This is a genomic window from Flavobacterium myungsuense (assembly GCF_042677265.1).
GTDB lineage: Bacteria > Bacteroidota > Bacteroidia > Flavobacteriales > Flavobacteriaceae > Flavobacterium > Flavobacterium myungsuense.
This window is the reverse complement of sequence record NZ_JBHTIZ010000015.1, coordinates 1-57,671: the sequence shown is the minus strand read 5'-3', so window position 1 is coordinate 57,671 and position 57,671 is coordinate 1. Positions and strand designations below refer to the sequence as shown.

The 57,671-nt window shown below is 30.6% G+C and carries 40 protein-coding genes (1 of these 40 running past the window's edge); 17 read left to right on the top strand and 23 right to left on the bottom strand.

Annotation, left to right across the window (positions count from 1 at the left end):
* From ACFQ0S_RS06370 to ACFQ0S_RS06350, 5 genes are all read left to right on the top strand, one after another.
* Positions 1–831, top strand: partial view of a glycoside hydrolase family 31 protein gene (locus tag ACFQ0S_RS06370; protein ID WP_379754921.1) — the end only. Its footprint begins 1,566 nt before the window's first position; the window shows 831 of its 2,397 coding nt (coding positions 1,567–2,397); the start codon falls outside the window, past its left edge; it ends in the stop codon at positions 829–831.
* An 89-nt stretch (positions 832–920) separates the two neighbouring features.
* Positions 921–1,733: a M48 family metallopeptidase gene (locus ACFQ0S_RS06365; RefSeq protein WP_379754918.1), complete on the top strand. Its 813-nt coding sequence runs from the start codon at positions 921–923 to the stop codon at positions 1,731–1,733.
* Positions 1,734–1,847: 114 nt separating this feature from the next.
* A complete protein-coding gene (locus ACFQ0S_RS06360) occupies positions 1,848–3,152 on the top strand; it encodes an MFS transporter (protein WP_379754915.1) in 1,305 nt (434 codons plus the stop codon).
* Between the two features lie 35 nt (positions 3,153–3,187).
* Positions 3,188–3,718 (top strand): DUF6252 family protein, encoded by a 531-nt coding sequence (locus ACFQ0S_RS06355; protein WP_379754912.1) that lies wholly within the window; start codon positions 3,188–3,190, stop codon positions 3,716–3,718.
* 251 nt (positions 3,719–3,969) lie between these two features.
* Complete coding sequence (locus tag ACFQ0S_RS06350; RefSeq protein WP_379754909.1) at positions 3,970–5,946, top strand: alpha-ketoacid dehydrogenase subunit alpha/beta; 1,977 nt, start codon at positions 3,970–3,972, stop codon at positions 5,944–5,946.
* A 478-nt stretch (positions 5,947–6,424) separates the two neighbouring features.
* Here ACFQ0S_RS06350 and ACFQ0S_RS06345 read toward each other — a convergent pair whose 3' ends face one another.
* Positions 6,425–7,609 carry a cytochrome-c peroxidase gene (locus ACFQ0S_RS06345; RefSeq protein ID WP_379754906.1) on the bottom strand — a complete coding sequence of 395 codons (1,185 nt, stop codon included), beginning with the start codon at positions 7,607–7,609 and terminating at the stop codon, positions 6,425–6,427.
* Between the two features lie 151 nt (positions 7,610–7,760).
* Here ACFQ0S_RS06345 and fabG point away from each other — a divergent pair, with 151 nt between their 5' ends.
* Both fabG and ACFQ0S_RS06335 read left to right on the top strand, forming a co-directional pair.
* Entirely contained in the window at positions 7,761–8,507 is a 747-nt protein-coding gene (gene fabG, locus ACFQ0S_RS06340) for a 3-oxoacyl-[acyl-carrier-protein] reductase (RefSeq protein WP_379754903.1), read from the top strand.
* Positions 8,508–8,561: 54 nt separating this feature from the next.
* The gene (locus ACFQ0S_RS06335) at positions 8,562–10,589 is read left to right on the top strand and encodes a hypothetical protein (protein WP_379754900.1); all 2,028 of its coding nucleotides are present in this window, start codon (positions 8,562–8,564) and stop codon (positions 10,587–10,589) included.
* A 7-nt stretch (positions 10,590–10,596) separates the two neighbouring features.
* On the opposite strand, the gene ACFQ0S_RS06330 is transcribed toward ACFQ0S_RS06335, so the two are convergent.
* The 7 genes from ACFQ0S_RS06330 to ACFQ0S_RS06300 all read right to left on the bottom strand — a co-directional run bounded on the left by ACFQ0S_RS06330 (position 10,597) and on the right by ACFQ0S_RS06300 (position 18,999).
* The gene (locus ACFQ0S_RS06330) at positions 10,597–12,690 is read right to left on the bottom strand and encodes an LTA synthase family protein (RefSeq protein ID WP_379754897.1); all 2,094 of its coding nucleotides are present in this window, start codon (positions 12,688–12,690) and stop codon (positions 10,597–10,599) included.
* A 925-nt stretch (positions 12,691–13,615) separates the two neighbouring features.
* Positions 13,616–14,806 carry a hypothetical protein gene (locus tag ACFQ0S_RS06325; RefSeq protein WP_379754894.1) on the bottom strand — a complete coding sequence of 397 codons (1,191 nt, stop codon included), beginning with the start codon at positions 14,804–14,806 and terminating at the stop codon, positions 13,616–13,618.
* A gap of 15 nt (positions 14,807–14,821) precedes the next feature.
* A complete protein-coding gene (locus ACFQ0S_RS06320; protein WP_379754891.1) occupies positions 14,822–15,652 on the bottom strand; it encodes a type 1 glutamine amidotransferase in 831 nt (276 codons plus the stop codon).
* A gap of 46 nt (positions 15,653–15,698) precedes the next feature.
* Positions 15,699–16,805: a carboxylate-amine ligase gene (locus tag ACFQ0S_RS06315; protein WP_379754888.1), complete on the bottom strand. Its 1,107-nt coding sequence runs from the start codon at positions 16,803–16,805 to the stop codon at positions 15,699–15,701.
* A gap of 18 nt (positions 16,806–16,823) precedes the next feature.
* On the bottom strand, positions 16,824–17,771 hold the full coding sequence (locus ACFQ0S_RS06310) for an ATP-grasp domain-containing protein (RefSeq protein WP_379754885.1): 948 nt from the start codon (positions 17,769–17,771) through the stop codon (positions 16,824–16,826).
* 12 nt (positions 17,772–17,783) lie between these two features.
* The gene (locus tag ACFQ0S_RS06305) at positions 17,784–18,494 is read right to left on the bottom strand and encodes an esterase family protein (RefSeq protein ID WP_379754882.1); all 711 of its coding nucleotides are present in this window, start codon (positions 18,492–18,494) and stop codon (positions 17,784–17,786) included.
* A gap of 109 nt (positions 18,495–18,603) precedes the next feature.
* On the bottom strand, positions 18,604–18,999 hold the full coding sequence (locus ACFQ0S_RS06300) for a glyoxalase (protein WP_379754879.1): 396 nt from the start codon (positions 18,997–18,999) through the stop codon (positions 18,604–18,606).
* A 74-nt stretch (positions 19,000–19,073) separates the two neighbouring features.
* On the opposite strand from ACFQ0S_RS06300, the gene ACFQ0S_RS06295 reads away from it, so the two are divergent.
* A complete protein-coding gene (locus ACFQ0S_RS06295) occupies positions 19,074–19,463 on the top strand; it encodes an acyl-CoA thioesterase (RefSeq protein WP_379754876.1) in 390 nt (129 codons plus the stop codon).
* 11 nt (positions 19,464–19,474) lie between these two features.
* On the opposite strand, the gene ACFQ0S_RS06290 is transcribed toward ACFQ0S_RS06295, so the two are convergent.
* Positions 19,475–20,731: a mechanosensitive ion channel family protein gene (locus ACFQ0S_RS06290; RefSeq protein WP_379754873.1), complete on the bottom strand. Its 1,257-nt coding sequence runs from the start codon at positions 20,729–20,731 to the stop codon at positions 19,475–19,477.
* A complete protein-coding gene (locus ACFQ0S_RS06285; protein WP_379754870.1) occupies positions 20,724–21,008 on the bottom strand; it encodes a DUF3817 domain-containing protein in 285 nt (94 codons plus the stop codon). The genes ACFQ0S_RS06290 and ACFQ0S_RS06285 overlap by 8 nt, the downstream gene beginning before the upstream one ends.
* Positions 21,009–21,103: 95 nt before the next feature.
* On the opposite strand from ACFQ0S_RS06285, the gene ACFQ0S_RS06280 reads away from it, so the two are divergent.
* From ACFQ0S_RS06280 to ACFQ0S_RS06250, 7 genes are all read left to right on the top strand, one after another.
* On the top strand, positions 21,104–21,619 hold the full coding sequence (locus tag ACFQ0S_RS06280; RefSeq protein WP_379754867.1) for a DUF6155 family protein: 516 nt from the start codon (positions 21,104–21,106) through the stop codon (positions 21,617–21,619).
* Between the two features lie 86 nt (positions 21,620–21,705).
* The gene (locus ACFQ0S_RS06275) at positions 21,706–23,232 is read left to right on the top strand and encodes a DEAD/DEAH box helicase (RefSeq protein ID WP_379754864.1); all 1,527 of its coding nucleotides are present in this window, start codon (positions 21,706–21,708) and stop codon (positions 23,230–23,232) included.
* Positions 23,233–23,509: 277 nt separating this feature from the next.
* The gene (gene pelF, locus ACFQ0S_RS06270; protein WP_379754861.1) at positions 23,510–25,054 is read left to right on the top strand and encodes a GT4 family glycosyltransferase PelF; all 1,545 of its coding nucleotides are present in this window, start codon (positions 23,510–23,512) and stop codon (positions 25,052–25,054) included.
* Positions 25,055–25,098: 44 nt separating this feature from the next.
* A complete protein-coding gene (locus ACFQ0S_RS06265) occupies positions 25,099–26,712 on the top strand; it encodes a hypothetical protein (protein WP_379754858.1) in 1,614 nt (537 codons plus the stop codon).
* Entirely contained in the window at positions 26,699–27,505 is an 807-nt protein-coding gene (locus ACFQ0S_RS06260) for an endo alpha-1,4 polygalactosaminidase (RefSeq protein WP_379754855.1), read from the top strand. Before ACFQ0S_RS06265 ends, ACFQ0S_RS06260 begins: the two co-directional genes overlap by 14 nt.
* A gap of 328 nt (positions 27,506–27,833) precedes the next feature.
* Positions 27,834–29,489 carry a hypothetical protein gene (locus tag ACFQ0S_RS06255; protein WP_379754852.1) on the top strand — a complete coding sequence of 552 codons (1,656 nt, stop codon included), beginning with the start codon at positions 27,834–27,836 and terminating at the stop codon, positions 29,487–29,489.
* A gap of 1 nt (position 29,490) precedes the next feature.
* A complete protein-coding gene (locus ACFQ0S_RS06250; RefSeq protein WP_379754849.1) occupies positions 29,491–33,471 on the top strand; it encodes a DUF2194 domain-containing protein in 3,981 nt (1,326 codons plus the stop codon).
* Between the two features lie 68 nt (positions 33,472–33,539).
* Here the strand turns inward: ACFQ0S_RS06250 and ACFQ0S_RS06245 are convergent, their stop codons facing one another.
* Positions 33,540–35,180: a T9SS type A sorting domain-containing protein gene (locus ACFQ0S_RS06245; protein ID WP_379754846.1), complete on the bottom strand. Its 1,641-nt coding sequence runs from the start codon at positions 35,178–35,180 to the stop codon at positions 33,540–33,542.
* Positions 35,181–35,754: 574 nt separating this feature from the next.
* Here ACFQ0S_RS06245 and ACFQ0S_RS06240 point away from each other — a divergent pair.
* A complete protein-coding gene (locus ACFQ0S_RS06240) occupies positions 35,755–37,668 on the top strand; it encodes a DUF294 nucleotidyltransferase-like domain-containing protein (RefSeq protein ID WP_379754843.1) in 1,914 nt (637 codons plus the stop codon).
* A gap of 2 nt (positions 37,669–37,670) precedes the next feature.
* Complete coding sequence (locus ACFQ0S_RS06235) at positions 37,671–38,267, top strand: 3'-5' exonuclease (protein ID WP_379754840.1); 597 nt, start codon at positions 37,671–37,673, stop codon at positions 38,265–38,267.
* Here ACFQ0S_RS06235 and ACFQ0S_RS06230 read toward each other — a convergent pair.
* From ACFQ0S_RS06230 to ACFQ0S_RS06175, 12 genes are all read right to left on the bottom strand, one after another.
* Positions 38,216–38,749, bottom strand: coding sequence for a 4'-phosphopantetheinyl transferase family protein (locus tag ACFQ0S_RS06230; protein WP_379754837.1), 534 nt, complete (start codon positions 38,747–38,749; stop codon positions 38,216–38,218). The two genes, ACFQ0S_RS06235 and ACFQ0S_RS06230, sit on opposite strands and share 52 nt — an antisense overlap.
* Complete coding sequence (locus ACFQ0S_RS06225; protein WP_379754834.1) at positions 38,746–39,000, bottom strand: acyl carrier protein; 255 nt, start codon at positions 38,998–39,000, stop codon at positions 38,746–38,748. Before ACFQ0S_RS06225 ends, ACFQ0S_RS06230 begins: the two co-directional genes overlap by 4 nt.
* Entirely contained in the window at positions 38,997–40,271 is a 1,275-nt protein-coding gene (locus tag ACFQ0S_RS06220; protein ID WP_379754831.1) for a beta-ketoacyl-[acyl-carrier-protein] synthase family protein, read from the bottom strand. The genes ACFQ0S_RS06225 and ACFQ0S_RS06220 overlap by 4 nt, the downstream gene beginning before the upstream one ends.
* A 42-nt stretch (positions 40,272–40,313) precedes the next feature.
* Positions 40,314–40,742, bottom strand: coding sequence for a 3-hydroxyacyl-ACP dehydratase FabZ family protein (locus ACFQ0S_RS06215; protein ID WP_379754829.1), 429 nt, complete (start codon positions 40,740–40,742; stop codon positions 40,314–40,316).
* A 1-nt stretch (position 40,743) separates the two neighbouring features.
* Positions 40,744–41,796 carry a type III polyketide synthase gene (locus ACFQ0S_RS06210; RefSeq protein WP_379754826.1) on the bottom strand — a complete coding sequence of 351 codons (1,053 nt, stop codon included), beginning with the start codon at positions 41,794–41,796 and terminating at the stop codon, positions 40,744–40,746.
* A 58-nt stretch (positions 41,797–41,854) separates the two neighbouring features.
* Positions 41,855–42,583: a methyltransferase domain-containing protein gene (locus tag ACFQ0S_RS06205; RefSeq protein ID WP_379754823.1), complete on the bottom strand. Its 729-nt coding sequence runs from the start codon at positions 42,581–42,583 to the stop codon at positions 41,855–41,857.
* 3 nt (positions 42,584–42,586) lie between these two features.
* Entirely contained in the window at positions 42,587–43,714 is a 1,128-nt protein-coding gene (locus ACFQ0S_RS06200) for an NAD(P)/FAD-dependent oxidoreductase (RefSeq protein ID WP_379754820.1), read from the bottom strand.
* Positions 43,715–43,845: 131 nt separating this feature from the next.
* Positions 43,846–45,753 carry an acetate--CoA ligase gene (acs, locus tag ACFQ0S_RS06195; protein WP_379754817.1) on the bottom strand — a complete coding sequence of 636 codons (1,908 nt, stop codon included), beginning with the start codon at positions 45,751–45,753 and terminating at the stop codon, positions 43,846–43,848.
* Between the two features lie 13 nt (positions 45,754–45,766).
* Positions 45,767–45,997 (bottom strand): DUF6814 family protein, encoded by a 231-nt coding sequence (locus ACFQ0S_RS06190; RefSeq protein WP_379754814.1) that lies wholly within the window; start codon positions 45,995–45,997, stop codon positions 45,767–45,769.
* A gap of 6 nt (positions 45,998–46,003) precedes the next feature.
* A complete protein-coding gene (locus ACFQ0S_RS06185; protein WP_379754811.1) occupies positions 46,004–47,518 on the bottom strand; it encodes an MFS transporter in 1,515 nt (504 codons plus the stop codon).
* Between the two features lie 130 nt (positions 47,519–47,648).
* Positions 47,649–54,431 carry a T9SS type B sorting domain-containing protein gene (locus ACFQ0S_RS06180; RefSeq protein ID WP_379754808.1) on the bottom strand — a complete coding sequence of 2,261 codons (6,783 nt, stop codon included), beginning with the start codon at positions 54,429–54,431 and terminating at the stop codon, positions 47,649–47,651.
* A gap of 372 nt (positions 54,432–54,803) precedes the next feature.
* The gene (locus tag ACFQ0S_RS06175) at positions 54,804–57,164 is read right to left on the bottom strand and encodes a T9SS type B sorting domain-containing protein (protein WP_379819069.1); all 2,361 of its coding nucleotides are present in this window, start codon (positions 57,162–57,164) and stop codon (positions 54,804–54,806) included.
* Between the last annotated feature and the right edge of the window lie 507 nt (positions 57,165–57,671).

The following is a 57,671-nucleotide window of genomic DNA, read 5'->3' as shown; positions in this document are numbered from 1 at the left end:
GAATTGTATGCCCGTTGGATACAATTAGGGGTTTTTCATCCTTTTTGCAGAACACACTCTTCAGGCGATCACGGCGATCAAGAACCTTGGTCATTTGATGAAGAAGTAATAAATATTACAAGAAAGTTTGTTGAATTGCGCTATCAATTGCTTCCCTATTTATACACTATGTTTTGGGAATATATTAATGATGGAGTTCCAATGTTAAAACCCTTAGTATATTTTGACCAAGCTGATCATCATACACAGTATAGAAATGACGAGTTTATTTTTGGAAATCAAATTTTAGTATGTCCTATATTAGAACCAAACGCAATGGGTAGACGTATGTATTTGCCATCAGGAAATTGGTATAATTATTGGACAAATGAATTAGTTGCAGGAAAAAGAGAGTTATGGGTACAAACTGATTTTGATCAAATACCAATTTTTGTTAAGGAAGGTGCCATTATTCCAAAATATCCAATTCAGCAATATGTAGGAGAATTAGAGTTTGAAGAAATTACCTTAGATGTTTATTTTAAAAATGGAAAAGAAAAATCGGTACTCTACGAAGACGCTCAAGATGGGTACGATTATAATAAAGGACGATTTAGTTTAGCTACATTTAATTTAACAGGTAAAGATAACGAGTTAATTATTAAGCATCATAAAGAAGGTAAGTTCGAAACTAATTACACTAATTTTAAAATTAATTTTTATGGTTTACCATTTAAGATTAAAAAAATATTAATTGATAAAGAGCAAATAACTATTAGTAAAGAATCATTTGCTACTAATAGTTTAATAGTAAATAAAGATTTTACTGAGATACATATAATTGGAATATAATATCTTGAAAATTTGAAAGAATTTGATATTTTTCTACAACTTTAATTTTTGAAACAGTTGTATTTTTGTTTAAATTTTAATTAATAGATATGAAAAAATATATAATTATAATTGGCATTGTTGGAATGACTTTTTCCTGTTCTAAAAATCCTTTTACTGGAAAAAAGAACCTTAATTTTGTTTCAAATTCTCAATTATTTCCATCAGCATTTCAACAATATTCTACTTTTTTGAATGAAAATAAAGTAATAACAGCTAGTCCAGATGCAAAAAGAGTAGAGAACGTTGGAATGAAAATAAAAGCTGCTGCCGAAAAATACCTCAATGCAAATGGCCATGTGGGCTATTTAAATGATTACAAGTGGGAATATAAATTAGTAGAAAGTAAAGATGTAAATGCTTGGTGTATGCCAGGTGGTAAAATTGTTGTTTATACAGGAATACTTCCTATTACAAAAGATGAAGCTGGTTTAGCCACAGTTATGGGGCATGAAGTATCTCATGCATTAGCCAATCACGGAGCACAGAGAATGAGCGCCGCACAACTACAACAAATAGGAGCAGTAGGGGTTGCTGTCGCCACAGGGGGTCAGACCGCAGAAAGACAACAAATGTGGATGCAGGCTTATGGTTTAGGTTCACAATTTGGAGGAATGCTACCTTTTAGTAGAAGTCATGAAACCGAAGCAGATATGATAGGTTTAACACTAATGGCCATTGCAGGTTATAATCCAGAAACTGCTATCGGGTTTTGGGAAAGAATGTCTGCTAATTCTGGCGGTGGTGCCCCTCCAGAATTTATGAGTACTCATCCATCAGATGCAACTCGAATTGCTAAAATAAAAAGCTTAATTCCTCAAGCAAAGGCCGAAGCCGCAAAATATGGAGTTGTATTCAAATAGCTAAAATTAAAACTTTATAAACCGTTTCTTTAAATTTTAGAGACGGTTTTTTTGTTTGAACAAGATTTTAAATATGTAACTTCGTAAATAGAATAAATAAAAAAATATTATATTATGACTAATTTACCAAAAGGCAGTATAAAATTATTAAACGCATGGGCTTTTTATGATTGGGCAAATTCAGTTTATCCGTTAGTGATTTCGTCTGCTGTATTTCCAATTTTTTATGAATCATTATTTGCAAACAGAAGTCATTATATTTCTGTTTTTGGAATATATTTTAAAAATTCTGCATTAATTAGTTTTAGTACCGCTTTTGCTTTTTTAATTGTTGCTTTTATATCTCCATTATTATCTGGAATTTCTGATTATGTAGGCAACAAGAAATCATTTATGAAATTTTTTTGTTATCTAGGTGCTTTTTCGTGTATGGGATTGTATTGGTTTGATATAATTACCATTTATATTGGATTATTATTTTACATTTTAGGATTAATTGGATTTTGGGGAAGCTTGGTGTTTTACAATTCGTATCTACCAGATATAGCATTTCCTGAGCAGCAAGATAGAGTAAGTGCTAAAGGATATTCTTTAGGCTATTTTGGGAGTGTAATTTTACTAATTGTGAATTTATCCATGATAATGGTAGCCGACGATGCAAATAAAATAGATCAAATGCGCTATTCTTTTATTATGGTTGGAATTTGGTGGATTGTTTTTAGTCAATATTCGTATTATTTTCTACCAAAAGGGAGCGCAAATTCAGAACATAAAGTGACCAAGGCAGTTATCTTTAATGGGTATAGAGAACTAAAAAAAGTATGGGGTTTACTTGAAAATAACAAACCATTAAAACGCTACTTATTGAGTTTTTTTGTTTATAGTATGGCAGTCCAAACTGTAATGCTAATTGCTACATATTTTGGAGCACAAGAAATTGCTTGGCAATCTAAAAGTGAGAGTACAATAGGATTAATTATTTGTATTTTAGTAATTCAATTGGTAGCAATTGTTGGAGCAGTTCTTACTTCAAGTGCTTCAAAAAAATTTGGAAATATAAATACTCTAATTGTAATTAATTGTTTTTGGGTATTACTTTGTATAGTAGCGTATTTCATAACATTACCAATTCATTTTTACATAATGGCTGGTTTAGTGGGTTTAGTTATGGGAGGAATCCAAGCATTATCACGATCTACTTATTCTAAATTATTACCAGAAACCAATGATACTGCATCTTTTTTTAGTTTTTTTGATGTCTCTGAAAAAATAGGAATAGTAATTGGTATGAGTGTATATGGGATAATTGATCAAATTACCGGTAGCCCTAGACTTGCAATTGTTTTTTTAGCCTTTTTTTTTATAATTGGTGTAATTCTTTTGACAAGAGTTCCCAAAAAAGTTATGTTAAATGATTAAAAAAAATTATATTTGAAAAAATAAATTTCAATCTCATGAGTAAAAATAAATTTTTAGCCTTAATTTTCTTGTTGTTTTTATCAGTCCTATTTACTTCATGTGAAGATGAACCTATTGACCCAGCCTTTAATTCAGTGCCTGTAAATAACGGAGGAGGTGGAAACGGAGGAGGTGTTGTTACTACTTTTTCTGTAAAAGCAACAAAAGACGGAGTTTTAAAACAATGGAATATTGGAATAGCAACATATTTCAAATCATTAAAATCTTTTACAATTTTAGCATCGGATGTTGCAACAAACATTACAATTAGTATTGATGACCCAAGTAAAATAGGTATTTATCCTTACAGTTTTAAAACAAATTGTGTTTATTTTGAAAATGAAATTTTTTATTCAACTACTTATTCTGCTGATGAGTATAGCATTGGAAATATTACAGTTACAGATTTTGATGAAACAAATAAAACAATAAAAGGGACATTTAATTTTACTGCAAAAGATGATAATTTAGAAGTTTCTAAAATTTTTAATCAAGGTGAGTTTTCTGTAAAATATATAGAGCAATAGCTAAAATAAATGATTTTAGTTGATAAATGTTTAAGTCTTTAAAGTTTATTTATTTTAGTTTTCCCGCAGCTTATTAATTAATTCTTTTTATATTTTTCATTTTTTTATACTCTTCTAATTATTTTGTAAAACAATCACGAATGTTATTTGTATATTTGAAATGTGTTGGTTTATAAAAATCAACACATTTTAAGTGCTAATTATTATTTTTTTATACTTTTGATGAAGTTACCAAATTTCGATACATTATAATGAATTTTGAAAGAAAGAATCTTACTGATAATAAATTATTAGACTTATATAAAAGATTACTTAAACCAAGACTTATTGAAGAAAAGATGCTTATCTTAATTCGTCAAGGAAAAGTTTCCAAATGGTTCTCAGGTATTGGTCAAGAGGCTATTTCCGTTGGTATTACTGCTGTTTTAGACCAAGACGAATATATTTTGCCAATGCACAGAAACTTAGGTGTGTTTACAGGTAGAAATATTCCTTTATTTCGATTGTTTTCTCAATGGCAAGGAAAAGCTAATGGATTTACTAAAGGTCGTGATAGAAGTTTTCACTTCGGAACTCAAGAATATAAAATCATTGGAATGATTTCGCATTTAGGTCCTCAGTTGGGTATAGCCGATGGTATTGCATTAGCTAATAAACTTAAAAAGAATGGTAAAGTAACTGCAGTATTTACTGGAGAAGGAGCTACAAGTGAAGGTGATTTTCACGAAGCTTTAAATATAGCCTCGGTTTGGGATTTACCTGTTTTATTTGTTATAGAAAATAATGGATATGGTCTTTCAACACCTACAAGTGAACAATATCGATGTGAAAATTTAGCTGATAAAGGTATAGGATATGGTATGGAAAGCCATATTATTGATGGTAACAATATCCTTGAAATCTTCGAAGAATTAACAGAAATTGTAGCTTCAATGCGAATTAATCCACGTCCAGTTTTATTGGAATTCAAAACTTTTAGAATGAGAGGTCATGAAGAAGCTAGTGGAACCAAATATGTCCCAAAAGAATTAATGGATATGTGGGCAGAAAAAGATCCAGTTGAAACTTTTAAAAGATATCTTATCAAACTTAATATTCTAACTACTTTTCAAGACGAAACTTGGCGATCAGAAATTATAAATGAAATTGATGAAAATTTACTAAAAGTAGATGCTGAACCAGATATTATTGCTAATTATGATACTGAATTAAATGATGTTTATAAAGAGTATGATTTTGATGAAGTTATTCCTTCATCTGATTTAGAAAAAATTAGATTTATTGACGCCATTTCTCAAGGATTAAAACAATCAATGTTGAAACATGATAATTTAATTATTATGGGGCAGGATATTGCTGAATATGGTGGAGCTTTTAAAATTACTGATGGTTTTGTAAAAACTTTTGGAAAAGAACGTATAATCAATACACCAATTTGCGAAAGTGCTGTTGTATCAGCCGGTATGGGACTTTCTATAAATGGATTCAAAGCAATTGTTGAAATGCAATTTGCTGATTTTGTTTCAACAGGATTTAATCCAATAGTAAATTTGTTGGCAAAATCACATTACAGATGGGGAGAAAAAGCCGATGTAGTCATTAGAATGCCATGCGGTGGGGGCAGTCAAGCAGGACCATTTCATTCTCAAACTAATGAAGCTTGGTTTACTAAAACTCCGGGCTTAAAGGTGGTGTATCCCGCTTTTCCCTATGATGCAAAAGGACTATTGGCATCGTCTATTAATGACCCCAATCCAATCTTGTTTTTTGAGCACAAACAATTATATCGAAGTATATACCAAGAAGTACCTATACAGTATTATACATTGCCTTTAGGCAAGGCTATTTTGTTAAATGAAGGAAATGATATTACAATTATTGCATTTGGTATTGCAGTACATTGGGCTATTGAAACTTTAGAATTGAATCCTCAAATATCTGCTGATTTAATTGATTTAAGAACCTTACAGCCATTAGATAAAGATACTATTTATAGGTCAGTAAAAAAAACAAATAAAGTAATTCTACTACAAGAAGACACTCTTTTTGGTGGTATTTCAAGCGATATATCTGCAATAATTATGGAGGAATGCTTTGAATATTTAGATGGTCCCGTTAAACGTGTTACTAGTTTAGACAGTCCTATACCATTTACAAAAACGTTAGAAGATCAGTTCCTACCTAAAAGTAGATTTGAAAAAGCTTTGATTGATTTACTAAAATATTGATTTTTTTTACTTTTCATACTTTTTTCTTAATAACGTATAGAAATGTTTTAAACTTATTTTTTAAATATAAAAGCTAGCGAAATTTATGTTGAAAACATAATCATTTCAAAATAAAACTATATAAAGGTACTTAATATAAATAGTAAAAGGAGTTGAGTTTCTTTATTTACCTCTAGGAAAAAAGAGGTTTTCAATTAATCGTTACATTAGAAAATATAGCAAATTAGGTTCTTAAAAACTTAAATAATCTATTCAATGTATTTGATTTATTTATAGATAATTATTACTTATTTGAATAAAACAGAAGCATATATTTACTTTTCAGACTTTTTTGAATTACATATATATAAAATCAAATAAAAAAGTAAGAATAAATAATTCAAGATAGTTTCGTGCTGCATTAAGTAATTCAAATCTTAATTCCTTATGAAATAGCTACAAAATAAAATGAAAATATCTATAAATTACATAAGTCATACTAAAAAGGATCAGACCATTTTTTATCAGTATATACATTGGTTCCTGATAGCGTTTTTAAAAAGGCAATCAATGCATTGACTTCAGTAGCATTTAAATTGAGTTGCTGCCCAAAACCATTAGGCCTCAATTTTGGATCTAAATTGGTGTTTCCTGGTGCAAGATTAATAGTTCCATAATGACCAATTACCGTTTGCAATGTAGTGAATACCCCAGTATGCATCATTGGCCCATTTGTTGTGCCGTCAGTTTTAACCAAATCTCTTAACGAAGGTGATCTAGTATTTGTAATGTCGATTCCAGTTCCGTTTAAAATACCTATAATTCCGTTATTACCAGAATTTGGATTAATGTCAAATTCGGGAGCAGCATGGCATCCTGCACAACCAACACCACCTCCAATTCTAGATCCTGTAGCATTAAATTGAGGCGGAGTTAGAAATAAATTTTTTCCTTGATTTTCCTGCATTGTAAAATTTGCAAAAGGTTGGTTTTCGTTGCCAACTAAAGCCCTTCCAGCATCATATTTAGAGTCAAAAGATTGTATACTTCTAATAAATTGGGCTAAAGCAGTTTGAATTTTAGCTTCGGTAATGGTTGTACTTCCATAAGCAAATTGAAATAATTCCTGATAATACCCTATGTTTTGCAATTTTGAAATTAAAATAGAAAAATTTTCATCTCCATTTGTACCACTAAACCCCATTTCGATATGGTTTTCTATAGGCTGGGTGGTTTGTTTTTCTAGACTAGTTGCTCTTTCGTCCCAAAAGAATTTAGTTTCATTGGCGAATCTCGAATTAATCAATCTCATGGCATGACGGGTTGTAGTTCCATTAATACCTGTACTTGCTATGTTGCCATCGCTAAATGCGTTGGCTTGTTGGTGACAAGATGCACAAGAAATTGTATTGTTTGCCGATAAATTTTTATCGTAAAATAAAACCCGGCCTAATGTGGCAACTTTATCATTTATAGGATTTCCGTTGGTATTGTCTTTAGTAATATAACTCGGAATAGTCTGATTCGCATAATTTGATAAATTTTCTAAATCAATTTTAGTACCAAAAGCTACCTCAACATTAGGATAAGTTGTAGTTACAATATTTTCATAATTGTCATCTTCAGAATTACAAGAAATTAGAAAGAAGTAAATTGCACTGAGTAAAATTATTTTTTTGGTCATAATTAGCTAGATTTTGGTTTTATTTTGAGGTTTTTATCTTATAAGACTTTTATAGGCGTAAAAGGTTTAATTGATTTAGAAGATTTTTTTCAAACCACAATTATTCTTATATTTGACCTCTATTCAAAATAAACTAACAAAGTATATTTATATGAAATTACTAGAAGGAAAAGTAGCCATTATTACTGGCGCAAGTCGCGGAATTGGAAAAGGAATTGCCGAAGTTTTTGCAAAAAATGGTGCTAATGTTGCCTTTACCTATAGTTCCTCAGTAGAATCAGCAATGGCTCTTGAAAATGAGTTGAATGCCATGGGAATTAAGGCGAAAGGATACCAAAGCAATGCTGCCGATTTTAATGAAGCTCAAACATTTGTAGATGCTGTTTTAGCAGAATTTGGAACGGTTGACATCTTAATTAACAACGCCGGAATCACAAAAGACAACCTATTGATGCGTATGTCTGAAGAAGATTTTGATAACGTTATTGATGTGAATTTAAAATCGGTTTTTAATATGACTAAAGCCATTCAGAAAACATTTTTAAAAAAACGAGTGGGTTCTATTATTAATATGAGTTCTGTAGTAGGAGTGAAGGGAAATGCGGGACAGACCAATTATGCGGCTTCTAAAGCTGGAGTTATTGGATTTTCAAAATCGGTTGCTCTTGAATTGGGTTCTAGAAATATTCGTTGTAATGTTATTGCTCCTGGTTTTATAGAAACCGAAATGACGGCTAAATTAAGTGATGAAGTGGTTCAAGGATGGAGAGACGGAATCCCGTTAAAACGCGGTGGAACTACTGAAGATGTGGCTAACGCTTGTCTGTTTTTTGCTTCAGATATGAGCGCGTATGTTTCAGGTCAAGTTTTGAATGTTTGTGGAGGAATGCTTACTTAAAAAGTATTCAGTGTTTAGCAAGCAACTGAATACTGATCACTGATCACTAAATTTATGACAACAAACACTTTTCTATTTTTACTACTTTCTTTAATTTTAGCTGGTGGTTTGTCGTTTTATCAATACTTTTATAAAGCCAAAAATAGGTCTAAAGTGACTTTGTTTTTGGCTTTATTGCGTTTTATGACCATTTTCGGGATTTTGTTGTTGCTAATTAACCCTATAATTTCTAGAAAAACTTTCGAAACCATAAAGACACCTTTACCTATTGTGGTTGATAATTCGGGGTCAGTATTAGATTTAAAGGCTAATGAAGTTTCATTAAATTTGTATAAAAAGCTTTCTGAAAATAAAGCGCTTCAAGAAAAATTTGATGTTCAAACCTATCGTTTTGATAGTGAGTTTCAAAACGCAATAACATTTGATTTTAAAGGAACGCAAACCAATCTAGATGAAGTAGCGCGAAGCTTAAAAGGAATTCATAAAAACTCCAATTATCCGACGGTTTTAATTACCGACGGGAATCAAACTACTGGGAACGATTATGTGTACAGTTTTGATGCTAATAATAAAGTGTATCCTTTAGTTGTAGGCGATACCACGACTTTTTTAGATTTAAAAGTCAATCAACTAAATGTCAATAAATATGCTTTTCACAAGAATAAATTTCCAGTAGAAGTATTTTTGCAGTATTCTGGAAACAAAACGGTGAACGCCAATTTTAGTATTTCGCAAGGCAATTCTATACTACATAAACAAACTATTTCTTTCTCAACATCAAAAAAATCAACTGTTTTAAACGTATTGCTTCCTGCTAACAATATTGGATTACAAATTTTTAAAGCAACCATTTCATCTAAAGAGCAGGAGAAAAACACCTATAACAATACTAAGAATTTTGCAGTAGAAGTGATTGATCAGAAATCGAATATTGCAATAATTTCGGCAATTAACCATCCAGATATTGGCGCACTAAAACGTGCAATTGAATCTAATGCGCAACGAAAAGTAACTATAGTCAAACCTAATGATGTGAAGTCACTACAAGATTATAATGTCTTGATTTTCTATCAACCAACTGCCGAATTCAAAACGGTTTTTGAGAATAACAAATTAGCAGGAATAAATACTTTTATAATTACAGGAATCAATACCAATTTTACTTTTTTGAACCAACAACAAAACGATTTGGTTTTTAGAATGAGCAATCAAAAAGAAGATTATTTGGCGAGTTTCAATTCGCAATTTAATTTATTTGCTTTAGATGATATTGGTTTTGAACAATTTCCACCTTTGCAACATGCTTTTGGAACCATTACTACAAATGGAAATGTTGCTGTTTTACTTTCGTCTAAAATCAGGAATATCGATACGAATGCTCCATTGTTGGCTTTTGCCGAAAATCAAGGGAAACGCTCTGCTTTTTTATTGGGTGAGAATCTTTGGAAATGGCGTTTGCAAAGTCACGTTGATACCCAATCATTTGAGAAATTTGATTTGTTTATAGATAAAACTATTCAATATTTAGCCTCTACTAATTCTAAAAAATCATTGGTAGTGAATCATGAAAGTTTTTATAATTCAGGTGAAGCCATAGAAATTACGGCTCAATATTTTAATAAGAATTATGAGTTTGATGAAAAAGCTCGTTTGCCGATTTCGGTTACTAATAAAAAAACAAGACAGTTTAAAAAATACGATTTGCTAAAAACCAATACTGCTTTTAAGGTAAATCTTGACGGACTTTCAGCCGGGCAATACACTTTTTCAGTGAAGGAATTGAATTCAAATACGGCGTATAACGGCTATTTTGAAATCTTGGATTTTGATATTGAAAAACAATTCGTAAATCCTGATGTGTCTAAATTAACCCAGCTGGCAAAGCAAACACAAGGAAAAGTGCATTATCCAGATCAAGTAGATGCATTGATAAAAGTACTTTTAGAAAATGAAAATTATAAAGCAGTTCAGAAGGCAATCGTGAAGAAAACGCCTTTAATTGATTGGATTTGGTTACTTGTTTTAATTGCCATTACACTTTCTTCAGAATGGTTTATTCGAAAATATAACGGGATGTTATAACATATAATTAATTTTCATACTGTTTCTTTTTCAAAATATCTGAAGCAGTTTGGTAATAAGAAATGGTTTGGTTTACCAAATCTGTTCTTTCAATTGGTAAAAATGGCTGATTGTAAAAGATTTGAAATTCTGGTTTTAGTTTTGGATTATTGATTCTTTCTAATTGGTATTGTTTTATTTTTTGTTTTGGAGAAAGCACCGTCAAAATATTGTCTTTAATCAATCCTAAATCTTGATAAGTGGCAATAAAAGCTCTAGGCTTGTAATCGTCTTTAAATACATCTTGTCCAAAAAATTTACTTTGGTAGTTAAAATGTAATAATCCAAATACTGTAGGCATAACATCTATTTGCGACATTAACTCATTATACTCTTGAGGTTTTATAAAATCGGGACTATAAATTAGAGCTGGAATTCTGTATTTTTCTATAGGAAGCTCGGTTTTTCCTGCACTCGATGCACAATGATCGGCTAATATAACAAAAACGGTGTTTTTAAACCAAGGTTCAATTTTAGCCATTTCGAAGAATTGTTTCAGCGCAAAATCTGTATATTTTACACCACCTTCTCTAGATTTCGAATCGTTAGGAATATCAATTTTATGATTTGGATACGTAAATGGGCGATGGTTACTCACCGTCATAATATGATTGAAGAAAGGTTTATTCGCTTTCGCCTCTATATTCATTGTATTAATCGCTTTTTTATACATATCCTCATCACAAACTCCCCAAATATTTGCAAAAGATATTTCGTTGGGTTGAAATGATTTTTTGTCAACAATTTCATATCCATTTCCTGTAAAGAAATCACTCATATTGTCGAAATAAGCATCTCCACCATACATGAATTTGACCTTATATCCTTTTTTATGAAAAATGGCAGCCGTACAAAACTTATTCTTATTGTCTTTTCTCTTTATTACGCTTTCACCTGCAGTTGGAGGTATACAAAGCGTTACCGCTTCTAATCCTCTTACAGTTCTATTGCCTGCAGCATATAAATTTGTAAATAGTAAACTTTTAGTAGATAAACTATCTAAAAATGGAGTGATATTTTGTTCGTTTCCATCCATTTTCATAAAATCGGCGCTCAAACTTTCAATAGTTATTAATACCACGTTTTTACGAAGTTCAGGTACATTATTCCCTATTAATCTTGATGTGTTTTTATTTGATAGAGATGGAATTTCCTTTTTTAATAAAGAATAAGCCTCTTTTTCAGGAAGTATTTTGTAGAATTTAAAATAATCCAATTCGCTATTTAAAAAGGCAAGATAAAATTTATAAATACCATTGGCTTCCAATTCATTAGAAAAAATATTTTGTGAATTTTCCTTTGTAGCTAAAAACGGAATTGCCAAAAATGAAATCCCTAATAAACTTAAATAAACTCCAGAAATTTTTATTTTTTCAGTAAAAGAAGGAATGTTTTCAATATAGTTTTTAGATTGTTTTACAATGAGATAGGTTATGAGTCCAGCAACAATAAACAATCCTGTAAAAATTGGAATAACAGGATACGATTGCATGATGTTACCAATAACTTCATTGGTATAAATTAAATAATTTACCGCTATAAAGTTGTATCGTAAACCAAATTCATTCCAAAAAAAGTATTCGCTAATTGCGTTTTGAAGTATGATAACAACAAATAAGAAAATGACAAAACTAAAAAGCCAAAACCTGATTTTACTCCTGTATTTTGGTAAAAAAAGTAATAACCCAAAAAGAATTGTTTTTATTGCGATGAATGAAATACCAATTTGAGGAAGGGCACCTCCATATTCATTTAGAATTGTATTTCCAAAAGACACATAGGCTAAAAGTGTTGCTAATCCTCCAAAAATAATATAACCAGTTGGTTTAGAATATTTTGAATTTGAAATAAAAATAAGATACAACCATAAAAAACTACTGCCAACGACGAAAACAAAGAAGTCAGATACCAATCCGAGAGCGAATATTTTGATAATATCAATAAAAATAAAGGACGATTGCGTTATAGGATGAAAAAGCAATACTAGCCTCAAAATAAAACTGATAGAAAGATACAAAATAGCGAGATTATAGAAAGGAGATAGTTTTTTTTGAAATGGCATTGGAATATTTTATTTACAAAAATGAGGAAATAACATTTAAAATTTTGAAATTATATAAAAACGACATATCTAATAATTTTATTAGACCTTTTTACTGTAGTATAAAAACAATAATAATTTTAAACTATCTTTTCATAGTTACTTTTATGATAAAAAGTAATAGTATAAAGAATATAAAAGCAATTAAAACTTTATAAGACCCTTTATAAAATATTTGATGTAATTTAATGTCCTTCCTATAAGAAATAACCATAATGATTGTAAAAGTGATTAAAAATAAAACTGCGAAAATCCATTGTCCTGTGCTAAACATAAGTATAATTATTTTCAACAAAAATAGTCAATTGTAAGTAAAAGTTGCTATTTTACAACATCATTTAAATTTTTTAATATACTCAATTACCTAAAATTGATAAAAAGAGTTATGTTTTATTAAAAAGGTTTTGAATTTATTCAGTTTTAAAGAAAATTTTTAGAACGAATAATCTTGTAGACCTCATTTTAAAGAAGAACTATATAATAATGGAGTTAATTATAAATGTTGAATCAAGGAACATTTTAGAAAGAAAGAATTTGGAGTTATGAAGGTAAAAGATGTAAAAGTTGAATCTCTTTGTGGAGACAAATTATAATGCAAAGTTCAATTTTATCATTTTTGAATTGATACTTTACGATGTTATTAATGACTTCTACCAGAAATGGAATTTTTAGTAAATAAATTTAAAGGCAACTCAGATTAAAAAGATATAAACCATTTTGGGTAATAATTTATAGGTTTCAAAAGCAACGGAATAGAGATGTAAACTATACTTTAGAAGTAAGGATATAATTAATGAGGGTTGTTTTTACTGTTTAATCATCATAAATTTAAAAAGAAAATATATTCCTAGTCATAGCATAGTAGGAAAACTAAACACAGCTTATCTTACTTCTCAAACAATCCAATACTTCCACCAACCCAATCTTTATCTTTATTGAATTTTACGCCAATCATTTCACCACGACTTAAACGAACCAAATTACACAATAGAGTAGGAGCAGTATCATTTTTTTTCCAAACACAAAGCACTCTTACTTCAACTTTTACCTTGCCATTAGGTGATTGCAAAATTGGAATATAGTGTACTTTTTTTTGAAGAATATAGAGATCTTTTTCTTTAACAGCTTCAATATCTCCACTTTTTAGGTTAAAAATAACTCCTGATCCGGAAAAGGAGAATAAAGGTTTTAAGACATAGTTTTCTAAATCCACTGGAATTTCTTTTAAATCACTCAATAAAGTAGTTTCAATAAAATATTTTCCTTTTAAAAATGGTAAAATATATTTACTAATTCTGAAAAACCAATTCGGATGTCCAGCCCATTCAACATCTAAATTATCTGAGAAACTAAAATTGAGTTTTAAGTCTTTTCTCAATTCTAATTCATCAAAAATGACACGATTGTAAATTCGTTTTACTAAAATTTCTTCTCCATTCTTGTTTTTATAAAAGAGCTGATTGCCTCTTTTAATTATAGCTGTTACACAAATGGTGGGTATACCAATATCTCTATTGCAATACAAAAAATCAATTCTGGTGTTTTGTTTTTCGGGTTCAATTTCTAATAAAATAACATTTTCTTTTGGTAAATTATTACAAATAGCGTTTTCAATAATTGAAATGTAATCCTCTAGAGTCAACCCATCAAAAAAAGGGGTTAGCTCTTCTAAAAATGGATATTGATTTTTAAATTTAGTATACAGATTTGACTGATAATTATACAATGTTGGAAAACCTTGAACCTCTATTAATTTAGGCAATATTTCCCCGTTTTCTTCGCAAACTCCAAAATCTATTGCTAAAAAAGTAGTGTGTTCGTCTTCATTAGGCACCTTTGTGTTAAGCTCTAATGATTTGTCAGTAAGTTTTTTAAAATCATCTTTTTGAAGGAATTGTATAACATCATTACAACCTTCAATTAATTGTTGTTTTAATTCTTTTGAAATAAAAAATGGAGATTCTGCCAGCCTAAATGTTGGCACATAATTAAAATCGGAAGTAATATCGTCTTGTAAATCTTTGTATTTTTTTAAAGTAAAACTCTCATTAAATAAAGTACGATATTTAGAAATCATTATTGAAAGTAGTATTTAATTAGAAAGAATTTTTTTTGTTTTCAATAAGTCATTTATAGCAATCCTAAGAAAATTTGGTATTAAGGTTTCGTTAGTTTTATAAATTTTTTCATCGTCTAATAAATCCTCTAACATGTTTCTGAATTTTCTTTTCCCTTTCATCTTTTTGATTTTCTCTCTGGTAGCAGCGTTTCTCAAATTAGCTATAAAACTTATCGGATCAGCTTCAGGATGAAATTGAGTTCCTACAAAATAATCTGTAAAACGTACTGCCATAATAGCTCGTTCGTATTGCACGTGATCACGAATTTTTTCTAGTGAAATGATTTTTGCTCCTTTCTTTGCAAAAACACTTAGTTTAGGCTGAACCACTTGATAATCACGAGAATCAACTCCGTAAAAAGGGTCGGCTAAACCTTCAAATAAAGGATCTTTAATTCCTTCTTTTGTTTTATGAATCGTCATTACTCCGAAAGAAGTATCATTACGTTTTGTAATTTCGGCTAATCCGAAATGTTTACAAGCCATTTGAAAAGAATGACAAATAAACAAAACATGTTTTTTGACTTCATTGTCTTTATTCCAAACCATTAATTCATCAATAAAAGAATAGTATTTTTTATCCCAATTTCCATCACCTATTAAAGGGTTTCCTGGTCCGCCAGTTGAAATATAGATGTCGTATTCTTTAATAATTGGCAGTTCCGATTTTCGCCTAACATCAAAAATTTTGAAACTTACAATTCGATTAAATCGATTGATTATATCAATAATACAACGCATTCCTTGATTAGGCTCGCCGTCATACATATCTAAAATGGCGATTTTTATAGTTTGCTCACTCATGGTATTTTTTTAGAAAGTAAAACAGTTACAAAGATAAAATATATTATTACAACCCGTTAGTAAATTCACTAGTAATAAAATCTACTACTTTTGAGAGGTTATTTGTTTTTTCAAAAACTGCTAATTGTTTATCAGCGCCTGTTCCTTCTTTCATAATTGTATGAACATAATTAATTTGATCACGACTTCCTAATTCATCAACAACATCATCTATAAATTCGAGCAATTCTATAATTAAAATTTTGGTTTCTACTTCTTTTTGAAGTCCAAAATCTATCATATTTCCTTCTATACCATATCTTGCAGCACGAAATTTGTTTTCTTTTATTAATGCTAATCGATAAATATTGAAACTCATGTTATGCAAACTCAATTTGTATAATTTAGCAACAATAGCTTGAATAATTGCCACAATACACATGGTTTCATCAACTGTCAAACTCATATCGCAAATACGAAACTCAATAGTGTCATAAAATGGATGCAGGCGTAAATCCCACCAAATTTTCTTAGGATTATCGATACAATTTGTTTTTACTAGTGTTTCTAAGTAATTGTCATAGGAACTAACGGAATCAAAATATTCGGGCAATCCCGTTCTTGGAAACTTATCGAAAACTTTAGTTCTAAAAGATTTATAGCCAGTCTGTCTGCCTTCCCAAAAAGGAGAATTGGTTGAGAGTGCAAAAATGTGTGGTAAAAAATAGCATGCTTGATTTAGTATTTGTAAACCAATTTCCCTATTTTCTATTCCAACATGACAATGCATTCCAAAAATTAAATTAGAGCGTGCTGCATCTTGTAATTCATTAACAATATTATGGTAACGAGGATCATCAGTAATAGGTTGGTCCTGCCAGCGAGAAAACGGATGCGTTCCTGCACCACCAACAACTAAGTCTTGCTTTTGGGCTAATTCTAAAATTTTACTTCTTAATATTTTAATTTCACTAGTTGCTTCTTTTACATTCTTACAAATGTTGGTACCCACTTCAACAACAGATTGATGCATTTCGGCTTTTACTTGCTCATGTAAAATAGTTTTCGCACCATCGACAATTTTGGATAAATGAGAACGCAAATCTCTGGTATGTGGGTCAATGATTTGATATTCTTCTTCAACTCCCAGAGTAAAAACAGGTAGTTTTTTCATAATATAGACTTGTATTTTTTATTGATCTGAAGCTGCGTCTTTAATAAATGTTCCCCATGTCAGATTCATCTTTCCTGGTTTTTGTTTTTTTGCTGCTGCAATAGCCATCTTTGCAGCTTCTTCTACAACCCATTCAAAATTTTCTTCACCAACGGAAGTTAATTCTGCATCTGGAGCTGGATTTCCAAAATCAATAGCATAGGGAATTCCGTCACTAACGGCAAACTCTACGGTATTAAAATCATACCCTAAACCTTTACAAAGTCTTAAAGTATAGTCTTTTATAGTGGCTAAAAGCTTTTTATCTACTGAAGGACCATCAATTACATAACGTAAATGATGCGGGTTTCTTGGTTCATATTGCATTATTTTAACCGCTTTACAGCCTAAACAATACACTCTAAAATATTCGGTAAAGACAATTTCTTCTTGAAGCATCATTACAAGCTGTCCTGTTTCTTTATGTACATCCCAAAACTCGTCTCTATTTTCTAATCGATATACATTTTTCCAACCGCCACCTGCATAAGGTTTCATATACGCAGGAAATCCAATATATTCAAAAATTGCTTCCCAATCCATAGGGTATTTTAGATTTCGGAATGATTTTCCTGTGGTATCTGTAGGATGTTCTGCCGAAGGTAGAATTACTGTATTAGGAAGTGGTGCTCCTAATTTATCTGCTAAGGCGTTATTGAAAAATTTATCATCAGCACTCCACCAAAAAGGGTTATTAATTACGTTAGTACCAGTTAGTGCTGCATTTTTTAAATACGCACGATAAAAAGGAACATCCTGAGAAATTCTATCAATAATTACAGCATATTCTCCGTCTTTATTTTGAATAACTTTATCAATACTTACTGCTTCGGCTATAATTCCTTTCTCATTTTTTGAATTTACTCTGTCAATAAATGCTTGTGGAAATGTATCTTCCATCCCGAACAATATTCCAATTTTTTTCATTTGAGTATAATTTTAAAATTTAATTCTTGATAAATAATGGGGAAACATTTCTTTCCAAACTGGCCAATCGTGTTCTCTGTCTTGTCTAATGTCTAGCCAATGGTGAATATTTCTATCGCTAACAACTTTACTAAGTTTTAAATTAGCATCAAAACAAATATCCCAATTGGAAGTTCCTAAAACAATATCCATATTCCACAACTCGTTATCATTTAGTCCGAATAAATAATCTTCTGGACTGTTATAAAAAACATCATCATTATGAAAACCATCCATTAAGCTTTTTATACTAAAAGCGCCACTCATTGAAAACATATGACTCACATAACCTGGATGCCGAAAGGCAAAATTGGCAGCATGATAGCCACCAAAACTACAACCAGCAACTGCAACTTTTCCTGATTTAGCATTGTTTTTTACTCGTTCAACAATTTCGTGACAAATCATTTTGTCATACCAAACGTGGTTTTGAATGCGATGAACGGGATAAACATTTTTATTGTAAAAACTATCTTTATCAATACTATCTGGGCAAAAAATTTGAATTAATCCTTGTTCAATATACCATCTAGCAGATTCAATTAGACCCATATCTTTATTTTCATGAAAGCTTCCCATAGAGGTTGGAAAAAGAATAACAGGATAACCAGCATGACCAAAAACAAGCATTTCAATTTCTCTACTTAAATTTGGGGAATACCATTTGAAATATTCTTCTTTCATATCAGTTTGTTTTAGCAATTATAAATAAAAAACTATAAAAATAGCACTAAAATTGGCTATTAATTTATGGAAATCTGCCCCAAAAGTAATTTGTAGTTTTGTTGATATTTTAGTACTCATCAAATAATTGCGCTTGACTTTTTAATCTCTCTATTAGCATTCCCATCATTCTTTTATTTAAATTGGAAGAGTTTTTTATATAAGTTGAATATTCATCAATTGTAAATAGTCCTATAATCATTCCTTTTAAAGCATTTCTATACTTAATATCTTTTTGAACGGCATTTTCAATACTCATAAGTTTTTTTTCGACTGACTTGGTTTTAAAATCGATTTTGTTTTTACTGACATAATTTTTAAAAGACAGAACAAGCAAATCGTTTTGCAATTTTAAAATTGGTCGAAGTACCTGATTTTGAAATGCTTCGTCAGCTGATGAAGTAGCATTTACTTCACCAATAGATTCACCTCTGAATTCTTTTAGCAATACATCTCTTTGTATCATACTTTTTTGTTTTAAAATTAAAGAAAAAAGCAATAGTAAAATGATTATTTTTACATTAAATAAAAACAATCAAAATGCGATTTCATACAAGAAAATGGGTGAAGCCCGAAGATTTAAATCCCAACGGTACATTGTTTGGTGGCAAACTCTTAGCGTGGTTAGATGAAGAGTTGGCTTTATATGCAATTATTCAATTAGAAAATCCTAGAATAGTAACTAAACACATGTCTGAAATTAATTTTCGAAGTTCAGCTAGGCAGGGCGATATTATTGAAATTGGAATTGACGTGGTTAAATTTGGAACAACTTCACTTGTTTTAAAATCGGAAGCTCGAAATATGATGACACGAGAAACTATTATTACTATCGATACAACAACTATGGTTTCTCTTGACGAAAATGGTAAGCCAAAGCCACATGGCAAAACCGAAATTGAATATATAAGTGATCGTTTAGAAGATTAGAATTCACTATTTTAAACCGTTGAACTATTACCTGTAGGCATCTCAAAAACTTCTAAATCAAAATAGGTAATAGACGCAAAAATATGATCAAAAATATCGGCCATTATGTATTCATAATTTTCAAAACGTTTGTCTTTTGTAAAAGTATAAATCTCTAATGGAATTCCTTGAGCTGTTGGTTGCAATTGTCTACAAATTAGAATCATATCTTTATTAAGGCTGGGGTAATGATAAAGATATTCTGTTATATATTTTCTAAACAAACCAAAATTGGTTAGGTTTCTACCATTTATTGGTAACGATTTATCGATGTTATTTTGGGTATTGTATTTTTCTATTTCTTTTTGACGTGCATCAATATAAGAGCTTATAATTTGGATTTTTTTCATGTTTTCCAAATCGGTTTCACTTAAAAATCGAATACTTTTTGCTTTTATTAATAGATGCCTTTTTATTCTTCTACCATCAGAATTGAGCATACCACGCCAATTTCTAAAAGAATCAGAAATCATACTATAAGTTGGAATTGTAGTGGTTGTATTGTCAAAATTTCTAACTTTTACTGTAGCTAAGTTAATTTCAATTACATCTCCATCTGCACCAAATTTATCAAAGGTAATCCAATCACCAATTCGAACCATATCGTTTAGTGAAACTTGAACACTAGCCACAAATCCTAATATAGTATCTCTAAAAATTAAAATAACAATTGCTGAAACCGCTCCAAGAGTTGTAAATAAAGTGTTCGGTTTAATTTCAAATAATTCTGAAATAATGACAGTAATTCCAATCATCCACAATACTATCATGATAACCTGAATAAAGCTGTCAATGGGTTTGTCACTATATTCCGGTATTAGTTTTAGATAGTCTCTAAACGCATTAAAGATGGTTCTAATAATCCATAACACCAATAAGACAATATAAATGCCGACTAGTTTTCCGAAGATGGATTCCCAATAAACATAATCATTTAAAATAATTGGCACTGATTTATAAATGAATAAAAGTGGAATAAGATGCGAAATGTATTTAGTAGTTTTATTGGATATTAATAAGTCGTCAAACTTCGTTTTAGTTTTTTTGGCAATGATTTCCATTAATCGAACTAAAACAAATCGAAATACTAAATAAATGATATAGGAAAAAAAACAAAGAATCGCAATATTGACAACCAAACTCAAATAAGAAGCTAAGGTATCTTGAAATCCCCATTTTCTTAGTAAAGGATAACACCAATCAAATATTTTATTCAATGTGTTATGCATTTTTTAAATACTTTTTTTCAATGTAAAAAGTTCCAAATGGTATAAATGAAGCAATATTCACGACAACTAAGTCTTTAAAACTCCAATTTTGATTGTTTTTAATCAAAATTGAAAAAATAACATATCCAATAAATAATATTCCGTGCGCCATTCCAATAGGAAATAAAAAAAATTTATAGAGATCTGTGTTATTTGGTTTAATAAAAAGCATATTAGACAATAGTGCTAGGTATGAAAATCCTTCAAGTATCGCAGTATATTTAAAAATCTTATTCATTTATTTATTTTATTTTTTTTGATATTGCAAAATTAGTTAATATCATTCGTTTTTGATAGGTAAAGTAGCTTACTTTTGTTAAATATTAACAAATAATGAGCAAACGAGATTTAAAAAAATATATAACCGAACTTAATAAAGAACAACTTGAAGAGCAGATTCTTGAACTTTATGATAAGTTTACTGATGTAAAAGTATATTATGATTTTGTTTTTAATCCAAATGAAAAAAAATTAGTTCAAGAAGCTAAACTCAAAATTTCTAATGAATATTTTCCCATCCGAGGAAAAAAAGCAAAGCTAAGACGTTCCATTTCTCAAAAATACATCAAACATTTTATTCTTCTTGGTGTTGACTCATTTATTATTGCCGATTTAATGTTGTTCACCATTGAAATTGCTCAAACATATACTTCTGAGAAAGTAATCAAACAAGAATTATTTTATAAAAGAATGCTCAACTCTTTTCAGCAAGCTATTAGTTTTATGATTGAAAAAAATATTCTTTACGAATTTCAATCTAGAGCGAACACTATTAGAGATACTGCTATTTTACAAAATTGGTCTAATAATTACGAATTCAATGCCATTTTAGAACGCTTAGAATATTAATTTTTAGTATTTAAATCAAATACATTTATTTTAACATCGAATAACTCTTTTTTAGGTGTACTTTTGCAAAATTCAAAAATTAGAATATGTCTCAAAAAGATTTTGATCTTGAAGTAGAAGAGAAAAAAGAGCTTTACAGTTACCAAAAAGGTGACATTAATGCCATTTTTGAGCGTTTAGACAATTCTCCTAGCAATTATCATTTATTATATCAATTACCTACAGGAGGAGGGAAAACAGTAATTTTCTCTGAAATTGTTAGACGATATTTATCTAAACACGATAAGAAAGTTGTTGTACTTACCCATAGAATAGAACTATGCAAGCAAACATCAAAAATGCTAAAAACTTTTGATGTAAAAAATAAAATCATAAATAGTAAAGTAAAAGAACTTCCTGATCAAAACGATTATTCGTGTTTTGTTGCCATGGTAGAAACTTTAAAAAATCGTATAAATGATGAGAAATTACATTTAGACAACATTGGATTAGTCATCATTGATGAGGCACATTATAATTCTTTTAGAAAATTATTAAGTTCTTTCAAAAATGCATTTATACTTGGCGTAACAGCAACTCCATTAAGTTCTAATATCAAGTTACCCATGAATCAAAATTATGATGAATTGGTAGTAGGAGATACCATTTTGTCACTAATAAATAATGGCTTTTTAGCAAAAGCAATCACTTATAGTTACGATGTTGGGTTAACCTCATTAAAAGTTGGAATTAACGGTGACTATACGGTAAAATCTTCCGATGATTTATACTCTAATATGGCTATGCAAGAAAAATTGTTGCATGCTTATACAGAAAAATCGCTGGGTAAAAAGACATTAATTTTCAATAACGGAATCAACACATCGCTCTATGTTTATGAAACTTTTAGAGAAGCTGGTTACCCGATTCGACATTTAGACAACACAAGTAATGCTGAGGATCGAAGAGAAATATTAGCTTGGTTTAAAAAAACGCCAGATGCTATATTGACTTCTGTAGGCATATTAACAACAGGATTTGATGAACCTACGGTAGAAACTATTATTTTAAATCGCGCCACAAAGTCATTGACTTTATATTATCAGATGATAGGCCGTGGTTCTAGAAAATTACCTAATAAAGATACTTTCATTGTAATAGATTTAGGAAATAATGCGGCAAGATTCGGATTGTGGAGCGAACCCGTAGATTGGCAACATATCTTTAAATCTCCCGAATTTTATTTAGAAAACTTACGTGATGATGCTGAAATAGAACTCTATTTTAAATATCAAATGCCACCTGAATTGCGAGCTAAATTTAGTAAAACTAAAGTAGTTACTTTTGATATTGATGAAGAACACAAAATTGCCATTGCACAAAATCTTCGTTCTAAAGTTGTCGTTGAAAAATCTTTAGAACAGCATGCTAGTATGTGTGTTGATAATTCAGAAGGGTTGTATGAAGCAAAACAATTAGCAAAAGAGCTTCAAGACGATATAGAATGTAGAATGAAACGCTATGCAAAATGTTTAAGTCATTGCAGTAAAAATTATAGAGAATGGCTTATCGAAGACTACAAATTGAAACTAATTTTACTTATTGGAAAAAAAATTAGAGAAAATATGTTCTAATTTTCATTTCCTAAAATGGTCAACTCGATGAAATACATCATTTTATCGATGTACTAACTTTATTTATTTTAACCTATTTTTTGTAATCACATTTGGGATAACTAAACGTGTATTTCATCGGTTTTATAAGTGTTTACAACAGATTTCAGAGACATTCTTTTTTTATTAAATAAAGTCAAAATATCTTTGCTAAAGAAACAAATGTTAAAACAGTATTAAACTCACTTTATACAAAAAACCATTGGTTTTAGAATGCAAAGAACAAACTTTATAAAATATGAAAAGCAAGTACGATGTAATGTTAATTTTAGAAGGAACTTATCCATTTAATGGAGGTGGAGTTTCAACTTGGGCTCATATGCTTTGTAATAAAGTTAAAAATGTTAATTATACTTTATATTCTATTAATGCAGATTTTGAGCAAAAATCTAAATATGAATTGAGTGATAATGTAAAAAATGTTATACAAGTTCCACTATGGTCTCCGCTTGAGCCTCAAGAACTTATAAGTTATGGTAAGAAATACCACAAAACAGTAAATAGAAAGGAACAAAACGACTCAGATGAAATAGTCGAAAAATTTATTCCGATTTTTGAAAGATTGTTGAATCACATATACAATGAAAAATCAGATGTAGAAGATATTGATGATACCATTTTTGATATGTGGCAGTTTTTTCAAAAACACGATTACAAAAATACTATGAAGAGTGTAGCTGTTTGGAAATCTTTTTGTAATACAGTTTCTGAAATAATTGCTAAAGACAACCATTATAGCGCAACATTATATGACTTTACAGTAGGAATGCGTTGGATTTATCGTTTCTTGATTCCAATTTCTATCGATGTTCCTAAAGTTGACGTTTCGCACTTAACATTATCAGGTTTTCCTGTAATTCCTGCTTTAGTTTTAAAATACAAATATGGCACCCCTATTATTGCAACAGAGCATGGTGTTTTCATTAGAGAACGATTGATTGCTATAAATTCATCTGAATATTCATTTTTCTTGAAAAACTTATTAATTAAGTTCTCAGAATGTATAACAAGAGTAGTGTATTACAAATCTGATTTAATTTTATCAGTAAATAAATTCAATATTTCTTGGGAAAAAATGTATGGAGCAAATCCAAACAAGATTGACGTAATTTATAATGGAATAGATGTTGATCTTTTTTCACCTATAGCAAAACCAGCACATTTAGAAAATGTTCCGACTGTTGTTGCAGCAGCTAGAATTTTTGAATTAAAAGATATTATCACAATGATTAAATCGTGTGATGTTGTAAAACAAGAAATCCCAAATGTGAAATATTTGGTTTATGGAGATAATAATGCAGTTCCAGAATATACAAAAGAGTGCACAACACTTATCAAAAAATTAGGCTTAGAAGAAAACTTCATTTTAGCAGGTTATCATGATAAACCACATGAACTTTTTTGCGAAGGTGATATTTCAATATTAACTTCTATTTCTGAAGGTTTTCCATATACTGTTTTAGAATCAATGAGTTGCGGAATTCCTGTAGTTGCTACTGATGTAGGAGGAGTAACTGAAGCATTAGATGAGAAATGTGGATTTATTTGTAAACCTAAAGATTACAAAGCATTAGGAAAAAGTGTTATCACTTTATTACAAGATGAAGTTTTAAGAAGACAAATGGGTAAAAATGCCCGTAAAAAAGTAATAGATAATTTTACAATAGATAAATTCATAAAAGAATATGAGATTGCTTACGATTTCATAGTCAACAAAAAAGTTCAAGAGCCAATATATCTTAATACACAAATACATCAAGAAGAGGCTATGGAGGCATCATAAAGAGCACTTTTTTTAATTAACCAAAAATAGAACCCAAATCTACAATGGAAAATCACTTCACAAACATTAGAGCCTTAATAGAAAATACTAAGGACAAAATCGGCAAGCCCGTAAGTAGCCAAGTTGTTGCTGCTACAATAGAATCATTAGGAATACGAGAAAAGGACACTAAAGATGATTATGGATTTAACTCCATAAAAGATTTAGCAGATTTAGTATTCTATGAACTAACAACAGATGAATATTATTTAGGAGCTAAAAATGCCAAAGAAAAAGAAGTTGAAGCTACTCAACCAAAAACTATTCAAGTTTCTGATTATTTGTGGGTAAAGGCAAAGATTTTTGCTGAATATTATTCACTAGGGATTTTTCATCTTCTGCCCATTTTAATTCAAATAGCTGCAATTATATTTTTTGGTTACTCCTTATGGACTTTTGTCGGATTCAACGAAATACAATCAACTGCCGTAGTACTAGGGGTAGTTGTTGGTTTAATATCTACTGGAGGTTTTGTTCAAGTTATTGGTAAGCAAGCATCTTTTTACTTTAATTATGAAGATTATAAAATGATGAAGCAAACCATTAACTATTTACACAAAGTTGGGATGATTTCAATTTTTGTAGTACTGGCAGTTATCTTTCTATTAAATTTCTTTTTTCATATTTACCCTTATGAAATCTTGTTTGTAGTTTTTGCATATGCTTTCTTAATAGGAATGTTATTATTACTATTAGCTCCTTTACACACTATTAAACAACGCTGGGTAATTACTTTAGCTATTTTTTCAGGAACTGTCGTTTCGATTGTTTTGAAAGAAACAACAACTTTATTGATTTTTGCAACCCATTGGATAGGTATTGCAACAGCTATATTAGTATCAAAATTATTTTTAGTTATATACTTTTCTAGATTAACAAAAAATAAAAAATCTATAAGTGGTAATAAAATCAAGGTTCCCGTTTTGTTGTATCATAACTATCAATATTTCTTTTACGGGATTTTTATTTATGTATTCATCTTCATGGATAGAATCATGGCATGGTCTTCTGGAATTAACGGAAATCTACCTTTTTTAGTTTATTTTGAAAAAAATTATGAGTTAGGAATGGATTTAGCTATATTAGTTTTTTTATTACTCTCAGGAGTTTTAGAGTATAGTATAGCATCATTCACAAGATTTATTGATATAGGACAAAAAATTACTGATCACAAAACTCCAGAGGTATTTAACAATCAGCTTCGTAAAATGTATTGGGAACAAGTTTTATTGCTTTTTTTAACTAGCTTTGCAGCGTTTACATTCATTTATTTTATAATAACGGCCTCTTGGGGATTTGAAGCCCAGTTTCATGAAGTGCTATTAAATTTAAGTATAAAAGTATGTGTAATAGGAGGAGTAGGGTATATGTTACTTGCCTGGGGGATGCTTAACTCTTTGTATTTATTCACATTAGGTCAGTCGTTAAAACCATTAAAATCAATAATTTATGCCTGTTTACTTAATTTATTTTTAGGTTTTGTGTTAAGTCGATTTTTTGCTTATGAATACAGTGTTGTTGGAATGCTTTTTGGAGCAGGACTTTTTGTAGCGTTAACTTTGCAAGCAAATATCAAGTTTTTCAAGAATCTAGATTACTATTATTATGCAGCTTATTAAAATTTTGCTTTATATTTTACCATCAATATTGACTAACACACCATTCCAAAGCACTGTAAAAAAAAGTACTGTTTTGGTTTGTTATGGTAAAGTAAAACCAGAATCTATAAAAGGCTATACTTATGTTATATTAGAGTCGTTGAACTACACTTCTAAGCAAATTAAAACAATCAAAGCTCAAAATTCAAAAGTATTTGCTTATATTAGCTTAGGTGAGGTAAATATAAATGCTCCTTATTTTAAAGTATTAAAAGAAAATACAATAGGAAAAAACGAAAATTGGGACAGCTATTATTTAAACCTTAAATCAAATAAAACTCAAGAAACTTTATTAAGTATTGTAGATAAAACGCTATCAAAAGGATTTGACGGCCTGTTTTTAGATAATATAGATAATTTCACGATTTATGGTCCTCAAAAAGATCAAAAAAAGGATTTAGTTAATTTATTAAAAAAGATAAAAGAAATTTATCCAAAAAAGGAGTTTTTACAAAATGCTGGTTTAGATTTAATTCCCGAAACTGCGTCTTACATTAATGCAATTGTTATAGAGTCAGTTGCTAGCAATTATAGTTTTAAAGACAAAAGCTACAATTTAAGAGACAATAATGAATTTATTAATCAATTAATTAGATTAAAATCTATTAATGAAAACTCAAAGATTCCAGTTATTTTAATTGAATATGCTGATTCTAAAAAATTATTCAATCAAATAGTTGAAAAAATTGAACCATCAAAATTTGAATACTTTATAGGTAATATTGACTTACAAAGTATTCCTAAATTTAAATAATAAAAGTATGATGTTTTTAACAAGTTCCATATTAATGGGTTTTTTAAGACTTTGCGGTATCATACTGTTTTTATTTTACTTACACAGGAAATTTGTAAATGTTAAACGACATGTAAATTTTTTAGATTTTATTGTCACCAATTGGTTTCGATACAGTAGTATATTAATCGTAATGATTTTTATTTTAGTACAATTAAACGCATATAATTTATTTAACTGTTTAATCATCTTTTTATTTATCATTTTAATTGATATTATAGGAATAAAAAATCTTGCAAATCCTAGGAATTATTTTAATACTCAAATAAAGACTGCATTATTAGACTTTTTGAGAAATATTGAAAACAAAAAATCTTTTTGGTTTTGGTTTTCATTCGAGTCTTCAAATAAAGAAAGAAACAACAATACTCTAATTTTAATTCTCACAATATTAATTGGCGCTGTAACATTTGCCAGTAGGTATTACTTTATAATATATGATAATTATTCGCTGTCAGATGCTTGGATTTATGATTTGAATAAAGTTATTCAGTTTGATAATCAATATTGGTTTACTTACGAATTAGCTACCGATGCTGAATTAGCTTTTGTTAATTTTTACGGCAAAATTACTGATGTAAGCCCTGAAATTGCACTTCAAGTAATTTCAATTTTAGAGTCAACACTTATAGCCATTATTATATTTTGGATTATCAACAAATTAACTCCTTCTAAAATACTTGCTCCTACAATTGCCTCGCTTTTTTTTGCAATGGTTTATGTTTTGACACCTCTAAATATTTACTTTTTACTAAAAGGCAATCCAACTTTTATGGCCCTAACATTTGCTTTACCCGCTTTTGTATTTTATTTAAAACCAACATTGTTAAAAATAAGTAAAGTCTCTTTTTTGGTAAGTTTTGTTTTAGTTTTTACAACTATTGGTTTAATAGATTTATTTACACTTTTAATTTTAATTCCTCCTTTTTTAATAATTGGTTTAATTTTTACAAAACGAAAATATAAGATAGATAACTTAATTGCATTTTCATCTTATTTTTTAGCACTTCTTTTATTATTTGCTATTTATAGTTTTGCATGTTATTTTCAAAGAATTGGAATAATTGATTATTTGCAATCCAATTTACTTTCGGTGAGTTCTTATACCTATGTACCACAACTAATTTTACCTTATAAATTAATCATCTTTTACGCTCAATTAAGTACTTTCATTGGCTTATTTTTTGTATTATTGTTGGTAATATTAAGAAAAGAAAATTGGAGATCAGCCATTGTTTTTTTCATTTTTTTTAATTTTCTAATTGCACTTACTTATGTTAAAAGCGAGTGGATTGATATTGACATGTTGCATAATTCTTTATCTATTTTTATTCCTATAGTTATAGGATTTAATGCAGCAATTGTTATTAGAATATTGAATTTTGTATTTCATAGATTTAAAAGGTTTAGTCCTTTAACTGTTAGTGTATTAATAACTGTAATAGTCTATTATTCTATACATTACCAAAAGAAAAATATTAATTTACTAACCGAATCTGATCAAACTCCAAAGGAAATATTAAATGCATACGATAAAATCTATCAAAGTTTCTTTCATTTGAAATATTCAGTTGTAAATGATCCTGCTACTGAGGTTATAAGTGCCAATAAACACTTTTTTATAAACTATGAATTCTTTATAGAAGACTATCTTAAAAGAGATGCGATCTATTTTAAAAACATAAAAGACCCAAAATTTTTAGTAAAGTATCCAAAATACACACTAACTAAAAGCGTTTTGGTTTTTGTTTTAAATGACAAAAGTAAAACTGAAAATAATGCTTTTGCAGCAAATAAAAATTTAAATTCATTGCTAAAAAAGAGACTTAAAGAATTGAAAAATAGAGGCAGAAAAATAAATCTTTTTTACAATTCAGACGTACTAAAAGTTTATGAAATTGTTAATGAACCCGAAGAAAGTAAAATTTCTGATTTAATATTTTAAAATGAAATTTATAAACACAAAACTTAAAGTAAGTTTAAAATTCCTCCTATTTGTATTAGGATTTCTTGCTATATCTAGTTGTGAGGGTTTAGATGATTGGTCAGATTTAAAAATTGCGGATTTAATTGATTTAAAAGAAGATGTAAAAAATGAAGAAGATAAAGTATTTAAGAGATATGCCGAACTTGGTATGAGTAATCAACCGCTAATAGAATTTATAGTTGACGAAAAAGAGATTCAAAGCAAGTTGTATAATGCAAATATTAAAAAAACATGTGACTATACAAAACTACCATTTCGCTCCATACCACTAAACTTATGGAATTCAACTATTAAGATAGCTTCATCCACTAGAGTTTTATCAGTTTATGATACAAAAAAGTTAAATGATGCTTCTATACCTAAACTATTAGATTTTGTAACCAATGGAGGAACACTTTTTTTGCCATATGCAAATGAAGATCATAGATTTTCTTACTTTTTCGGATTTATACCAGAAGCCGAATTTGCCACAGATGTCAAATCCTCGGGATTTTATTTTAATTATAATATTTTCCCAAACGCAAAAGATAAAAAGTACTTCTCTAATTTGAAACATTATGGATTTGCATCATCAAATTTCTCTAACAAAATTAAATTTTTGGCAACAGCTCTTAATAATAAAAATTACCCTACAATTATAGAAAATAAAATAGGTACTGGTCGTGTAATTCTCATTAATAGCACAAACAATTTCCTTAAAGAAGATAGAGGATTATTATTTGCAGGAATTTTAAAAGGTCTAGAAGCAATACCTTATCCTGTTGCAAATACAAGTACCATATTTCTTGATGATTTCCCTTCTCCTCTTTATAATATTATGGCAGAACCAATTGCTTCAGAAATGAATATGAATATGGAGGATTTTGTAAAAAAAGTATGGTGGCCCGATATGAAAAAATTAGCTAAAGAATATAAAATTCCTTACTCAGCAATGACCACTTTTGATTATAGAAATAAGATAGTTCCACCATTTACTTTAGACCAATGGAATTCAAGAAAAATTACAATAAACAATAAAACTGAACCTATTCCTGATTGGCTTGTTAAAGATGTAGCTAATGACGGTCACGAAATTGCTTTTCATGGATACAATCATGTTTCTTTATTAAAACATTTATGGAAAAATCCTATATTTATTAATACTTCCATGAATACCGTGAAGAAAAAATGGGAAATCAGTAATTTTGGTAAATTACCTACAACTTATGTACCACCCTCAAACGACATTGATAAAGAAGGAATTAAAGAACTTAAAAAAGCAATGCCTTCGCTAAAATATATGTGTAGTTTGTATTTAGGTATAAAAAAAGAAGGTGGGGACAGAGAATTTGATTATGATCCTTACAATAACGATTTTTTTGATTATCCAAGAATTTCAAGTGGCTTTTACATGAGCGAAGAAGCAAAGTATTATCAACAATCAATGTATTTATTTACAGGAATTTGGACACATTTTGTGCATCCTGATGATGTTTTTCAAATTCCTAGTACTGCAAATGCAAGAGCGGGACATTATAGCTTAAGAAATGAATTAAATTATGGTTGGAGAAAATCAAAAGGCAGTGATAAAGCCATGCTTCCTGAGTTTAAAAAATATATCAAACAAATAACAAATGCGTATCCACAATTACGTTTTTTAAACGGAAATGATGCTGCCGAAATTGTTATTGATTGGCGTGCATCAAGATATAATCATAAATCCGAAAATGGATTGTATACTATTAGTCAAACCAATCCAGGAGAAGTAACAAAACAATATTGGTTCATGTACGGTAGTGCAGAAAATGCCGAAAAAATTGAAGGCAGACTCAAAAATGAAGTGGCATTATTTTCTAAAACCCCTTTCTTAGATGGCTATATGTATTCTATTTATAACAATAAACCTAAAATAACCATATTAGATTTAAACTATAAAACACCAAATCAGAAAGCAAATCAAGCAAGCTTAAATAGGGCAGTACTTGAAGAAGTAAAACTCTATAATATTGCTGTAAAGAAATTTAGATCAGGCGCTTACTTTGAAGAACTTGAAAAGAAAAAGTTAAATATTTATTTAGCTAGCTTAAAAAATAAAATGATAAATACTCCAGATATTGATTCAATAACTTGGAATAAGTATAGTAAATATATGTCTTGGGATGAAAGAGGAACAGAAGTATGGAAATTATTAGACGAACATGTAAAAAAATATCCTACAAAAGAAAACATCATGTACTCAAAAGAATTAGATAGAGTAATAGGATATCCCAATGATGCAATAACAGAAAAATGGACTACGGAGCAGTTATTAGTCAATCCGTTTGATAAAGAATTATTAAATACTTATATTAACAATTACAATACTGAGGAAAATGAGTTAAAAATTAGAATGGCGCTGAAAAATTTATATGCCATTGACAATTCTACTACAAATTATAAAAATTATCTAAGGCATTTATTAGAATACGATACTTTAGAAGCTATTAAAGAGTTAAGTGATAAAAAACCAACAGAAGATTTTGCTGAGTTTGGCGAGCAAATAGTTTGGTTATATGCCGATAGTTTAGATTATCGTAAAGCAATAGAATGGTCGTCAATAGCAAAGAACATTGATTTTGCAACCAAAATGGGGTGGTATATTGAGTCAGGACAATCTAAATTGGTTGAAAAAGAATACTTAAAATATATTGCAGAGAATCCTAATGATGATAAGGCAAAAATACTTATGAGTAATGTATATCATGAAATGGGTCGTTTTAAAGAGGCTTGGATTTTAGCTAATTCTTTACCTGAAAGTGAAGATAAAGAAGATTTAAGAAAAACATACAATAAAGATGTTGTGTATGAAGAGGATGAAATTCAACAGTATTTAATAGAGAATGAGTCTGAATTATTCTATCCAAATGTTATGAAAGCTATAGTTAAAGAATACAGATTAACTAAAGGTGATTTTGTTGATTTCAATTCTTTACTGCAAACCAATCAAAATGTAAATTCATTTTTTAATAATATTTTTTCCTATAATTTTTATGACAAAAAGGAGAACCTTCATAGCGTAGGAGTTACTCGAACTAAATACTATAAATTAGTAATTGATACCAATTACCCAAGTAATTATGAAAACACATTGGGTGGTTTAGAATACAAGTTTAAAACAGCTGAAATAGAGGGTAAACCACAATACTGGTATAGAGCTAGAGTAGAGGCAAATGAAGCTACAAAAGCCTATTATCAAGCTGGTTTAGGATATAGTAAAGCAAAAGAAAAAAGCTTTAGATCGGCCGAACTTAATCTGTTGCCAGTAGAGTTTGCACCTGGATTAAACCAGAATATATATAATTTACGTTTGAGTTTAAACCAAGATTTTTATTTATTTAAAGTAATTAATACTAACATTTCATTTGAAGGAAATTATTATACTAACGGATTACTTTCAAGAGACACTATCAATACCGCAATTCTTAATCCAAATAGAAAATCACCATTGGCCAGAAAGGTATTTACAACCATTGACAAGGATAATTATGAAATTGCCACTTTTGATGATGGTATAGAAGGAGCTCTATCATTAAGAATGGTTTTAGACAAAGGCGTAATAAGAAAATCAAAATTTGTACCTTTTATTGAAGGTCAGATAACACGAGGTAACAGAGATTTAGAAGATGGATATCCGTATTGGATGCTTTCAAATAGAAACTTTGGAGGAACAGGTATAGGTTGGGAATTTAAAATTAGGAATTTTAATTCAAGAGTAGAAGCCGGATATTTCCTTGACGATTATACTAAAAATTTCAGACGTTATATAGGTAATTTATCCTATCAATTATTTGATTATACAGCGCTGACATTTAATTTTGAGATTTATGATCAAGATAAATTCTATTCAAATGCTTTTCGATTTGGAGTAAAATACAACTTGAAAAAGAAAACAAAAAAGAAAATTATTATTGAGCAACAATAAGATAATATTAAATTTAAAAAAAAGGATTATATAAAACATATAATCCTTTTTTTATTTTGTATTAAAAATTAATGTTTAATAATAATTTTTCTAGTATCTCTAAAAGCACCTTTAGCAAATTCTAAAAAGTACAATCCTTCACTTAAATTTGATGTATTAATTATTGTTTTATTAGCTTCTGATTTTTTTGAAATTATAACGTTTTGCCCTAACGAATTAAACATAGTAATTTGATAATCGTTAATACCTTCAAACTCTACAGTCAATTCATTGTTACTAGGTATAGGATAAATAGTCATGTTAATTTTAGAAGAATCAACTGTACCTAAATTAATGTCAGTAACATTAATAGTATAATTTAAATCATTATAACCAGTGGTAGCATCCCAAATATTATCGTTTGCAAAACGAATCGCATATTCAGATCTATTTGCCAATGTAGGCATGTTATCAGGAAGATGTAAATACAATTTATAATTACCAGTAGTTAAATTAGTTGGTAAAGTAAGATTTTCGTTAATGGTTAATTCAGTTGGACCAAGCCAAGTTCTAGGGTCTGAAGCCATCAAAATTGAAAAGACTTGATTAGTTGCCAAATTTTTTAAAACTAAATAGGCTTTTCGTTCATTAAAAGGAGCAGCAAAACCACTATTTATAATTTTTAAAGTAATTGGTAATTTATCTTTTAATAATTGTGATTTTGGAAAAGTAGCAGTTGTTAACTGAAATCGGTAACCCAATTCTTTTTGAACATCTGTAAAACAATTGTTGGCTTCAAAACCATCAATTACGCCAGGATAATAATCTAAATTTAAAAATGACCAATGGAATTTTTTCATTTCTGATAGAGCAGTGGCACAATCGGTTCTTGGAGAATTTAAAGTACAAGTTTCGCCTCCCATAGGAACAAATTTTGTGTCTTGAGCTAGATAAGGATATTGTGTAGTTACGTCATTATAAGTCCCATAATCTGAAGAGCTGGCTAAGAAACAATCATTGTGATGTCCTATTCTTGCTAAAGATGTTTCTGAAAATGCTTGCGTAGTAGTTAATGCATTTTTAGAATACAATCCTTGTTTAAATGTAGGAGTTCTCACTTGAAGCATTCTGCTTGCAGGCAAAGCATCTAATAATGCTTCAACAATCTCTTTCCTATTATTTATGTTAGTTGTTGTTGCTTTTAAGCCATCATAACCTTCACCACCAAAATCAGCTTGACTGGTATAATACCATTCGCCCCAAGCTCCTATAAACCCAGCCTGCATTAAACTTATAACATCTTCATTTGCTTGTAAAAGCGGTTTTATTTGCTTTATATGTGTTAACATCATTTCTTTAGTAGCATCTCTCTTGGGTACATCTTGATCATCAGAATAGGTAAAACGAATAAAACATTTTATTCCAGCTTTTCTAATTTTATCAAAATCACTCTGCATATTGGCTAAGTAACTTTCTGAAATAGGTGTATCTATAAAATCATTTAAAGGAAATGCTCTATATATTAATGAAATATTATTAAGAACTCTGTAATTAGTTATAGTTGTTTGAGTCAAAGCTTTATAAGTTCCAGTACCTGCCGAGGTATGTTTATAAAAACCTCGTTCTGGGTTTGAGAAATTTAAAGTCGATGTTTTGTAAGTAACATTTGTCGTTTGGGCACTTCCTGAAACAAATAGAAGAACTCCCAATAGAGTACATAATTTTTTCATAGTAAGTAGGTTAAGATTTTAACTAGCGTTATGTTTAATTTTTTTGTTTTTCAATTTGTTTATATCGTTAATTTGGGATTAACAACTCAACACGACAAATTTATATAGATTAAGTGCAATAATAATCGACGTAAATGTTAAATTTTCTTATTTCATCGATTAAAAACACTATTTATCGCTAATACGTAAGAAAAATAATATAATATGATTATTATTTGTAAGAATTCAAGTAACAATAAGCGCAAAAAGATATTAACAATTTAATTTTGAAGTGTTTATAAATACCAAATTAGTAAGAAAAGCATTTAATAAATATTAACTGTATTTATAATGCTGATAATTATTTATCATGCTATTTAATTTTTTAGTCAAAAATAATAGGTTTTTACAGGCATTTAAACAAGTATTGTTAAGAACTATAATTTATATTATGTAAAATATAAATTGTTCATAACAGTGTGTAGATTGTCTATATAAACCTAGTATAAACCTTAAATGTTTTCTATTTTTGCATATCAGTTTAGTTTATATTTTAATTCGTTATACTTTAATATTTTATATATTTTAATCAATTATGAATGCTATTGCCGAGCGTATTGCTGATTTTTTAAAAAAGTATCAACCGTTTAATATTCTATCATTTGAGGAATTAACAAGTGTTGCATTAAGTATTCGAGTAATAAATCTTGAAAAAAATAAAATACTGTTCCAAATAAACGATGTGCTGCACGATAGTTTTTATGTTGTTGCATCTGGTGTAATCAATTTATCAGTAATTTCAGATGCCGAAGAAACACTTTTAAATAAATGTATTGAAGGTGATGTTTTTGGGTTACGCCCCTTTTTTGCAAAGAATAATTATATGATGACAGCAAAAGCTCGTGAAGAAAGCATCGTTTATGCCATTCCTATTGCAGCATTTCGTCCTTTTGTAGCTCAAAATGCAGAAGTTTTAAACTTTCTTCTTGAAAGTTTTGCTAATAACACCGCAAATCCAAATGATATAGAAAATAAGGGTAAATTTTTATCTGACAACGTAGTATTTTCTTCAAAACCCTCTGAAATTCAATATTTCCAATCTTTATCATACAATAAAACACCATTAAAAATTGAAAAATCAGCAATAGTTAGTCAAGTTGCTCAATTAATGACGGACAACTTACTAGACAATGTAATTATTACTCAACAAAATATGCCTATCGGAATTGTAACTGATACAGATATGCGATCTAAAATTGCTACAGGTCGGTATTCTATTACTTCAACCGTAGATAAAATAATGTCCTCGCCTGTTATTACAGTAAATGAAAATGTGTCACTTGCCGAAGCGCAACTGTTATTACTTAAAAATAATGTAAGTCATTTATGTGTAACATCTGACGGAAGTGATACTTCAGAAGTTAAAGGCGTAATTTCAGAACATGATTTAGTAGTTGCTCAAGCCAGTAATCCAGGTATATTAATTAAGGAAGCTAAACGATCAAATGATGCTAATGATTTGAGAAGAGTTCGAGTTAAATTATCAGAATTAATTCAAACATCAATAGCTAAGAACATTCCACTTTTACATATTACCAATATTGCTAGTGAAATCAATTTTGCCATTTTTAAACGTGCAGTCGAATTGGCTATTCTAAATTTAGGCTCTCCCCCTGCACGATTTGCTTGGCTGAGCATTGGAAGCCAAGGCAGAAAAGAACAATTATTAGTTACCGATCAGGATAATATCCTTGTTTTTGAAGATGTTGCCACCGAAAAGTACAGAGATGTTAAAGATTACTTTTTAAAATTAGCAAAGAGAACTGTTGAAACTTTAGAAAAAACAGGATATTTACCTTGTTCTAACGGTCATGTGGCCAGTAACATGCAATGGTGTAAATCATTGACAGACTGGACAAAACAATACAATAACTGGATGAATACTCCAGGTGAAAAAAGCAATGAAATCAGTAGTGCTTTTTTTGATTATGAGATTGCTTTTGGAGAATCAAAAATTGAAGATGCGCTAACTGATATTATATTTAATAAAACAAAAAAGCAAACTCTTTTCTTTGACTATTTAGGCAATGATGCTTTAAAAAAACCATCGCCATTAAGCTTTTTTAAAAAATTCAATGTTGAAGAAGAAGGTATTTATAAAGATAAGTTCGATATCAAAACTCGAGGATTAATGCCATTAATCGATGGCGCCCGATTGTTTACCATTAGCCAGAATATTCGAGGTATAAATAATACCTATTTAAGATTTAAACAATTGGCAATTGTAGATCCAAAGCATTCAGAAATATTTTTAGATTGTGCTGATGCATTTATAACGCTATCAAAGTTCAGAACACTAGAAGGATTAAAAAATGATAGTAATGGTCAATATATCAACTTAAGCGAGCTTTCGAAAGTCGATAAAGAAATACTAAAAAATGCCTTAGCTCCAATGAGAGAATTAGAAGATTTAATTAAAGATACTTTTCAACTGACTCAATTTTCGTAACTATGTTCGATTGGATTAAAAACATTAATAAAGAATATCCTGAAATTTGGAAAAACTATATTTCAAAATTTGAAAAAAGGTCTAATCGGTTCGTTGTTTTGAGTACTGAAACCACAGGATTAAACCCTAATAAAGATGTGATTTTATCGTTTGGAGCAATTGCAGTGCAAAACAATAGTATTTTAATTGGAGATTCTTTTGAAGTTATGCTTTTGCAATACGTTTATCTTCACGATAACGGAATTTCTAACGAATTTATAATCGAAAGTAAGCAACCTAAGCTTGGAGAACGTGAAGCGATTCAGGCTTTTTTAGAATATATTGGAAACGCAATTTTAGTGGGACACCGAATACATTTTGATGTTGACTTGATAAATGTCGCACTTGAAAAACTAGATTGCGGAAAACTAAAAAATGAAGCTTTAGACATAGAGATTATGCACAAGAAGCTAAAAGATATTAGTAGTGAAAAACCAATTTCTATAGATGAATTGTACGAAATTTATAAGGTTCCAAAAAGTGAACGTCTTTCCTCATCAGAAGATGCTTATACCATTGCCTTATTATTTCTTAAGCTTAAGTCTAAATTAGGATTGTAAATTTTCTTTGAAAGCATTACAATTTCCTCAAAATCTCCATGATTACTTATTGAAATTGAATTATTATAACCATCAATAACTGGAATTCCCTTATTTTTTGATATTCCTTTTCTAGTTTCAAGAAATATAATTCTTTTAAAATCTGATAATTTATTTACAGCGACAGTACGAATATATTTTGTAGAAATATGTGTTTTTGTATAATAACAAGTGTCATAGCAAATTACTTTACCAAGGCACTTTGTAATTTGAAAGCATTCTAATTGTAAAGGAATAAAAGCTCTAATTTTTGTTTTACGGTTGTATATTTTATATACCGCTTCCTTCCTACTCCACAAATTCCAGACCATGCTTTCTGGATATTCGGAATTTAAAATTAAAATTCGTTCTCTATCTGTAAAAATTTTTTCTAAAAACCCTTTACGTTTCCAGTTGCTTTCTTTTTGTGCTAAAGCCAAATCTACAATGTCGTTACCAATCATTTTTCTGATAGTTTCGTTTCGATTATTTCTACTGTCGATTTTACATCTATCATTCGTTCCATCGATTGGTTATCAATTACAATAGTAAATGCTTCTTCAATGTCTAAAATAACATCAACCAAATTAGCCGAATTTATATTTAAATCATTTATAAAATCAGTGCTTTCTGTAAAAGTATCAAATGCCTCTTGATTTTTTATATAAGGTTTTACTATTGTTTTTAATCGCTCAATTATTTCTTCTCTATTCATAATTTGTATTTTTTAAAAATGACACATCCATTTACATCTCCAAAACCAAAACTAGCTTTAGCTACTATATTTACTTCTTTTTTGATTAATTGTTGAGGAATTCTAGATGTATCAATAATTGTTGTAATTTCAGTATGCAAATCTTCGCAATTGCTATTCGGAAAAATAAATCCGTGATACAATTGCAAAATTGAAGCCACGCACTCTATACTTCCAGCTGCTGACAAACAATGTCCAACTATTGATTTTAGTGAATTTATATAAGGGAAATCAATTCCTTTTCTACCTAAAGCTTCACTCCAATTCTGAATTTCCAAACTATCTTTAGAAGTAGCTGTTAAATGTCCATTAATAGCATCAATTTCGTTTGCGGTAATTTTTGAATTTGCTAATGCACTTTTGATGCATTTTTGAACAGCAATTGGGTTTGGAGCTGTCATTGTTCCTAAACCACGTTGACCACCTGAATTTATATTTCCACCTAGAACTTCTCCATAGATGGTGGCTCCTCTTTCTAATGCAGTATGTAAATCTTCAAGTAGTATTGCCCCTGCCCCACTTCCTGGAACAAATCCTGAAGCACTTGCGCTCATTGGTCTTGAACCTTTTTCAGGCGTTTCATTATGCTTAAAAGTGCAGACTTTCATAGCGTCAAATCCTCCCCAAATGTAAGGACCACTATCGCTAGTACTTCCAGCTAAAATTCGTTTGGCTTGACCTGATTTTATTCTCTCAAAAGCCATTAAAATACTCTCTGTTCCTGTAGTGCAAGCCGATGAATTGGTTGTAACTTGGTTTCCTAATCCCAATTTTCCTCCTAAATAAGCACTTATACCACTATTCATAGTTTGAGCAACGGCAGTACTTCCTAGTTTTCTAGTCTGAAAATCATCTATTTTATAGATACTTTCCCTAAATTTATCAATACCCGAAGTTCCTGTTCCAAAAATAGTTCCGCTGTCCCAATCAGGTTCATCTTTTATTTTCATTGACAATCCCGCATCTTTCCACGCGTCAATACCAGCAATTACACCATATAGAATTCCTGACGAATTAAAATTTCGAAGTTCTAATTCGGTAAAATATTGTGTTGCTAATTCAGTAGAGATTTTTGGTTTTCCTGCAATTTGACAGGAAAATTGTAATCGTTCTAATTCGGAATCGTGTTTTATTCCTGAAATTCCATTTTTTATGGCATGTGTAAATGCATCAAGTCCTACTCCATTTGGAGCAACAACACCTAGACCTGTAATTACGACACGTTTATTCATATAAAAATTTTAATAGCTATTTCAATGATAATTTGAAGAAAATTAAACAATCATTCCCGCCATAGTTCCACTACAGACTTCTTCATCTTTTTCATTAATCATTTTTACTTTACATTTCAATTTTCCGAATCTAAAGTATATTTTTTCTGATATTACTGTTACTTTTTCATTAGGGAAAACAGGTTTTAAAAATTCTATTTCAGTTGATGATAAGGCAATTGAAGTATTTTTATTAAATGTATCATTTAATAAAAAAAATCCTAAACAAACTAATCCTATTTGTGCCATAACTTCTGTTAAAATAACACCAGGAGTTATTGGATTATCTTTAAAATGACCTTTATAAAAATCTAAATCAGAATCAAAAGTATAGCTTCCTTCTACTCCATTTTCAGTAATACTAAGGATTTCATCCACAAATAAAAAAGGTTTTGAATAAGGTAGTTTAGCTATAATTTCTTGTTTATTCATTCTAAAATAGCAATAAAATTCTTTGAGCAGAAAATCCTGGTCCAAAACTCAACATCAATCCTTTTTCACCTTTTTTAGGTTGTTTGTCCATAATTCTTTCTAAAACATACAAAACAGTTGCACTTGACATGTTTCCGTATAAACGCAAAACTTCCTTTGTGTCATCTATATTTTTTCCTAAATCTGAAAATAAATCTTCAACCGTTTGAATAATTTTTTTCCCACCAGGATGAAAAATCAAATGATTAATGTCTTCCATTTTTAAATTATTTTTTTCTAAAAAAGGATGAATAATTGCTGGAAAATGTGATGCTATCGTTTCAGGAACTTCAATATCTAAAACCATTTGCAAACCTGAATTGGTTAGTTTAAAGCCCATCATGTGAATGTTATCATAAAAATGATACATTTCTTCAGCAAGAATCTCTGGACCATTGTCATCTTTATGTGAAGAAAGTAAAACGCAGGCAGCTCCGTCTCCAAAAATAGCGGCACTTACAATATTTGCCATCGAAAAATCATCCAATTGAAAGGTAGCCGTTGGGCTTTCTACGGCAACTACTGCAGCTCGTTTTCCGGGATTGGCTTGCAAGAAATTTTTAGCATAAATAATTCCAGAAATTCCTGCAGCGCAACCCATTTCTGTTACAGGTAGCCTAACAATATCTTGGCGTAATTTTAATTTGTTTATTAAATAAGCATCTAATGAAGGAATCATAATTCCAGTGCAGCTTACGGTAATGATATAATCTAAATCTTCGGGTTTCCAATTGGCTTTCGTTAATGTTTTTTCTAGTACTTTTTCACCTAAATCAATTACTTCACGAACATAAATATCATTTCTTTCTTCAAAAGAAGATTTAGTAAAAACTTCAACAGGATCCATTATAGAATATCGTTTGTCTACTGCAGCGCCTTCAAAAATCTTTTTGACTTTTCTAATAAATCGTTCCTCCTGGCCAAATAGCCAAGTATCTAGAAAGGGAAGAATTTCTTCTGTAGTTCTGGAATATTTGGGCAACTGTTTGGATACGGCTTTAATTTTTACACTCATTTTTTTAGGCTTTTAGATGATATATTAAAATAGCGAATTTTTTAAAAGACTTTTTCTATTAGCTCATCAACTTAACATCTCTTTTTACAACCCATTGGTAACGGAATGCCCATTTCCATTCGATTTTGTAGTATTTTAATTTTAATTTTTTTGAAAATTGAATTAATTCTTTTTTTTTGAATCCTCTCAAAATAGAGGTTAATCCGTCTTTTCGTGACATTTCGTTTAATCTAAAAACAATACAGACTAATTGAAAGAGACGATATGCAATAGAACTTCGATGCAAATCATTAACAATAAAACCAATTCTAGAATTTTTTTTAAAAACAGTCATTAACTTAATGATTTCATCCTCTTTAAAATGATGTAACGTAAGCGTACATAATGCAATATCATACTTTAATTTTGTAAAATAGTTGTCAAAAATATCCAAACATTTGTAACAAATATTTGGATAATGAATGGAAAGTTCGCTTGCATAATTTATAGTAAAATTATTGGCGTCTATTCCTATTAATTTAAAATTGAAATCGTTCTTTTCTCCATATTCCGCAAGTGCTCTCAACATATCTCCATTTCCACATCCGATATCAATAATTGTTATACTTTCTTTTTTAGAATAGATTGATAACAAATCATTTACTCCTTGTATTATTAATTGATTTCCTCCTAAAAGCTGATTGATTTTTGCGATTTTGTCAAGAGCATCTTTTAAAATTTCACCCTCCATAGTAAAATCATCCATAATTTCGGGATTGTCAGTTCTATATTTTGTATCTATAAACATATATTACTTTACAATTATAGGTTCTCCATGAGTTTTCCGGACAATCAAAGGTAGTAAAAAAGGGAAGTAAATTAACAAACGAATGAGTACTTCTGTCAATTTAGGCTTTTGTAAAAGATTGGATAAGAATCGCCCAGTTTTCAATCTTTTTTTGAAATTATAATTCCATTCCTTAATGTATTTACGTTCTAATGCTGTCCTTGATTGTATTTCGTTTTTGTAATATTTCTCAATTAATTCTGAAACAATTTTAGCACTATGAATTGCCATTGCCATACCATTTCCGCATAGAGGATGAATTAAACCAGCGGTATCACCAATCATTAGAATATGATTTTCTACAACTTGTTTTTTCTCAAATGAAATTTGGCTTATCACCAATGGTTTTTCAAAAAGCATTGTATAACTTTCAAAAATAGCTTTCAAAAGTGGGTTTTGTGAAACAACCTTTTCTTGATAATCATCTATATTTTTATAGTTCTGAAATGTTTTATAATCTGCCAAATAGCAAATATTTACAATACCATTTTCTACTTTTGAAACACCACAATAGCCTCCGGTAAAATTATGTAAACCAACTAAATCATCAGGAAAATCTCCTTTGTAATGGGATTTAACAGCCAACCAAGGTGATTTTAAATTAATGAAATTCCTGTTTAGCTTTTGGTCGATGTTAGAACGTTTCCCAAAAGCTCCAACAACAATTTCTGATTTTAAAATGGTATTATTTGAGGTAGTTATTGTAAATTCATTTTCATGAAAAACAATATTTTCAACCGTTTCTTGAATGATTGTACAACCACTAGAAATTGCTTTTTTGTATAAAAATTCATCCAAAACAAATCGGCTGATTCCGAATCCGCCTAGTGGTAAAATAGTATTAATTGTTTTTCCTTTAACGGATGAAAATTGTAGTTTAGTAATATTCGTTGGCTTTAAATCGGAAATAGTAGTATCTAGCCAATTGAGATATGGTAAAACTTCATTAGAAATATACTCGCCGCAAACTTTGTGTTTTGGAAAACTATTTTTTTCTAGAATTGTAACTTGAAACCCAATTTTTGACAAATGGATTCCAGCGGTTAAACCAGCTAATCCACCACCAATAATAATAATTTCGTTATTTCTCATACCCTAGTAAATATATAAAAATGGTTGAGAATAATATTGTAATATTATGTAAAAAACTTTCAGAATTACGATATAAAATTTTATGCCCTACAATTCAAAAAACAGAATGTAAGGCATAAAAAAATAAGAAACTATAATCGTCCTTGCTTAATTTCTTCAATAATTTCAGGATTTAGAAGTGTTGAAGTATCGCCAAAATTTGAGAAATCACCTTCAGCAATTTTACGCAGAATTCTTCGCATGATTTTACCCGAACGTGTTTTTGGCAATCCGGAAACAAACTGAATTTTATCTAATTTTGCTATAGGACCAATATGATCGGATATTTGTTGATTGATTTCTTTACTTAAATTATCTCTATCACGAGTTTCTCCTGACTCTTTGAGGATTACAAAACCATATAATGCATTTCCTTTAATATCATGTGGAAAACCAACAATGGCACTCTCAGCAACAGCAGGATGTTCGTTTATAGAGTCTTCTATTGGTGCAGTTCCAAGATTATGACCAGAAACAATTACCACATCATCAACACGACCAGTTATTCTATAGTAACCAACCTCATCTCTTAATGCTCCATCTCCAGTAAAATATTTACCAGGAAAAGTACTGAAATAGGTATCAATATATCTTTTATGGTCGCCCCAGATAGTTCTAGCAATACCAGGCCATGGAAACTTAATACATAAACTTCCTGTAACTTGATTGCCTTCTATTTCATTCCGTTTTTCATCCATTAATACAGGCTGAACTCCAGGTAAAGGTAGTGAGGCATAGGTTGGTTTCGTTGGAGTTACAAAAGCTATTGGCGAAATCATTATTCCACCTGTTTCTGTTTGCCACCAAGTATCCACAACTGGGCATCGCTTACCCCCTACGTGATCATTATACCAATGCCAAGCTTCTTCATTAATGGGTTCGCCAACCGAACCAATTACTTTTAATGATGCTAATGGATGTTTCTGAACAAATGATAAGTTTTCTTTTGCTAAAGCGCGAATCGCAGTTGGAGCTGTGTAAAACTGAGTAACTTTATGTTTCTCAATTATTTCCCAAAAACGACTGAAATCAGGATAAGAAGGAACTCCTTCAAAAATTACTGTAGTTGCTCCGTTTAGTAGTGGGCCATATAAAATATAGGAATGTCCAGTTATCCAACCTATATCGGCTGTACACCAAAAAACATCATTCTCTTCATAATTAAAAACATTTTTAAATGTATATGCGCTGTAAACCATATAGCCAGCTGTGGTATGCACCATGCCTTTAGGTTTACCAGTGGAACCAGAAGTATATAGAATAAATAACGGATCTTCTGCATCCATGATTTCAGCCACATTATTATCTGTAGCTTCATCTAAAAGTGGTTGTAGCCATTGGTCACGTCCTGATTTCATATTTATTGAAGTATTAGTTCTTTTTACAACTAAAACTTTTTTTACACAAGGACTTTTATCTAATGCTTCATCAATGATACCTTTTAAATCGATAGTTTTATTGCCTCGATATCCTCCGTCAGAAGTAATTACCATCTCACATTCGCAATCGTTAATTCTTGCAGCTACTGCCGATGCAGAAAATCCAGCAAAAACCACCGAATGTATGGCTCCTATTCTGGCACAAGCCAAAACAGAAACTGCCAACTCAGGTATCATTGGTAAATAAATGCATACTCGATCTCCTTTTTTAACGCCTTGCTCTCTTAGGACATTAGCCATTTTAGATACCTTTTGGTGCAATTCATTATAGGTAATGTGTTGCGCTTGCTCTTTAGGATCATTTGGTTCAAAAATAATTGCAGTTTTAGTACCTCTCCTTGCCAAATGTCTGTCGATACAGTTTTTAACAATATTTACTTTAGCTTCGGTAAACCATTTTATTTCAGCATCAGCCATATTAAACTCGACCACTTTATCCCATTGTTGATACCAAGTAAAATTTTCCTCAGCTATCTTACCCCAAAATTTTCTTGGCTCACGAATCGATTTATTGTAATGCTTGAAGTATTGCTCTAAATTGTCAATTTTGTAATAACTCATAGTAATTCTATTTTTATTTCTTTTTTGATGAATCGTATTCTCCCATTAAAGAATAATAACCAAATATACCTAATCCCAATACAATTAATGGTGTTAATATAAAAAGTATAATTATCCCGAAAACTAAATCTTCTTGTTTACCAGATAAAAATTTTGGTAATCCAAAAATAAAGATACAAAAGTAAGCAGAAGCAACTGCTAATCCTATCCAAATCATTCCTAAAATTCTTTTTAACTGATTCATTGTACTTTAAATATGTTTATTTTTATTTGTATTATCTATATAAATCATCCCAATTATAAAGCAAACAGAAGCTATGATTATTGGATACCATAACCCTTCTAGATAGAATTCTGCATCTCCAGCATCTTTACCATTTATAACAAAATAGGTAGAAATAGCAGGTAGCAATCCCCCAAAAATTCCGTTTCCAACATGATAAGGCAATGACATCGAAGTGTAACGTATTTTTACTGGAAACATTTCAACTAAGAAAGCGGCTATAGGTCCGTAAACCATGGCAACAAATAGCACTTGAATAAAAACCATAAATACTAATAGCCATTTGTCGTTTGAATTAATGGTAATTATTGATTTTATTTCTGTATTAGATTTTTCTTTATTTAAGGTTACTGTTTTTATTTCGTGGTATACCGTTCCATCCGTAAACTCTTTACTTAAAGTAAAAATTGAATCTAAAGCATGCTCTTTATTCTTTTTTAGTTCAACTATGGTTTTGGTTTTTTCTGAAATTTCTACTTTATTGCTCAGTAAAGTAGTCTGATACATTGTTTTGTATATTGGTCGATACAATAAAATAGCCAATAACATTCCTCCCATCATGATGTACTTTCTTCCAATTTTATCGCTAAGCCATCCAAAAAAAATAAAAAAGGGTGTTCCTAATACTAATGCTATTCCTAATAATTCATCTACTTGCGATGAATCTATAGCCATTACGGTTTTCATAAAATTCATCGCATAAAATTGGCCTGTATACCAAACTACTCCCTGCCCCATTGTAGCGCCAAATAATGCTAGCAAAACAAATTTTAGATTGTACTTATTTCCGAAACTGTCTTTTAAAGGATTTGAACTTGTTGTTCCTTCCTTTTTAGCTTTAGCAAAAACTGGAGATTCATCCATATTTTTTCTAATCAAATAGGAAACAAATACCATAACTATTGAAATCCAAAACGGAACTCTCCAACCCCAGTTATCAAATTCTTCAGGACTAAGTGCATTTTTTGTAGCTAATATAACCATCAAAGAAATAAATAATCCGACTGTTGCAGTGGTTTGTATCCAAGAAGTCCAATATCCTCGTTCTCCTACTGGAGCATGTTCAGCTACATAAGTTGCAGCACCTCCATATTCACCACCTAATGCTAAACCTTGAAGTAAACGAAGAATTAATACTAATAGTGGTGCAAAAAAACCAATGGTTTCATAACTTGGGACGCAACCTATTAAGAATGTTGCTCCACCCATTAACAATAATGTAGCCATGAAAGTATATTTTCTACCTATAATATCTCCTAATCTACCAAAGAAGAGTGCACCAAACGGTCGAACAACAAATCCTGCCGCGAATGTTGCCAATGTTGATAAAAAAGCTGCTGTAGGGTTATCAGAAGGGAAAAATTTAGTTGAAATAACCACCGCTAAACTTCCGAAAATGTAGAAATCATACCACTCAATCATAGTGCCCATTGAGGAAGCAGAGATTACTTTCCAAATGCCTTTTGTAGATTTATTACTCATTATGAAATTTATATTTAATATTTTTAATTTTCAAATATAAAAATAGTTATAGTAATAATACTATTCGTAATCTATTAAAATAAAAAAGCTTCCATTTTTGGAAGCTTTTTCAGTATTATGAATTTTGGTTTTAGCGTTTTAAACTAAAATGAGATTTAAATAGTTTATTAAGATCATTATTAGGCTCTACATAATCAACAGTAAACCAGTAATCTGCAGCTGGTAATTGCACTCCATTATATGTTCCGTCCCAACCTTGTCCTTTTGGACTAATTTGTTTTAATAATTTTCCGTAACGATCATAAATTAAAAGTTTCGTGTTGCTTTGATCACTTAATCCTTTAATATTCCATGTATCATTATATCCATCTCCGTTTGGGGTAAAATATTTAGGATAATCAATTACTAATACATCTTCACTATAATCAGTGCAACCATCAGAATCTGTTATTCTTATAGTGTAATTACCTGCTCCTATTCCGCTAAAAACATTTGAAGTTTGTAGTGCTCCATCATCAATTTGATACAAATAAGTTGTAATGCCATTTTGACCGGTTACTGTAATTGTAGCAACTTCAGTAAATGCATCAGATACAATTACATTAAATGAATTCGTTGGATTTACTTCTGTGACAGTTGAAGTGTTTGATTTAATAGAACATCCGGTTGATTTAAATCTTACATTTACATAATAATCTCCCAATTCTTTCGCTTCAAAAGTGCTACCTATTGCTCCAGAAATTGGTGAAATAGAGTTGTTAAAAAACCATTCAAAATCGTATGAATTAGTACTCAAATTAGTATCTAAAATTAAGCTATTCTTTAAAGTCCCATCTACTTCTAAACATAAAACACCACTTTCAAGAATTACACTTGGTGCTGGATTTACATCAACAGTAATTACAATTGGTCTTCCTGAACAATCTCTAAATGATGGAGTTACAGTATATTCTACTTTTCCTAGACTATTTTCTGCTACTAAAATTTGATTAATTTCATCTCCATTCCCATCAGATGCCCCAGTAACTTTATTAGACAAATGAGTCCAAGTAAATGAAGTTCCAATAATAAGTGGAATTAAACTAATTTTAGGAGACTCACCGCTACAGATTGTAGTTGAGGATTGACCAAATACTTCAGGAGTTGGATTAACTTGAATCGGAACAATAATTGGATTTCCGATACATGAATTAATTTGTGGTGTAATCGTATATGCTGCAATTCCTATACTATTTCCCGTAGTTTCGATAATTTGTGCTATTGCATTACCAGTTCCTGATACAGCTCCAATAACATTAGTTTGTACTACTGACCATGAATAAGTAGTGCCAGGTACATTACTTGTTAAATCAATATTAGTTGCTGTTCCTGAACATATAGGATTATTAAAATCATTTGTTGAAACATTTGGTACAGGGTTGACAGTAATAGAAACTAAAATTGTCGATCCAATACAACCATTTAAACTTGGTGTGATTGCATAAACTGCTTCCCCGAAATTGTTTATAGAAGTTTGTAATACTTGTGCTATTGTATTTCCAGAATCTTGAGTAGCCCCTGTAACATTATTTTGAATGGCATTCCAGCTAAAAGTGGTTTGCGTATTTCCGCTTGATAAAGCAATAGCCGTTGTTTCACCAGAACAAATAATATCCTTATCTGGAGTTGCTACTGCTGTAGGCGTTGGTGAAACAGAAACTGTAATTACAACCGGCAATCCTGAACATCCGTTTGCTATTGGGGTAACTGTGTACTCTGCTGTACCAACATTAATTGGGGAACTAGAATTTAGAACTTGAGAAATATTATTTCCTGTACCTAAAAATGCTCCTGTTACACCCGATTCAATTACAGTCCAATTAAAAATAGTTCCTAATGTAGTACTTGTTAATAAAACACCAGATGATTGTCCCGAGCAAATAGACTGAGCAATTGTTGCAGGTACCACATCAGGAGCAGCATTTATACTAATAGTTGCAGTTCCTGTTTGAAGCTGCGAACAAGTTGTAGTTGTATCTGATACACTTACTAAACTATAAATAGTGTTTGAAGTTAAATTTCCAGTTGGTAAAGTAGCTTTTCCTATTGAATCTAAAACCATAATTTGATTAGTTCCTGAATCTATTGTATACGTTACCGTTGCATTAGGAGTTCCATTAAAAGAAATTAAAGTTGAAGCTCCAGAGCAAATTGGAGTTGTTCCAGAGATAGTTGCAATTGGTAACGGTGTTACAGTTATAGGCGCTGATCCTGATTGTAATTGAGAACAAGAAGTAACAGAATCTGAAACACTTACTAGTATATAAATGGTATTAGAAATTAAATTTCCAGTTGATAAAGATGCTTGCCCTAATGTATCTAAGTTAATAGTTTGATTGGTTCCAGAATTTACTCCATAAGTAACTATTGCATTTGGAGTACCATTAAACTGAACTGTCGATGCTGAACCTGTACAAATTGGTGATGTAGTAGAAATTGTAACTGTTGGTAATGAATTTATACTTATTGTGGCTGTTCCTGATAGTGTTTGTGAACAAGTCTTAGTTGAATCTTCTACACCTACTAAACTATAATCAGTTGCGGCAATTAAATTTCCAGTTGATACTATTGCATTTCCAGTTGCATCTAAAATTACGGTTTGATTTATTCCTGAATTAATAGTATATGTAACAGTAGCGTTAGGAGTTCCGCTAAACTGCATTGTAGTACTAGTTCCTAAACAGATAGTGGTTGAACCAGAAATAGTAGCTGTTGGCAAAGAAATAACTTTTACATTCGCTGTTCCAGGTTGTGTTTGAAAACAAGTCGTGCTTAAATCTTGAACACTAACTAAACTATAGATTGCATCAGATGTTAAATTTCCAGTTGGTAAAGATGCATTTCCAGAAGCATCTAAACTTACTGTTTGATTGGTTCCTGAATTTATCGTATAAGTAACAATTACGTTTGGTGTTCCATTAAAAAGAATTGATGTTCCAGTTCCTGAACAAATTGATCCAGTTCCAGAAATAGTAATAGTTGGTAGTGCATCAACACTTATTGAGGCATTTCCAGTTTGTATTTGTGAACATGAATTTGAATCAACTATGCTTACCAAACTATAATCTGAATTGGCTATTAAATTTCCTGATGGTAAGGTTGCCTGGCCAAATACATCTAGAAGTATGGTTTTATTAACTCCTGAATTAACAGTATAAGTAACGATAGCATTTGGGGTTCCATTAAATGAAATTGGAGTTCCAGAGCCAGAACATACAGCAGTTGTTCCTGAAATAGTAACTGTTGGTAATGCATTAATAGTAATTGTAACTGTTCCAGTTTGTGTTTGCGAACAATTTGTAATAGGATTCAGAACACTTACTAAACTATATATTGTGTTAGTAGTTAAATTTCCAGTTGATAAGGTTGCATTTCCTGAGGAATCTAAAACCAAAAATTGATTAATTCCTGAATCTACTGTATAAGTAACGGTTGAGTTTGGTGTTCCGTTAAAATTTATGGTTGTTGCTGACCCAGAACAAACAGCATTCTGTGTTGCGCTAATAGTAACGGTTGGTAATGGATTAACATCTAAATTAAATATCATTGCAGGACCAGTACAAGTGCCATCATTTGCGGTCACAGATATAGTTGCTGTTTGCAAAATAGCAGTTGTATTAATTACATTAAAATTAGGAATTAAAGCTCCAGAACCACTAGCTGCAATACCTATTGAAGTATTGTTATTAGTCCAGTTGAAAGTTACTCCGCTTATTACACTTGTAAAAATAGGTATCGCTACATTATCATTTGCACAAGACGGAAAGTCTGAAATCACATCAACAATTGGTGTTGGACAATTTGAAGAAACACAATTAGAAATTGACTGTTTACCACAAACACTTCCAATTGGAGTTAGTATAATGGATACATTTTGTCCAGGAGTAAGTCCATTAACGGTAAATGTTGTTGCTGATGATGGAAGAACTCCAGCAATTGGAGTTCCGGAATTTATAGTATAAGTGTAGGAATAATTGGTGGCATCAGGTATCGAATTCCAATTAAAAGTAACGCTGTTACCAGTTGCTGCTCCACAAGTTATTGTTAAAATTGGAGTTGCATTTACAGTAACTGATGCTGATGCTGAACAACCATTACTATTTTTGTAAGTAATTAAACTAGTTCCTGCCGTAATACCTGAAACAACACCTAAACTATTTACAGTTGCTACACTTGTTGAAGCAGAAATCCATGGTGCAGATGCATCAGGTAAGCTTGAGCCCGTTAAAGTGGTATTCAATCCACTACAAACATTTATTGTTCCTGAAATTGTTGGTAAATCATTAACAGTTACAGTTGCTGTTGTTGTACAACCATTATTATCTCTATAAGTGATAACACTTGAACCCGCAGAAACTCCTGATACAACTCCTAAGATTGATATTGTTGCCACAGTGGGGGTTGCAGAAATCCATGGATTTATTATATTGGGAGTCCCTGATCCCGATAAAGTTCTTGTTGAACCTCTACAAACACTTAAAGTTCCTGATATTGTTGGCAAAGCATTTACAGTAATTGTTGCGGTTGCTAAACAACCATTACTATTTTTGTAAGTAATTAAACTAGTTCCAGACGAAATACCTGAAACAACTCCTGAACTATTTACTGTAGCAACACTTGTTGAAGCAGAAGTCCATGGTGCAGATGAATCTGGAGTTCCTGAACCTGCTAAAGGAGTATTAGAACCACTACAAACATTTAAAGTTCCTGATATTGTTGGTAAAGCGCTTACAGTAATAATTGCAGATGTTGTACACCCGTTACTATCTCTATAAGTAATAACGCTTGTTCCCGCAGAAACTCCCGTTACAACTCCTAAGCTAGATATTGTTGCCACAGAAGGCGTAGCAGAAATCCATGGATTAATTGCATTGGAGGTACCTGATCCTGTTAAAGTAATAGTCAATCCAATACATACGTTTAAAGTTCCTAGAATTGTTGGAGTGTTATTAATTTTAATTGAAGCTATAGATGATCCAGCAGATTGGCAAATACCAGGATTTGCAGCTACAGAATATCTTATAGTATAAGTGCCACTTGTTGAAGCTGATAAATTGATAACTCCAGTTGATGCATTTATTGATAGTAAGCCTGTTGCATTATCATCGGTATAAGTTCCGCCAGTTACAAAACCTATTGCTCCTGTTGGAGTTGGATTTGTACTGTCTTTACAAAAAGGAGTAGCATACGAAAAATTGGTAATTGGTGCACTGCCTCCAATATTTACAGTCAAAGGAATAGATAAATTACATGACTTAGATGTTGTTGTACTGAATGAAATGTCGTCTAAAGCAAAATCATTTCCACCTGAGTCAATGTTTGTATCTATAATTTTAATAATTGCAATAGTAGCCGAGTTAGAATTCCAAGTTCCTTGAATTTGCGTCCACCCTGAACTACTCCCATTTGTAGCAGATAATGGAGTTATAGTTATTGGAGTGCCATTTATTAAAACTTGAAATTGTGCTGGACTTGCTGCTACTAAATTTTGCGCCCAAAAAGAAAAGTTATATATTTTTGATGTTTCAACAGGTATCGTTTGAGACCAAATTACACTATTGGCAATTGTAGCACCGTCAGCAACTAACATTTTTCCAGTTCCATTACCAGTTGTGTGATCTGAACTAGATACAAATCCGCTAAACCACGAATTTGGATTAGTTACTATACCATAAGCAAATTGTGTACCGCTGGTATTGGTTAACGAATAACCATAATCAGAGAAAAAACCAGATGTTCCGTTTTCAAAACCTGGATTTCCAATTAAATTTGCACTAGTAGTTGGAGAAACTGTAGTAGAGCTTACAGTATATGTAGTGTTCACAAGCGGACTAACATTTGCAATAGCATCAGTATCTGAAATAACAACACCTGTAGAGGCAGACCAACTATAGCTAGCCCCACCATTTGCCGCTGTAAGCGTGATAGGTGTTCCAGATAATATACATCCAGTTGGAGATGATGTTAATGTTATATCTAATGGATTAGAAACAGTTATATTTGGAGTAGTTCTTGTAGTTGCTGGAGAGTTCGAATCTGTTACCGATACTGTATATACTCCAGCACTTAATCCTTGAAAAACACCTGTACTATTTGTTGTAGTAGCTGCCCCTGATAATGTATAGGAGAAAGGTGCTACACCTCCATTAGGATATGCTACAATAACGCCGTCTGAGAGCCCTGGACATGATGGGTTTGTTAATGAATTTGAAATTGTTAATGGTGCTGGTGGTGCAAATAAAGAAATATCATCAATAGCAAAATCATTTCCATTTGGTGTAGCTCCAGGAGTAGATAATTCAAAACGAACCCATTTTGCACCTGTTCCACTTGGAGTGAATTCATATACTACTTGTTGCCATGATCCATTATTTACCGTTGGACTTCCTGATTTTAATACAACTGTACAACCACATTGGTCTACCGCAACAAAATTTATAACCGGATTTGGAAATGCGGGATTACTCGTGCCGTTTTTATTAACATTAACTACCCAATAAGAAAAAGTATAAGTTACGCCCCCTTGTAATCGTATATTAGGATTTCCTTGCCAAAAAATTTGGTTATTTGCATCTACAACCATCATTTTTGTACCTGAGTGCGGGGTTACACTTTTAAAGCTAGCTAAATTCATTGGACCAGAATCACCTGTTATGGCATAATTACTCGGAGCACTTGTACCACTAGTTCCAGGTGAAATATTAGTATATCCATTTGCCTGAAACCCATCTGTACCTTCAAATCCTGGATTGTTATTATTAGTTGTAAGTAAATTTTGAGCTTGACAATTTATGGCAATAAAAAAGCAATATAAAATACAAGAAATAAATCTATTTTTAAAAACTATAACACATTGAAAAAAGGAAAATAACATAAGTGGTGGTTAATTTTATAGTTATCAAAGTAATTCTAATATATTTATATTTCAAATTTTAAGTTTTTGTTAAATCTGATTTTTTGAAAAATATAAATTATTTTCTTATAAAAATGTATTTTTAATTTATTTAATAGCAATAAGACTCTAAATTTATATAATTTTTTTTTCATTTAACACGAGATGTATCATATCTACATACGAAAACGTAATAGTGTTGAAAACTTTGTATAATATATTACTTACAGTTTGAGCAAACATTATTCTTACGCTAGATAAATCTCAATTAAATATAAAATACGAAAGTTGTTCAAAAAACAAATCCCGATTACTAAAAGCAATCGGGATTTAAAATTATTGATGTATCTGATATTATCTCTTTAACGAAAAATGTGATTTAAATAATTTTTTAATACCAGAATTTGGTTCTACATATTCAACTGTAAACCAGTAATCAGTACCTGGTAAAAGTTGTCCGTTTAATGTTCCGTCCCAACCAGAACCAGAAGAGTTAACCTGTTTTATTAATTTTCCGTAACGATCATAAATATCAACATTAGTATTTGGTAATGCTCCAATTCTCCATGTGTCATTTATACCATCACCGTTGGGTGTAAAAAATTTAGGATAATCTATAAAAATAACTTTCCTGATTTCATTTGTACAACCTTGTTCGTCTGTTACTTTAACTTTAAACTCTCCACTTTTTGGCACATTAAATACATTAGAAGTTTGAGGAGCACTATCATCTAATTGATATAGAAATGGACCTGTACCCAATCCTGTTACCTCAACTGTTATAATTGGATTTTCTGAAAATGCGTCACTCACTGACACTAGTATATCATCTTCAGTGGCAGGAAGATTTTCTATAATTTCGGCATCTACTTTAGTCGATAGACAACCCGTATTTTTATTGGTTGCAATTACTGAATATTTGCCTTTTTCTTTCACTTCAAAACTTCTAGAATTGGCACCAGGTATTGGTGTTGGGCTATCATTAAAAAACCATCTAAAATTATGATTGGTATTGCTTAAACCTGAATCTAAAATATAAGATTTAAAAGTAGTCTTTGTTACTTGATCTACACAAATAATACCATTTTCTAAAACGGGTTTAGGCAATGGATTTACCTGTATAATAACATCTGTTGGTATTCCATCACATGAATTCAGAGTTGGAATAATCGTAAATTTTGCTGTTCCAACTTTTGTTTCAGCTATAAGAGTTTCGCTAATAATACCATCAATTGAAGTATCACTGTCTTTACCTCCAGTTACATCTGTTCGAAGCACAGTCCAATTGAATTGAGTTCCAAGAATACTAGGAGATAATGTTATATTAGTTGTTTCTCCACTACAAATTTTAGTCGATTGTGTTGGTCCAAAAATACCAGGAGTTGGATTAACAGTAATGGTAACCGTTTCTTGAGGTCCAGTACAAGTATTAGATGTTGGAGTAATAATATAATCTACAGTACCTTGAACAATACCTGTTGTTTTTAAAGTTTGAGAAATAGCATTTCCATTAGATGAAAAAGCGCCAATAACTCCTTTCGGCACTACAGTCCAACTGAATGTTGTACCAGCTACTTTACTATCATATTGAATATCGGTTACTTCTCCTGAACAAAGTAAAGGTTTTAGATTACTTGTTATATTTACTTCAGGAGCGGGATTTACATTTACTGTAACTTCAATAGGCAGTCCAAGACATCCGCCTGAACTAGGTATAACAGTATATACTGCTTTTCCTGCTGTAAATCCTGTAACAGTTAAAGTTTGATCTATTGTATTTCCAGATGCTGAACTATCACCAATCACTTCTGTTGGAATTACATCCCAAGCAAAAGTAGTAACTGTTCCAAGATTACTTGATAAAGTAATATTAGGAGCAACATCAGAACAAACAATCTGTCCGTTTGGTGTAGCAGTTGCAATTGGTAAAGGCAAAATGGTTTGAAATCCCTTAATCTGACTTGCACATAAACCTGTTGTTGGATTAAAATCATACGTTTTTACAATAGGTAAAATAGTTGTATTACTTGTATCTAAACTTGGCGACCAAGTTCCAGTAATTCCATTATTTGAAGTCAAAACTAACGGAGATATCGTCGTATTATCATTTGCACATCTATCAGGAAAAGGATCAAATGTAGGTTCTACTATTGGATCAATGGTTATACTTTTAGATGTAGGTACAGCATCACAACCTCCAACAGCTGGAAGTGTATAAGTGATGACTGATATACCTGGAGCAATTCCTTTAATTTGACCATTCAAATCAACTGTTGCAAATGTAGAATTAGACGAACTCCATGTACCTGTTTTGTCCGTAGCATCGGTGGTAAATATGGTAGTACCATTGTTACAAATAGTCGGAACCCCACTAATCGTTCCTGGATTTGGTATGCCTGTGACTTTTACATCTCTAATTGCATTGGCAGCAGTACATACTCCACTACCAGCAACAGTATATGTTATTCTTGCTGTTCCCGGTATTCCTGCAACTATATCGCCATTTGCAGGATTAACAGTTGCAACATTTGTATCGTCTGATGACCATATACCTGCTTCAAGTGAATCAGTTAAAAATGTAGTATTACTTCCTACACATATATCTTGAATTCCGGATAAGATTCCTGCATTAGGTAGGGCATCGACAGTAATTGAACGAGTTTCGAAATCATCATTACCAATACAACCACCTATTCCTAACATAGTATAAGTCATTATGGCATTTCCTACTGAAACCCCTGTAATTTCACCTGATGTAGCATCAATTGTTGCAATTGCTGTATCTGATGAACTCCAAACTCCACCCAATGAATTTGAAGAAAAAGTAGTTTTTAGTGCTAAACAAACATTTGTATTACCACTTAATATTCCAGCAATTGGTGCTTGGGTTACAGTTACAGTTACTGGTTTGATATCAANTGGTCCAATAGGTTAATGTACCTCCACCTGTACTTCCTGCTGTAACTGCTGGTAAAGTAATATCTACTGTAGATGGAGAACAAACCTCACCTGGATTGGTAATGCTTAAAACTGGAGTTATAGTAATTGTAACCACAACGGGTTTAATATCCGAACAAATACTAGAGACACTTCTAACGTAGTAAGTACCACTTGTTGCTATAGCTGCTGGTGTAGCTAGAGCTGTAGTTGCAGCTGCGTCACTCCAATACGATAAGATGCCACCACCAATACTTCCTGCTGTCACTGCTGCTAAAGTAATAT

What these genes read in the sequence shown, in the direction of transcription:
- ACFQ0S_RS06365 (WP_379754918.1), top strand. Translation starts at nt 921, where the DNA reads ATGAAAAAATATATAATTATAATTGGCATTGTTGGAATGACTTTTTCC.
- ACFQ0S_RS06360 (WP_379754915.1), top strand. Translation starts at nt 1,848, where the DNA reads ATGACTAATTTACCAAAAGGCAGTATAAAATTATTAAACGCATGGGCT.
- ACFQ0S_RS06355 (WP_379754912.1), top strand. Translation starts at nt 3,188, where the DNA reads ATGAGTAAAAATAAATTTTTAGCCTTAATTTTCTTGTTGTTTTTATCA.
- ACFQ0S_RS06350 (WP_379754909.1), top strand. Translation starts at nt 3,970, where the DNA reads ATGAATTTTGAAAGAAAGAATCTTACTGATAATAAATTATTAGACTTA.
- ACFQ0S_RS06345 (WP_379754906.1), bottom strand. Translation starts at nt 7,609, where the DNA reads ATGACCAAAAAAATAATTTTACTCAGTGCAATTTACTTCTTTCTAATT.
- fabG (WP_379754903.1), top strand. Translation starts at nt 7,761, where the DNA reads ATGAAATTACTAGAAGGAAAAGTAGCCATTATTACTGGCGCAAGTCGC.
- ACFQ0S_RS06335 (WP_379754900.1), top strand. Translation starts at nt 8,562, where the DNA reads ATGACAACAAACACTTTTCTATTTTTACTACTTTCTTTAATTTTAGCT.
- ACFQ0S_RS06330 (WP_379754897.1), bottom strand. Translation starts at nt 12,690, where the DNA reads ATGCCATTTCAAAAAAAACTATCTCCTTTCTATAATCTCGCTATTTTG.
- ACFQ0S_RS06325 (WP_379754894.1), bottom strand. Translation starts at nt 14,806, where the DNA reads ATGATTTCTAAATATCGTACTTTATTTAATGAGAGTTTTACTTTAAAA.
- ACFQ0S_RS06320 (WP_379754891.1), bottom strand. Translation starts at nt 15,652, where the DNA reads ATGAGTGAGCAAACTATAAAAATCGCCATTTTAGATATGTATGACGGC.
- ACFQ0S_RS06315 (WP_379754888.1), bottom strand. Translation starts at nt 16,805, where the DNA reads ATGAAAAAACTACCTGTTTTTACTCTGGGAGTTGAAGAAGAATATCAA.
- ACFQ0S_RS06310 (WP_379754885.1), bottom strand. Translation starts at nt 17,771, where the DNA reads ATGAAAAAAATTGGAATATTGTTCGGGATGGAAGATACATTTCCACAA.
- ACFQ0S_RS06305 (WP_379754882.1), bottom strand. Translation starts at nt 18,494, where the DNA reads ATGAAAGAAGAATATTTCAAATGGTATTCCCCAAATTTAAGTAGAGAA.
- ACFQ0S_RS06300 (WP_379754879.1), bottom strand. Translation starts at nt 18,999, where the DNA reads ATGATACAAAGAGATGTATTGCTAAAAGAATTCAGAGGTGAATCTATT.
- ACFQ0S_RS06295 (WP_379754876.1), top strand. Translation starts at nt 19,074, where the DNA reads ATGCGATTTCATACAAGAAAATGGGTGAAGCCCGAAGATTTAAATCCC.
- ACFQ0S_RS06290 (WP_379754873.1), bottom strand. Translation starts at nt 20,731, where the DNA reads ATGCATAACACATTGAATAAAATATTTGATTGGTGTTATCCTTTACTA.
- ACFQ0S_RS06285 (WP_379754870.1), bottom strand. Translation starts at nt 21,008, where the DNA reads ATGAATAAGATTTTTAAATATACTGCGATACTTGAAGGATTTTCATAC.
- ACFQ0S_RS06280 (WP_379754867.1), top strand. Translation starts at nt 21,104, where the DNA reads ATGAGCAAACGAGATTTAAAAAAATATATAACCGAACTTAATAAAGAA.
- ACFQ0S_RS06275 (WP_379754864.1), top strand. Translation starts at nt 21,706, where the DNA reads ATGTCTCAAAAAGATTTTGATCTTGAAGTAGAAGAGAAAAAAGAGCTT.
- pelF (WP_379754861.1), top strand. Translation starts at nt 23,510, where the DNA reads ATGAAAAGCAAGTACGATGTAATGTTAATTTTAGAAGGAACTTATCCA.
- ACFQ0S_RS06265 (WP_379754858.1), top strand. Translation starts at nt 25,099, where the DNA reads ATGGAAAATCACTTCACAAACATTAGAGCCTTAATAGAAAATACTAAG.
- ACFQ0S_RS06260 (WP_379754855.1), top strand. Translation starts at nt 26,699, where the DNA reads ATGCAGCTTATTAAAATTTTGCTTTATATTTTACCATCAATATTGACT.
- ACFQ0S_RS06250 (WP_379754849.1), top strand. Translation starts at nt 29,491, where the DNA reads ATGAAATTTATAAACACAAAACTTAAAGTAAGTTTAAAATTCCTCCTA.
- ACFQ0S_RS06245 (WP_379754846.1), bottom strand. Translation starts at nt 35,180, where the DNA reads ATGAAAAAATTATGTACTCTATTGGGAGTTCTTCTATTTGTTTCAGGA.
- ACFQ0S_RS06240 (WP_379754843.1), top strand. Translation starts at nt 35,755, where the DNA reads ATGAATGCTATTGCCGAGCGTATTGCTGATTTTTTAAAAAAGTATCAA.
- ACFQ0S_RS06235 (WP_379754840.1), top strand. Translation starts at nt 37,671, where the DNA reads ATGTTCGATTGGATTAAAAACATTAATAAAGAATATCCTGAAATTTGG.
- ACFQ0S_RS06230 (WP_379754837.1), bottom strand. Translation starts at nt 38,749, where the DNA reads ATGATTGGTAACGACATTGTAGATTTGGCTTTAGCACAAAAAGAAAGC.
- ACFQ0S_RS06225 (WP_379754834.1), bottom strand. Translation starts at nt 39,000, where the DNA reads ATGAATAGAGAAGAAATAATTGAGCGATTAAAAACAATAGTAAAACCT.
- ACFQ0S_RS06220 (WP_379754831.1), bottom strand. Translation starts at nt 40,271, where the DNA reads ATGAATAAACGTGTCGTAATTACAGGTCTAGGTGTTGTTGCTCCAAAT.
- ACFQ0S_RS06215 (WP_379754829.1), bottom strand. Translation starts at nt 40,742, where the DNA reads ATGAATAAACAAGAAATTATAGCTAAACTACCTTATTCAAAACCTTTT.
- ACFQ0S_RS06210 (WP_379754826.1), bottom strand. Translation starts at nt 41,796, where the DNA reads ATGAGTGTAAAAATTAAAGCCGTATCCAAACAGTTGCCCAAATATTCC.
- ACFQ0S_RS06205 (WP_379754823.1), bottom strand. Translation starts at nt 42,583, where the DNA reads ATGTTTATAGATACAAAATATAGAACTGACAATCCCGAAATTATGGAT.
- ACFQ0S_RS06200 (WP_379754820.1), bottom strand. Translation starts at nt 43,714, where the DNA reads ATGAGAAATAACGAAATTATTATTATTGGTGGTGGATTAGCTGGTTTA.
- acs (WP_379754817.1), bottom strand. Translation starts at nt 45,753, where the DNA reads ATGAGTTATTACAAAATTGACAATTTAGAGCAATACTTCAAGCATTAC.
- ACFQ0S_RS06190 (WP_379754814.1), bottom strand. Translation starts at nt 45,997, where the DNA reads ATGAATCAGTTAAAAAGAATTTTAGGAATGATTTGGATAGGATTAGCA.
- ACFQ0S_RS06185 (WP_379754811.1), bottom strand. Translation starts at nt 47,518, where the DNA reads ATGAGTAATAAATCTACAAAAGGCATTTGGAAAGTAATCTCTGCTTCC.
- ACFQ0S_RS06180 (WP_379754808.1), bottom strand. Translation starts at nt 54,431, where the DNA reads ATGTTATTTTCCTTTTTTCAATGTGTTATAGTTTTTAAAAATAGATTT.
- ACFQ0S_RS06175 (WP_379819069.1), bottom strand. Translation starts at nt 57,164, where the DNA reads ATGACTTATACTATGTTAGGAATAGGTGGTTGTATTGGTAATGATGAT.